Source organism: Streptomyces sp. NPDC002004 (assembly GCF_053593975.1).
This window is the reverse complement of the sequence record NZ_JBSFDP010000018.1, coordinates 57,672-115,342: the sequence shown is the minus strand read 5'-3', so window position 1 is coordinate 115,342 and position 57,671 is coordinate 57,672. Positions and strand designations below refer to the sequence as shown.

24 protein-coding genes and 1 pseudogene (2 of these 25 cut by a window edge) are annotated in these 57,671 nt (G+C 73.4%); 7 read left to right on the top strand and 18 right to left on the bottom strand.

Features of this window, described 5'->3' with window-relative positions:
• A protein-coding gene (gene fabV, locus ACWCP6_RS24420; RefSeq protein ID WP_450934653.1) for an enoyl-[acyl-carrier-protein] reductase FabV crosses the window boundary here: on the top strand, positions 1 to 813 show its 3' portion. The gene continues 402 nt to the left of window position 1, outside the view; the window shows 813 of its 1,215 coding nt (coding positions 403-1,215); its start codon lies beyond the left edge, outside the window; the stop codon is at positions 811 to 813.
• Positions 814 to 1,070: 257 nt separating this feature from the next.
• Here fabV and ACWCP6_RS24415 read toward each other — a convergent pair whose 3' ends face one another.
• Positions 1,071 to 1,631, bottom strand: a complete 561-nt coding sequence (locus tag ACWCP6_RS24415; protein WP_450934652.1) for a TetR/AcrR family transcriptional regulator — start codon at positions 1,629 to 1,631, stop codon at positions 1,071 to 1,073.
• 270 nt (positions 1,632 to 1,901) lie between these two features.
• Between ACWCP6_RS24415 and ACWCP6_RS24410 the strand changes: the two genes are divergently transcribed.
• A complete protein-coding gene (locus ACWCP6_RS24410) occupies positions 1,902 to 3,899 on the top strand; it encodes a hypothetical protein (protein WP_450934651.1) in 1,998 nt (665 codons plus the stop codon).
• A 257-nt stretch (positions 3,900 to 4,156) separates the two neighbouring features.
• Positions 4,157 to 5,113: a helix-turn-helix domain-containing protein gene (locus tag ACWCP6_RS24405; RefSeq protein WP_450934650.1), complete on the top strand. Its 957-nt coding sequence runs from the start codon at positions 4,157 to 4,159 to the stop codon at positions 5,111 to 5,113.
• A gap of 49 nt (positions 5,114 to 5,162) precedes the next feature.
• On the opposite strand, the gene ACWCP6_RS24400 is transcribed toward ACWCP6_RS24405, so the two are convergent.
• The gene (locus ACWCP6_RS24400) at positions 5,163 to 6,482 is read right to left on the bottom strand and encodes a hypothetical protein (RefSeq protein ID WP_450934665.1); all 1,320 of its coding nucleotides are present in this window, start codon (positions 6,480 to 6,482) and stop codon (positions 5,163 to 5,165) included.
• A 116-nt stretch (positions 6,483 to 6,598) separates the two neighbouring features.
• Entirely contained in the window at positions 6,599 to 7,003 is a 405-nt protein-coding gene (locus ACWCP6_RS24395; protein ID WP_450934649.1) for a nuclear transport factor 2 family protein, read from the bottom strand.
• Between the two features lie 81 nt (positions 7,004 to 7,084).
• Between ACWCP6_RS24395 and ACWCP6_RS24390 the strand changes: the two genes are divergently transcribed.
• Positions 7,085 to 7,984 (top strand): LysR family transcriptional regulator, encoded by a 900-nt coding sequence (locus ACWCP6_RS24390; protein ID WP_450934648.1) that lies wholly within the window; start codon positions 7,085 to 7,087, stop codon positions 7,982 to 7,984.
• A 32-nt stretch (positions 7,985 to 8,016) separates the two neighbouring features.
• Here the strand turns inward: ACWCP6_RS24390 and ACWCP6_RS24385 are convergent, their stop codons facing one another.
• The 4 genes from ACWCP6_RS24385 to ACWCP6_RS24370 form a co-directional block, all read right to left on the bottom strand.
• On the bottom strand, positions 8,017 to 9,156 hold the full coding sequence (locus ACWCP6_RS24385) for an ABC transporter substrate-binding protein (RefSeq protein WP_450934647.1): 1,140 nt from the start codon (positions 9,154 to 9,156) through the stop codon (positions 8,017 to 8,019).
• Positions 9,157 to 9,520: 364 nt separating this feature from the next.
• Entirely contained in the window at positions 9,521 to 12,148 is a 2,628-nt protein-coding gene (locus tag ACWCP6_RS24380; protein ID WP_450934664.1) for a SpoIIE family protein phosphatase, read from the bottom strand.
• Between the two features lie 588 nt (positions 12,149 to 12,736).
• On the bottom strand, positions 12,737 to 13,195 hold the full coding sequence (locus ACWCP6_RS24375) for a hypothetical protein (protein WP_450934646.1): 459 nt from the start codon (positions 13,193 to 13,195) through the stop codon (positions 12,737 to 12,739).
• Positions 13,196 to 13,497: 302 nt separating this feature from the next.
• Entirely contained in the window at positions 13,498 to 14,124 is a 627-nt protein-coding gene (locus ACWCP6_RS24370) for a TetR/AcrR family transcriptional regulator (protein ID WP_450934645.1), read from the bottom strand.
• A 112-nt stretch (positions 14,125 to 14,236) separates the two neighbouring features.
• On the opposite strand from ACWCP6_RS24370, the gene ACWCP6_RS24365 reads away from it, so the two are divergent.
• Positions 14,237 to 14,956: a YqeB family protein gene (locus ACWCP6_RS24365; RefSeq protein WP_450934644.1), complete on the top strand. Its 720-nt coding sequence runs from the start codon at positions 14,237 to 14,239 to the stop codon at positions 14,954 to 14,956.
• A 140-nt stretch (positions 14,957 to 15,096) separates the two neighbouring features.
• Here ACWCP6_RS24365 and ACWCP6_RS24360 read toward each other — a convergent pair whose 3' ends face one another.
• The gene (locus tag ACWCP6_RS24360) at positions 15,097 to 15,768 is read right to left on the bottom strand and encodes a TetR/AcrR family transcriptional regulator (RefSeq protein ID WP_450934643.1); all 672 of its coding nucleotides are present in this window, start codon (positions 15,766 to 15,768) and stop codon (positions 15,097 to 15,099) included.
• Between the two features lie 60 nt (positions 15,769 to 15,828).
• On the opposite strand from ACWCP6_RS24360, the gene ACWCP6_RS24355 reads away from it, so the two are divergent.
• Positions 15,829 to 17,451, top strand: coding sequence for an FAD-binding oxidoreductase (locus tag ACWCP6_RS24355; protein WP_450934642.1), 1,623 nt, complete (start codon positions 15,829 to 15,831; stop codon positions 17,449 to 17,451).
• Between the two features lie 234 nt (positions 17,452 to 17,685).
• Here ACWCP6_RS24355 and ACWCP6_RS24350 read toward each other — a convergent pair whose 3' ends face one another.
• Positions 17,686 to 19,098 (bottom strand): MFS transporter, encoded by a 1,413-nt coding sequence (locus ACWCP6_RS24350; protein WP_450934641.1) that lies wholly within the window; start codon positions 19,096 to 19,098, stop codon positions 17,686 to 17,688.
• A gap of 170 nt (positions 19,099 to 19,268) precedes the next feature.
• Positions 19,269 to 19,487, bottom strand: a pseudogene (locus ACWCP6_RS24345) (hypothetical protein); the annotation flags it as partial.
• A 451-nt stretch (positions 19,488 to 19,938) separates the two neighbouring features.
• On the opposite strand from ACWCP6_RS24345, the gene ACWCP6_RS24340 reads away from it, so the two are divergent.
• A complete protein-coding gene (locus ACWCP6_RS24340; RefSeq protein WP_450934640.1) occupies positions 19,939 to 20,418 on the top strand; it encodes a GreA/GreB family elongation factor in 480 nt (159 codons plus the stop codon).
• Positions 20,419 to 20,437: 19 nt separating this feature from the next.
• Here ACWCP6_RS24340 and ACWCP6_RS24335 read toward each other — a convergent pair whose 3' ends face one another.
• The 8 genes from ACWCP6_RS24335 to ACWCP6_RS24300 form a co-directional block, all read right to left on the bottom strand.
• Positions 20,438 to 20,719, bottom strand: a complete 282-nt coding sequence (locus ACWCP6_RS24335; RefSeq protein ID WP_450934639.1) for a hypothetical protein — start codon at positions 20,717 to 20,719, stop codon at positions 20,438 to 20,440.
• 216 nt (positions 20,720 to 20,935) lie between these two features.
• Entirely contained in the window at positions 20,936 to 21,760 is an 825-nt protein-coding gene (locus tag ACWCP6_RS24330) for a family 1 encapsulin nanocompartment shell protein (protein ID WP_450934663.1), read from the bottom strand.
• 20 nt (positions 21,761 to 21,780) lie between these two features.
• Entirely contained in the window at positions 21,781 to 22,767 is a 987-nt protein-coding gene (locus ACWCP6_RS24325; RefSeq protein ID WP_450934638.1) for a Dyp-type peroxidase, read from the bottom strand.
• A 226-nt stretch (positions 22,768 to 22,993) separates the two neighbouring features.
• On the bottom strand, positions 22,994 to 23,626 hold the full coding sequence (locus tag ACWCP6_RS24320) for a DUF1345 domain-containing protein (protein ID WP_450934637.1): 633 nt from the start codon (positions 23,624 to 23,626) through the stop codon (positions 22,994 to 22,996).
• 646 nt (positions 23,627 to 24,272) lie between these two features.
• Positions 24,273 to 24,785, bottom strand: coding sequence for a GNAT family N-acetyltransferase (locus tag ACWCP6_RS24315; protein ID WP_450934636.1), 513 nt, complete (start codon positions 24,783 to 24,785; stop codon positions 24,273 to 24,275).
• A 147-nt stretch (positions 24,786 to 24,932) separates the two neighbouring features.
• Positions 24,933 to 25,136, bottom strand: a complete 204-nt coding sequence (locus ACWCP6_RS24310; RefSeq protein ID WP_450934635.1) for an MbtH family protein — start codon at positions 25,134 to 25,136, stop codon at positions 24,933 to 24,935.
• A 150-nt stretch (positions 25,137 to 25,286) separates the two neighbouring features.
• Positions 25,287 to 45,374, bottom strand: a complete 20,088-nt coding sequence (locus ACWCP6_RS24305; protein WP_450934634.1) for a non-ribosomal peptide synthase/polyketide synthase — start codon at positions 45,372 to 45,374, stop codon at positions 25,287 to 25,289.
• 13 nt (positions 45,375 to 45,387) lie between these two features.
• Positions 45,388 to 57,671: the 3' portion of a non-ribosomal peptide synthase/polyketide synthase gene (locus ACWCP6_RS24300; protein ID WP_450934633.1), read on the bottom strand. The gene runs 6,514 nt beyond the window's last position; only the last 12,284 of its 18,798 coding nucleotides appear in the window; its start codon lies beyond the right edge, outside the window; its stop codon occupies positions 45,388 to 45,390.

Genomic DNA, 57,671 nt, shown 5'->3' with positions numbered 1-57,671 from the left:
GGCCGCCTCGACCACCTCGTCTACTCGGTGGCGGCGCCACGGCGCACCGACCCCGTCACCGGAACCACCTACGCGTCGGTCCTCAAGCCGATCGGCGAGCCCTACCGCACCAAGACCCTCGTCTTCGGTGACGACGGCACCCCGGAGATCCGCCACGCCGAGACCGGTCCCGCCGAGGGCGACGACATCGAGCAGACCGTTGCCGTAATGGGCGGCGCCGACTGGGAGCGCTGGATTTCCCTGTTCGCCGACCGCGGCCTGCTCTCCGAAGGTTTCACCACCGCCGCCCTGTCGTACATCGGTTCCCCGCTCACCGCGGCGATCTACCGGCAGGGCACCATCGGCGCGGCCAAGGCGCACCTCGAAGCAACGGCCCGCACCCTCGACGCGCGGTTGGGCAAGCTCGTCGGCGGCCGTGCGGTCACCTCCGTCAACGGCGCCGCCGTCACGCAGTCCTCCACCGCCGTCCCCGGCATCGCCCTGTACGTCGGGCTGCTGCGTGGCGTCCTCGGTGACCGCCTCGTTTCGCCGGCCGTCCAGCTCACCGAGCTGTGGGACCAGCTCATCGGCACCACCGAGCTGCGGCTCGACGACGAGGGCCGCATCCGCCTGGACACCTGGGAGCTGACCGACGACGTACAGGCCGCGGTTGCCGAACGCTGGGAGAAGGCCACCACCGACACCATCTCCGGCCTTGCCGACCTCAGTTGGTTCAGTGCCGAAGTGCGCCGCCTCTACGGGTTCGACGTGCACGGTGTGGACTACTCCCGCGCCGTCGAAACCGATATCGCCTGGCCCGGTTCCGCCATCTGACCGCTTCTCGAGGAGGCCGTGAGGCCGATGGGGCGAGTAACCCGTCCGACTGGTCCTGGCGGTCGGTGACACGGGCCTGTTGGCCCGGCGCGGGGCTGGGCGACCGGGGGTGCGGGCCCCCGGGCGACCGAAGCCCGGTCCCCCGGCCCCGCAGCACGCCCGGGGCCGGGGCCGGGGCCGGGGCCGGGGCCGGGGCCGGGGCCGGGGCCGGGGCCGGGGCCGGGGCCGTCAGCAGGGTTGGCGCCGCACCCCCAGAGCTACCTCAGGAGCCATTTCCTGGTCAGCCCCATCACTTCCGCCCGGCTGCGACCGCCGTGGTCGGCGGCGATGAAGTGGCTGCCGATGCGCAGCGAGAAGGTGAGCATGCAGCGCACCTCGACGTCTTCCTCGTCGGGGCAGAAGGAGCCGAACAGCGAGCGCAGGTAGTCCATTCGCCGGTTGTCGACGTGTCGGAGGCGGTGTGCCACGGCCTTGTCGCGCCGGGCCCAGTCACGGATCGCGAGGTCGATCGCGGCGCCGGTCACCGGCCCGTCGTCGAACGAGGAGACGAGCGTGAACAGCCGGTCGAGCTTGGCCCGGGCGTCTCCCCCGCCGCTCTCGACCTCCTCGATCACCTCCTCGGTGACCTCGCGCTCCCATGTGTCGAGCATCTCGGTCAGCAAGGCGTCGCGGTTGCGGAAGTACCCGTAGAAGCCGCCCTTGCTGACACCCAGCGACTGCGCCAGCGACTCGATCCGTACGGCCTCCGGGCCGCCGGCGGCGAGCACCCGCAAGCCCTCCTCGATCCACCTGCCTCGCGGCGTGCGGGCATGGGCCATGGTGCCTCCCCTCACGTCGCCCTCGTTGCGTCCGTACGGTGCCGTACTGACGTCCAGCCTGTCTGTACGACATCGTATACATGGCACCCACCAGGCCTTTCCGGTACCTGGTGTGGTGTCCGGCGCGTGCCTCCGGGCCGAGCCGTCGCGCAGCCGCCCGGTGGGCGGCTCGTCCTGCCGGAAGAGAGGACATGTTCTCCGGCAGCGGCTCACCAGCGGTGGCAGGATGTCCCGCCTGGGAACCGATTGGCCGAGGTCACGGGGGCGTGAGTGGCAGGCGTGGCGATGGAGGCGCTGGACGAGGTGCCGTGGGAACGGCTGGAGTCGGTGGACGAGCACCGACCGGTCAAGGAGATACGGCGGGCCCTCCGGCGCCTGGCGGTCAAGGGCGGGGCGGCGACCGAGGAGGACTGCTATCCGCTGTTCGACTCCTTCGGACTGGGCGCCCGACGCCTGCCCTCCGTCGCGACAGCCGCATTGCCCTTCGTCGTGGCTCTTGCCGGCGATCCGGGCATGGGCCCGCGGACCACGCTCGTCGAACTGCTGGCAGGCCTGGCCCGGACGGCCGCCGAAGCCGAACCCGACCTGGTGGACCCCGGGTGGCAGGAGGCCTGGCGGCGTCAACGCCCCCGGATCAGGGCGCTGCTCGCGGACTCCCGGCCCGAGGTGCGGAGGGAGGCCCTGCCTCTCGCGGAGGGTGTCGGCGCGCTGCTGGAACGATGGCGGGCCGAGACGGACCCGACGGTGCGGCTGCCCGTGCTGCTGGCACTGGGGACCGCGGCGGCCGGTTCTGCCGACGCGGGGTCCGTGGAACGGGTGCGGGCGATGGTGGCCGAGGTGCTGCGGACCGACGGTCCCGTCATGCGGGTCGCGGCCGTGCACGCCTGGGCCGCGTTCGATCCCCAGGCCTCGGTCCGCGAGCTGGACCTGCTGGTGGAGGTCCTGTCCGACCCGGCGGTGCGTCCGCAGTTCGAGGCCATGTGGTACGTACCGGATGTCGACAGTGCCTTCACCCGTGAGGACGTCGTCTCCTGGGCGGCCCGTCTGTTCGACGGGACGCCGCGGACGGCGCTCTCCTTCGTCGTCCGGCTCATCGATGCGGCGCGCGGCAACGGGGACACCCTGCTGTGCCGGGCCGCGCTGGACGAGGCGTGGCGGCTGCTGGTGGTCCGGCCGTCGGCCGCGACCGAGCTGCTGCCGATTGCGGGCGCATTGCTCGCCGACCCGGACGACGGCGTACGGTACCGGGCCGCCCACCTCCTCGCGGTGCTGGGCTCGCGGACGGCGCCGTACGCCGACGAGTTGGCCGCGCTCCTCGACGACCCGGGCGAAGACGAGTTCCTCGAGGGCACCGTCGGTGACCATGCCCGCTGGGCGCTGGCCCGTATCGGCGACCCGCGCGCCATGCCGGGGCTGGTCGAGCGGCTGTACGCGCCGTACGAGGGCCAGTACTCCCGCGGGTATGTGGTGAGCGACCCGCGCCTGCCGGAGGTCGAGGACGTCCTGACCCCACTGGGGGCCCACGCGGAGGTCCTGCTGCCCGCGGTGCGGAAGCTGCTCCGGGACGACGGCAAGGGCGGCTCGCTGACCTGCTGCTTCCTCCGAGTCCTCACCGCATGGGGCGAGGCCGCGGCGCCCGCGCTGCCGGAGGTGGTGGCCCTGCTGGACGACGCTCGGTACTCGCTGGACGCGGTCGACGCGCTGGTGGCGATGGGACCGGCCGTCGCGGCGTCCGCCGAGCCCGCAGTGCGGCGGTGCACGGTCCTCGACTTCCCGGGCAACCATCAGAAGGTGGCGTGGGCCGCCTGGCGCCTCGGCGGCGACCGTGACACGGCGCTGCGCCTCATCGGCGAGGCGGTGCTGACCGAGGACTCGCCGCTCTCCGGTCCCGTCGACCGCCTCGGCGACTTCGGACCGGCGGCCGCGCGCTACGCCGACCGGGTGCGGCATGGCATGGAGCGCGGTGACACCTGGCTGCGGCTGCGGGCGGCGGTCGCGCTGTGGTCGATCACGGGCGAACCGGGGCCGAGTGTGTCCGTCGTGGAGGAGTACGTCCTCGAGTTCGGCGACGGCGGCGACGCCTACGGCTCGTTCCTCGACGCTCTGCGGGCCCTTGCCCGGATCGGCACGGCCACTCCTGCGGTGCGGGCCACTCTGCGTACGGTGCGGGGATCCGACATGAGGCTGTCGCCGTACCGGGACTACCGGGCGTTCCTTCAGGACGAGGAGATCAGGTCCGCGATCGACGACGTCCTCGCCCTGCCGTGACGGACGGCCGGCGGCGCCGCAGAAGAGGGCCGCCGCCGACCCTGCAGTGCGAGGCCCGGCAGAACCCCCGTCGCCGCCGGACCACGCTCGCTCCGCGCGGAGTCGCCGGCGAGTGGGCTCGGTCGTTGCGCCGGAGCCCTCCGACGTCCCCATGCTTCGCCGGTCTTCAGCATGAGGGCGACTGGTGCCCCCTCGTCATCCGTCCGACCGGCGCTTCGTACGCTAAGAGCTCCCGTACACTGGAGGTTCAAGGGGCTGTGAGGCAGAACACATGGACCATCGGGCAGCTGGCGGCCCGGACCGGACTACCGGTGAAGACGGTCCGGTACTACTCGGACATAGGGCTGCTGACCGTCGCTGAGCGCAGTGCCGGGGGCCACCGCCGCTACGCGCCCGAGGCGCTGGAGCAACTTCGGCTGGTGCAGCGGCTGCGCGCGCTGGACACCCCGATCGCGACCGTCACCCAGGTGGCCACCGGCGAACGCAGCCTCGGCGAGCTGGTTGCTGGCGAACTCGACGTCGTGCAGAGCCGGTTAGCCGAACTCCGCTGGCGCGAGGCGACTCTCCAGGCCCTGGACGACTGCTCCGGTCAGGAGCGGCTCCGCCGCCTCGAAGTGCTGTCCCGGGTGCAGAGGCTGCCGGAGGCGCAAGACCGGCTGGTCCGGTCCTGGGCCTTGACGATCCCCTCCTGCATACCGGCGCGCCTGACCGCGACCATCACCGAACAGGCCGTCCCGGAACCCCCTCAGGACCCCACGGCCGAAGTGGTGCTGGCCTACGCGGAATTGCACACACTCACCAGGCACCGGGACTTCCCCCACTACTGGGCCTGCCCCAACGTGCGCGACAAAGCGTCCCTGTACTCCGAACTTCTCGATGCCACCGCGCTCGCCGACGACGCGGTCGCCGACGGCCTGCCACCCCAGCCCGGCGAGGCCCTGGACCACTTCGCCCAGGCCTGCGCCCGCTCGCGGGGTGAGGACGACACCCCCGGGTTCCGCGCCTTCATGGGTGCCCAGCTCGACAGCACCATCCCCCTCTTCCGGCGCTACTGGCAACACGTCGCGACGATCGCCGCGGATCAGCGCCCCAATCTGGGCATCACGCACTGTTGGCTCGTCGAAGCGCTCGCGGCGCAGCACCCGGGCCAAGTCCCGATCAGCCCGGGGACCTCACCCTCCGGGGCCAGAAGCCCGGAGATGGCCGGGCGCTGAGGGGCGTCCTCATCGTCGGCGACCCCGACGGACGTCCCTCGGCCGACGGCTACGGACGTCCCTCGCACGCGGACCAGAGCTCTTGCAGCAGTGTCCGGTAGTCCTCGCCGTAGGTGGCGATGGCTGCGTACACCGCGTCGAAGGCCGCCTGGAGCGGGTCGGCTTCGGCAGCTCCGAGCAACGCCGGGACGGCCATGTGCGGCTGGGACATGCGCAGGGACGTGTCGGGCTCGCCGATCGTGACCGCCAGCGTGTGCCGCGTCGATGCGGCAGTCGGGGACGCCGGCGGCCCGGGCGGGCCCGGCGGCTCCGCGGCCGCGGCCTCAGCCGCAGGGCCCACGATCTGCGGTATCTGCTCGGACTGGTACATCGGCGCATGCACGTCGTCAAGTGTCGGCGGCCGGAAGGCGGGCCGCTTGGGCGGGACGGCCCGGCCGACGGTCCTGTCGGGGACACGGGGGTCGGAGTCGAGGGTCTGCCACACATGGTCCGGATCGTCGAAAGGCGGCGGCCGTGGGCGCCCTTCGGTCAGAGCGGCAAGTCCTGCAGCGATCCAGTCGAGTTGTGTGAGACCGGCCGCCGCGCAGGCCCGGTGCGCCGCCAGCAGGGCCACCGCGCGCTGGGTCCCGGGGCCGGCGGCGTCGATGGCGTGGACGAGCGCCGGGTCGAAGTCGAGGACGCCGTACACGTTGCCATCGACGTCGCGCAGGGCCTGGCTCGGCAGCTGCCCGCCCCACTCCCATCGTTCGTAGGCGAGCCGGCTTTCCTCTTCCGCCTGTTCCTGTGCGAGGCGGGCGAGGCGTTCCGCTTCCGCGCGCTCGGCGGGCGTGGGCGGAGGCGGCTGTTTGCGGGCGTAGTCGTGCCAGTACGCGGCCATCGCCGACGTCTGCCTGAGCACACGGTCCGGGGCGGGTGGGGCGGGCCAGAACTGCAGGAGATAGCAGTCCAGTTGGGGCTCCTCGTCCAGTCGGGTGTCCTGCTGCGCGGCCTCGTCCATGCCTGTGGCGCAGTAGCGCACCCGGTAGTCGGTCTCTTCGAGGTCGAGCTCCCAGGAGTCCTCGCCCGCCCATTCCACGAGGGCGCTGCTCCCCGAGACGGGGCGGAAGGACACCTCCACGACGTCCTCCCAGGCCGCGTCCAGCGGCGGAGCCTGGTCGTGCACTTCGACGGTGAAGCCGACATCACCGGTGTGCAGCCCCGTCGTCAGCCACAGCGCACCGGGGATCGCCGCCCCGCACAGCCCGCCGTCCTGCCCGGCGAACGACTCCGCGAGGTCCGGGCCGAATGTGTCCGGATCGCTTTCGACGTAGATCTGGCCGTAGTGAACATGGACTTCGCCCTCGACCGGCCTGCGCATCGTCGCCCCCATCGCCACCAGGAACCTGCTGTGCCCGGGCAGCCTACGGCGCGGCACTGACAATGCAGGATGCGTAGGGTTGGCGGTTGCCCGCGGGCGGCGAGTCGGGCAGCGCCGGCCCATGACGCTCAGGTGAAGAAGGCGTTCATCCCGGGGACGTCCGACAGGAACGTCTCGACGGCGGCGATCCGGCCCTCGCGCAGGGTGCACACCGTGGCCAGGTGCTCATCGAGGACAACACCGTCGCGTTCACCGGTGTTGTGCAGGGACAGGGCCATGTTGTCCCGGCTCACCAGAACACGCTCGAAGTCGAAGTGGACGCCGTAACCCGCGATGAGCCGGGCCCGCTCGACCACGGCGTCGGCCCCCTCCACCCGCCCTGAGATGCGGTTGTCACCCGGCAACGTCCAGGTTGCGTCCTCGGTGAACAGGGCCCGCAGCCCGGGCCAGTCACGGGCAGTCAGGTTCTGCCGGAAGGCTTCGGCCAGAGCGAGGCGCTCGTCCGCGGTATCAGGTGCTGTGTTCTCGTTCATGACACCAGGTTTCCGGCCCGGGGCAGGGAAGGGAAATGATCATTTCGCAGCGGGTGCATGCGCGGTGTGCACAATCCCTGGGTGACCCTCGACGACTTGCGCTGGTTCCTCGTCCTGGCCGGGACCGAGCACGTCACGGAGGCCGCGGGGCGGCTGCACATCGACCAGTCGACGCTCTCGCGTGCGCTGCGCCGGATGGAGAAGGACGTCGGCAGCGAGCTGTTCGACCGGGATCACGGGCGGCTGCGCCTGAACGACCGCGGTCGGGTCTTCCGCCGCCATGCCCAGCGTGCACTGGACGAACTCGACACCGCGCGCGACCGGATCGCCGCCCTCCTCGAACCGCCGCACGGCACCCTCGCTCTGGCGTTCGCTCCCTCGCTGGGAAGCTGGCTGGTCCCCCGCCTCGTCGCCGCCTACCAACGCGAGGCACCCGACACCTCCGTGACCCTGCACCAGGATGCGGCGGAGAACGTACCCGCCCTGCTTCTCGACGGCCTCGTCGATGCCGCCATCACCAGCCCACGCCCGTCCGACGGCCGCATCGGCTGGCTCCCGCTGTGCGACGAGCCGCTCCACCTGGCCGTACCGGCCGGGCACCGGCTCGCGCACCGCGGCGACGTGCGGCTGTCCGAACTCGCCGACGAGCAGGTCATCATCATGCGGCGTGCCCTGGGCCTGCGTCAGATCACCTGCGAGGTGTTCCATCGCGCCGGGGTGACTCCTTCGGTGGTGGCCGAGAGCAGTGACGTCGCCACCATCAAGGCCATGGTCGCCGCAGGGCTCGGGGTCTCCCTCGTCCCCGGGGGCGACGGCACGCCGCCCTCCACCGGGCTGTGCTTCGTGCCGCTCGCCGACGCAGACGCGTACCGCCCGGTCGGCCTGGCCTGGCACACAGGGCGGCCACCGACCGCAACGGCCCGTCGCTTCCGTGAGTTCACCGCCCAGTACGCGAAACGGCTCGGCGACGCCGCCGCCTGAACAGGCATGCGAAGACCGGCGCCTTGGACGCGTCAGCCGGAGACGGCCCTCCCCCATCCCCGGTCGACCGCCTTCCTCGCCTTCGCCAGCTGCGTGTCCGTCGGGAACTGCGGCGTTCCCTCCACCGTCGGCAGCCTTGAGGCGGCGGCCTCGTCGAGGGTGCCGTCGCTCTTCATGACGTTCATGAGCACCGGCCGGGCGTATCCGGTGAGCCGCAGGTTCTGGCCCTGCACGCTGAAGAGGTATTCCAGCCACAGGCGCGCGGCCGCCGGGTGGGGGGCGTTCTTGTTGGCCGCCAGCGCGTAGTACTGGGCGAAGCTGCCGTCGAAGGGGATGGAGACCTGCCACTTCACGCCCTTGGCGCGGAGCTGGTCGGCGTAGCCGAGATTGATGTAGTCCCAGTTGATGCCGATGGGTGTCCGGCCGTCCTCGACCGTTGCCGAGGTGGAGGGGACGGGGTTGAAGTTGCCCCTCCTCCTCAGCTCGGCGAAGAAGTCGAGACCGGGCTGGATGTCGTCGAACGATCCGCCGTTCGCCAGCGCCGCCGCGTAGACGCTGGAGAAGGCGGTCTCCGACTGGGTGGGGTCGCCCTCGAGCGCGACCTTGCCCTTGTAGACGGGCTTCAGCAGATCGGCGAAGGTCTGCGGGCAGGGCTGGACGCGGCGGGCGTCACAGCCGATCGAGATGTAGCCCCCGTAGTTGTTGGACCAGCGGGCCCGCCGGTCCTTCTGGCTCTCGGGGATCGAGTCGTACGGAACGACCTTGTACCGTGCGAGCAGGCGCTGCCCGGCAGCTGTGCGCGCGAACGAGTCGCCCACGTCGATCACATCGGGGGCGTCCGGCCGGTTCCTGTCGTTCCTCAGGGCGTCGACCTCGTCCTCGCTGTGGCCCAGTGGGTTGTCCACCGTGACCTTGATCCCGTACTTCTTCTCGAAGCCGTCGATCAGAGCGCCGTAGGCGGCCCAGTCGCGCGGCAGCGCGATCGCGGTGAGCCTGCCCTCCCGCTTCGCCGCCGCGACCAGCGTGCCCATGCCGCCCGCGTTCTCGGCGGAGACGGCCTTCGAGGGCTTCTCCGGGCTCATGGTCGGTGCGCTCTCGCAGGCGCTCAGGCCAAGTGCCGCGAAGGCCAGGCAGCCGAGAACCGCGGCTGCCCGGGCACGAGGTGCGGTCACGGCGACTCCAGAAGGTGGGGGTCAGGGACGTGGGCTGTCCGGGACGTCCGGCGCCGGCACGGGGCGCATCGGCGTGCCCCGTGAACGGCCCGTGCCGCACCGTTCCCCACCGGGCTGCGAGGACGCCGCAGTCGTCGCCGCGCACACGGTCACGCTGCGCGCTCATGGACCATGGGGGCTGTCGGCTGCCGAGGCCGGGAGCCTCCACGTGCCATCGATGCCAGCGTACTTGGCCGCCTGGGTGGAATCCGGGTCGACCAGGCCTGCGAACAGCATCTTTCCGTGGCGCACCCGCGGCACGCTGTCTGCATCCCGGGCCCCGGCCGCACCCGGGCGCGTCCCGGGCCATGCGGCGCCAGGGCCCTCACAGGGCCGTGTCGTCCCACTGCTCGAGCAGGATCTCGCCCAGTTCCTCCGCCCCCGGCGTGGAGCCGTCGTGGAGGGGCTGCTCCGCCCAGATGACCTTGCCGGTGGGCGTGTACCGGGTGCCCCAGCGTTCGGAGAACCGGGCAACGAGGTAGAGCCCGCGGCCGCCCTCGTCGGTGACCTGGGCCTGGCGCAGCCGGGGGGAGGTGCTGCTGCCGTCGGAGACCTCGTGAATCAGGGTGCGGTCGCGCAGCAGCCGGACGGTGATGGGCTCGGTGCCGTAGCGGATGGCGTTGGTGATCAGCTCGCTGAGGATGAGTTCGGCGCCGTAGGAGATCTGGTCCAGGCCCCATTCCGTCAGCCGGCGGGCGCATGCGGCACGCACCGGGGCGACCGCTGCCGGATCCCGGGGGACCTGCCACTGGGCGACCTGCGCGGAATCGAGCAGGCGGGTGCGGGCCACCAGCAGGGCGATGTCGTCCTTGGGCTGGTCGGGGAGCATGGCCTCGGTCACCGCCGCGCACGTGGCCTCCGAGGTGCGCTCGGGCCCGGCCAGGGCGGCTCGCAGAGCCTCCAGACCGGCATCCAGGTCGCGGTCGCACTCCTCGATCAGGCCGTCGGTGTAGAGAACAAGCCGGGAGCCCTCGGCCACGGTCAGCTCGGCGCTCTCGAAGGGCAGACCCGAGCCCAGGCCCAGGGGCGGGAAGACCGGTACCTGGGGAAAGTCCACGGTCCCGTCGGGCTGGACCATCGCCGGTCGGGGGTGGCCCGCGGTGGCGATGGCCAGATGCCCGGAGGTGGGGTCGTAGACGGCGTACTGGCACGTCGCCCCCGTGATCTCGTGCCCGTCCTCCCCTGCGGCTTCCTCGGCGTCGATCTGGACCACCAGCTCGTCCAGTCGGCCCAGCAACTCCTCCGGCGGCAGGTCCAGGCCGGAGAAGTTGTGCACCGCCGTGCGCAGCCGGCCCATCGTGGCCGCGGCGTGCAGGCCGTGGCCGACGACGTCACCGACCACCAGTGCCACCCGGGCACCGGACAGCGGGATGACGTCGAACCAGTCCCCGCCCACCCCCGTCTGGGCCGGCAGGTAGCGGTAGGCCACCTCGAGGGCGGACTGCTCGGGCAGCCCGCGGGGCAGCAGACTGCGCTGCAGGGTGACGGCCATGGTGTGCTCGCGCGTGTAGCGGCGCGCGTTGTCGATGGCCACCGCCGCGCGGGCCGCCAGCTCCTCGGCGAAGGACACGTCCTCGTCCTCGAAGGGCGGAGAGCCGCTCTCCCGCCAGAAGTCGGCCATTCCCAGGATCACCCCACGGGCCCGCAGGGGGATCACGATCATGGAGTGGATGCCGTGGTCGAGGATCCGGCGGGCGCGTTCGGGGTCCTGGGCCCGCCAGCCGTCGGCGGTGTTCAGGTCCGGCAGCAGGATCGATCTGCCGGTGGCCACGCCGGTGGACACGGGATGGGCGGGGTCGAACCGGATCAGCCGGCCGGCAGGGTAGAGGAGATCGGTCTGGTCGAGGCCCGCGACCGCGGTTCGGCGCATCTCGGGGGTCGCTTGGGAAGGCTCCTCGCCGTGCAGCACCGGCTCCAGGAGTTCGACGGTGACGATGTCGGCGAAGCGGGGCACCACCGCCTCCGCCAGTTCCTCCGCGGTGCGTTTCACATCCAGAGTGGTGCCGATGCGCCCTCCGGCGTCGTAGAGCAGTTTCAGGCGTTCGAGCGCTTTCTCGGCCCTGCCGGAGACGGCCTGGAGCTCGGTGGTGTCCCTCAGTGTCACCGCGCTGCCGACCGGTCCGCGCGGTGTGGTGAGCCGCTTGTTGACCGCCAGCATGCGTTCGCCGGCCAGATGCACCTCGTCGATGGCCGGGCGGTCGGAGGCCAGCAGTGCGGCGAGGTCCTCCGGCAGCCCCAGCTCGGTGATGTGGCGCCGCTCCGCGTCCGCCGGCAGGTCGAGCAGTCGCCGCGCTTCGTCGTTGGCCAGGAGCAGCCGACCGCCCTCGTCGGTGATCAGCACTCCTTCCCGCACGGCGTGCAGGACCGCGTCGTGGTGCTCGTACATCCGGGTCATCTCGGCCGGTCCCAGGCCATGGGTCTGGCGCTGCAGCCGGCGGCTCACCAGGGCCGCCCCGCCTGCGGCGATGACCAGGGCCCCGGCGGCGCCGCCGAGCAGGATCGGCAGCTGCCGGTCCAGCGTGTGCTGCACCTTCTCGACGGTGACGGGCACGGAGACGATGGCGATGACCGAGCCGTCCGGTGCCCTGACGGGAACGGCCGAGACCACGGAGAGGCCCAGGGCTCCCTGGAAGGTTCTGGTGAAGGCCTTGCCGGCCGCGGCCGGCGCGTAGGGCCCGATGACGTGTTTCCCGATCTGCTTGGGGTCGCTGTGGGTGAGGGTGACCCCGTCCAGCCGGTAGACGATGATGCCGTCGACGCCCGCCTCCTTCCTGGCCGACTCGGCGGACGGCTGGAGCACCGCGGTCGGGTCGGGACTGTTCAGGGCCGTGACGAGACCCGGGGAGTGTGCGAACGTCTGGGCCGTGGCAAGCGTCCGGTGCCGGGCTTCGGCCATGTTGTCGTGTCGGGCCTGCACCACGAGAGCCAGCAGTGCCGCGGCGACCAGAAGCATGACGACGGCCAGCTGCAGGAGAAAGACCTGTCCGGCGAGGCTGTGCACGCCCAGCACGGAGTGAGAGTGCTGATGCGGCCGCCCTGAGCGGGCTCCTTCCGGGGGAGGGTGCCGACCCGGCACACGGGTCCGGAGCGCGTGGAACACCCCGCGCTCAGCGTGACCCGAAGATTCTCCCATATACCCTTTCTATCCCTTTTACGGGTACGCAATACGTCGGCGACGGCCCCGCCGACGACCTCGCGACACCCGGTTCACCCCGTGGCGACGGGGCAACCGGCAGCGCAGGGGCCGTCCGCCGCACGGGTTCTCCCCCTCGCCGGCGGGAACGACCGGCGCCACCAGCAGGTCCCGCGAGCGAGGCCGGTCATCACTGCGTGCCCTCGCGCGATTCCCGGGTCGGACTTGCACGGCGGGCGTGTTCTCGCGTGCGCGCCGCACGGCCCTGTCGGCACCGCACATCCCGGTGGATACCGGCCCCTCTGTGCGCTGAACCGGTCCAACCGTCCCGGGCCGGTCCACCTGCAACAGGGGCTCGCCCGCCCCGGGTGGCCCGGGCCGCCGAAGAGGCCTGCGGTCGGCCGCGGATCAGACGGGCCGGGCCGGGCGTGCGAAGTAGGCGCCGGACTCCGGCAGGTACATCAGCGCGGCGGCCGCGACGGCGAGCAGGCCGGGAACGGTGCTGAGGACCGCTTCCCATTCCCACGGAAAACCGCCCATGGACCAGTCGTTGAGCTGCATCAGCAGACTTCCCGCGCTGACGACGGCCAGTACGACGCGGGCCCAATTGCGGCCCGCACGCATCTTCGCGGCGACGAACAGCCCGGCTGCGGTGATGGTGAGCACGGCCCCGGCGGAGACACAGAGCTGGACGACCGCGTCATGCTGCCCCACTGCACTGCGCATGTCGTCGAAGCCCGTCGGGGGAATGACGAGCGCCCCCAACACCCAGGTGATGGCCTCCGCGGTCATCGCCCCGAGCAGCAGCGCGAAGGCTGTACCGACCTCTCTGGGGCGCTCCGTCCGGCCGGCTCCGGCGCCGTTCATGCGTCCTCCTCGTCGAAAGGAACCGTGAGGGACCGGCCGCCCGGTGGGCCCGCGCGGTCTGCCCGGCAGCACGCATCGTGTCCGTGCCCGGCCTTGAAGAGCCGGAGCGGGCGGCCGGGGTTCCCTCGACCGGGTCTGCGCACGCCGCTGCCTAAGCCCCCGCACGCGGGCCCGTGCGGCGGACTCCGGCCCGGCGTGCGCAGACCCGGTCCGCGAACAGCGGGCCGCACGGACGCCGTGGCCGACGCGCCCGGAAGATCACGCCCGTTCGGAGCAATATCGGGTGCGCCCGAAGCGCCGGTTCATCGCTCCGGCTCGGAGACGCCCCCGGGCCGGAGAAAGCGCTGGAGGGTCAGGCGGAGGGTGGGGAGTTGAGCGGCCGGGCTGAAGGACGGGTCGGTGGCGGCGCTGGTGTACAGAGCAGCGATGAGAGCCATGACCCACGCCGCGGTGTCGTCCGGGTCCAGGGCGGGGTCGATCCGGCCGGCCGCTGCCGCGTTCCGCAGCAGGGTGGTGACGGTGTACCGCTCCTCGTCGTTGTCACGGCTCAGCAGCGCTTCGAGCTCGGGGTCGCGGTATGCCTGGATCATCGCCTCCATGACGAGAGCGGGGACCAGCGGCTCCGTGGCAGGGGCGGCGAGAAGCTCCACCGTGTCGAGGAGGGCGGCCCACGGGTCGTCGGCGGCGCGTGCGGCGGCGAGGCGCTCGGCCTTGGTTGCGCCGTCGTGCTCGTCGTCCTCGAAGACGGCGTGGAAGATCGCACGCTTGTTGGGGAAGTAGTGGAACAGATTGCCCGCGCTCATACCGGCGGCCTTGCAGATCTCTGCCGTGGTGGTGCGCTCGAAGCCCTTGGCGGCGAAGAGTTCGGCCGCGGCGTTGACGATGTGCCGGCGCCGCGCCCCGTGCCTGGCAGGGTCGACCGTCCTCATCGGAAGCTCCTTTCGGCAGGTTCTCCGGCCCTGCGTCTCCTGGACCCCAATAATAGACCGAGCGCTCGGTCTATTATTGCGGGGGACGGCAGGAGGGAGGGGGAACAGGGGCATGCGCAGGAATCTCGGGCGGGACCCGCGGGGGCAGCGGCACAGTGTGCTGCGCGAGCCGACGTGGAGCACCGTGTGCGTCTACGCCGTACTCGTACTGGCGGGGGCGGGTGCCGGCCGCCTCGTCGACCTCCTGGCCCACTGGCTTGTGACGCTGCCTTCGGCACCGCTGCAGCAACCGGCCCGGCTCATTGCGTTGCTCCCCGCTGCGGTGCTGCCCGCCGCGGGTGCGGTGGTGGGGCTGACCCTCGGACTCGCGGCTCAGCACGAGCAGTTGACGATCCGCCTGTCGGATGACCGTGTCGTGCTCGTACGCGTGGGCCGCGAGCAGGACTTCCCGCATGACGCCATCGCCTTGGCGTTCCGGGACGGCAAGCACCTCGTCCTGCTCGGGCACGACGGCGGGGAACTCACCCGGCAGGAATGCGATCTGGCCGTCGGCCGCGTCGCCGCTGCCTTCACCTGGCACGGCTACCTGTGGGCGGGGGCCGATCCGCACAAGGACGAGTTCCGCCGCTGGGTCCCGGGCACTCCCGGACTGCCGGAGGGTGCCGACGCCCTTCTCAGGGCCCGCCAGGAGCCGTTGGAGAAGAAGGGATCCGCCGACGACGACGTTTGCGAACTCCGTGACGAACTGGCCCGTCTCGGTGTCGTCGTGAAGGACGAGAAGCGACGTCAGTACTGGAGGACGTTCCGGCAGTCGGAACCGGCGGTGGAGTGAACAGCCTGGGGACTCGCGAGAATCCCGGCCGCGAGGACGCGATGCCCTGTTGTGACTGCGGCCGGCTCCCTCCGCGCCCGCGATCGACGACGCCGACCGGACTTCGGGCCCCCGGTCGCGCTCGTGGTGTTGAGCACGCCTCAGGCGCCGCCACGGACGGCTGAGAGCAGGCGGGCGCAGCGCGCGCTCATGTCCTGTGCGGACAGCTCGGGGTGGGAGATCCACCAGCCGACCAGCGCACCGACCGTGCCCGTCCACACGTACTTGAGGGCGTCCGCGTCCAAGGCGTCGTCATTGCCCTGGACACGCAGCAGAGCGGCAGTTCCGGAGGCCGCCAGTTCGTCGATGGCCTCGCGGTGGCGGCGGGCTGCGCGCCATGGTTCGGAACCGTGCGGCAGCGTCCGGTCGTAGAGCACGAACCAGGCATGCCGCCGGTCCTCCAGGGTCCGGAAGACCGCGGTGAGCACGGCGTGGGGCAGGCCGTCCTGCGACGGACTCGACACCATCGCCTCGTCCATCGCCGCGAGCAGCCGGGGGCCGATGTGGTCGACGCAGGCCGCGTAGAGGCCGTCCTTGGACCCGAAGTACGTGTAGAGCATCGGCTTGGTGACACCCACCCGCCGGGCGATCTCGGCCATGGACGCCGCGGCGTGGCCGTGCCGGCCGAACTCCTCCAGGGCCGCGTCGAGGATCTGCTCCTCCCGGCGGGCCCGCGGGACCCCCTTGGTTCCGGCGCCGCGGCCGCCGCCCCGGCCCCCTTGCGTACCGCCGCCTGCCGGTTCCGGTGCTGCCGAGGCTCTTGCAGTAGTCATGGAAGGGACTATACGTTGCGGTAATTTACCGAGTGGTAAATTACTGGAAGGTCAAATCGCGTGACCGACAGCAGCACACCGCACCCGTCCCTCCCCGCTTCCTCCCTGCACCGCTCCTGGTGGGGCTGGGGCGCCACGGAGAAGGCGCTTCCCGACGCCGAGTGCGCCGCACTCGGAGCGCTGGTGCCCGGTGCGGCGCAGACCCCGCTGCCCGTGCCCGACGTCTCCGCCCTCGCACTGCCGAAGGTGCGCATCGAGCCGCCCACCGCGCTCGCCCCACTGATGTCGGCCGCCCCCCGGGACCGGGCGTCGCACACCTACGGCAAGGCGTACCGCGACGTGATCCGCGCCCTCGACGGTGACCTCGCGGCGGCACCCGACCACGTCGCCCGTCCCCGCACCGAGCAGGAGGTGGTCGACGTCCTCGACTGGGCGGCGGACGCCGACGTGGCCGTCGTACCGTACGGCGCGGGCAGTTCGGTCGTCGGCGGCGTCGAGTACCGCGCGGACCGGCACCGCGGTGTGGTGTCCCTGGATCTCGGCACCCTGGACCGGGTGCTGGAGATCGACCGGGTCAGCCGGGCCGCCCGGATCCAGGCCGGCGCCCTCGGCCCGGACCTGGAGGCCCAACTGCGGCCGCACGGACTCACCCTGCGCCACTTCCCGCAGAGCTTCGAGTTCTCCACCCTGGGCGGCTGGCTCGCCACCCGTGCCGGGGGCCACTACGCCACGCTTCACACCCACATCGACGACCTCGTGGAGTCACTGCGCGTGGTGACGCCCGTCGGGGTCAACGAGTCGCTGCGCCTGCCCGGTTCGGGCGCCGGCCCCTCCCCCGACCGGCTGTTCCTGGGCTCCGAGGGCACGCTCGGCGTGATCACCGAAGCCTGGATGCGACTCCAGGAGCGCCCGCACCACAAGGCCTCGGCCACGGTGCTGTTCGACGACGTGCACGTCGCCATGGGCGCCGTGCGCGCCATCGCACAATCGGGCCTGCACCCGGCCAACTGCCGACTCCTCGACCCCGGGGAAGCCGCCCTGGCAGGTGTCACACGCAACGGCGAGAGCGTGCTCGTCCTCGGTGTGGAATCGGCCCATGCCCCTGTCGACGGGCGTCTGGCCGAACTCCTCACCCTGGCCCGTGACCACGGCGGCTCGCCCGCACCGACGAAGCCGGGCGCCTCGGACGCCGCCGCGGACACCTGGCGTTCGGCGTTCCTGAGAATGCCCTACCTCCGCGATGCGCTCGCCCGCATGAGCGTGGTCACCGAGACGTTCGAAACAGCCTGCACCTGGGACCGTGCCCCGGAGCTGTACGAGGCGGTACGCGGGAAGCTGGCCGATGTCGTACGCGAGGTGACGGGCGCCGCGGGTACCGTCAACTGCCGCTTCACCCATCTCTACCCGGACGGGCCCGCACCGTACTTCACCGTGATCGCACCGGGGCGGCGGGGCGAGGAAGTCGCGATGTGGGACTCGATCAAGTCCGCGGCGATGCAGATCCTTCACGACCACGGTGCGACCGTCACCCACCATCACGCGGTCGGCCGCGACCACCGGCCGGGCTACGACCGCCAACGTCCGGAGCCGTTCGCTCTGGCGCTCCGTGCCGCGAAGCGGGCGCTGGACCCGGCCGGGATCCTCAACCCGGGTGTGCTTCTCGACCCGGCCGGCGTCGGCTGACACGGGCCGAGGCCCGGTAGCGGTCGGCAGCGTCCGCAGGGAGCCCTGGTCCAGGAGGGAACGAGCATGCACGACACGTTCGCCGCCGGATGTCCGGCGGCGGACGTGGCCACTCGGTCCCGGAGGTCGGCCCGGCTTCGGCGTGGCTGTCCGGGGCCCGTGGACGGGGCTGTCGCACCGGGAGGCGCGGGCGCAGTCACGGCCGTCGCGGACGGCGTCGGCGCAGTTGCGCGGTCAATGCCGCCGCCGGCCGTTCGTCAGGACCAGGACGGCAAGCCCTGCCGCCCCCAGCACACCCAGTCCGGCAGCGCCGCGCAGGACGGAGTCGATCGCCTTCGCGTCGGAGGCCGCGACCGCCGCGGAACTGCTCGCGGTTTCCAGGATGGTGGCGGCGATCGCCACACTGACGGCGCCCAGGAGGACGAGAGAGGTCAGGACGACGCCCGACGCGATCGCGCTCTGTCCCGGCGAGATGTAGGACTGGGTGGCCACGTTCGTCAGCGCCCAGCCGAGGCCCACGCCCACGCCAACCACGACGAACACCAGGGTGTACAGCCACAGCGGCTCGACGAAGGTCAGCAGCAGCAACGCGGCCGCGCTGGTCACCATGCCCAGGGCCATCAGCGACTCCGCCCGCCAGCGCTGCGCCAGCCGCCCCGACCAGTAGCTGGCCGCACCGGAACCGCCCGACAGCGCCAGGAAGACCAGGCCTGCGTCGAGCGGCGACAGCCCCCGCGCCTGCTGAAGGTAGAGCGCGGAGAAGACCGCGACCAGGCAGTAGACGACGTTGGACAGGGATCCGGCGACGGTGACCACCGTGAACGGCACGTTCCGGAGCAGACTCAGGTCCATGAGAGGGCTCGAGGAACGACGCTCCACGAGCAGGAACACCACGAGCAGGGCGAACCCGGCCGCCATGACGCCGATGGTGGCCGGCGACGACCACCCCCAGGACTGTCCCTGGTCCACGCCGAGCATGATGCAGACCAGCCCCGCGGCGACCGTGAGGGCCCCGGGGACGTCGAGTCCCCGCGGCGCCGATGCGTCGCGGCTCTCGGGCACGTAGCGCAGCATGAGAGCGGCCGCGACCGCGCACAGCGGTACGTTCAGGAAGAACACCGCACGCCAGCTGACGTGCTCGGCGAACGCTCCGCCCACGAAGGGGCCGAGTGCGGTACCGACCGCGCTGAACGCCAGCACGGTGGCGACCGCACGGGCCTGGCGCTTCCCCACGAAGCTGCTCGCCGCGATCGCCACGGCGACCGGGAAGACCATGGCCGCACCGACGCCCTGGACGACACGTCCCGTGACGAGCCAGGGCGCGCTGGGGGCGATGCCGCAGAGCGCCGACACGACGGCGAAGACCACCAGTCCGGCCACGATCACCTTGCGTCGGCCGTGCTGGTCGGCCGTGCGTCCCGCGACCACCATGAGCGCGCCCAGCGACAGCATGTAGCCGCTGACCAGCCATTGCAGATCGGTCGACGTGGTGTGGAAGTCGTGTGCGATGACGGGGAGCATCAGGTTGAGTGCGAACCAGTCCATCTGCACGATCAGCATGGACAGGGCGGCGGCAGCGATCAGTGCCCTCTCACGCCCTGTGAATCCCTGGGGCTCCACGGCACTGCCGGCGTCACGGGCGTTCACCGCGGCCACCCGGCCGCGTCGAGGTCTTCACCCGTCCAGGAAGCCCACCGGTACCCGGCCACGGCCCGCCGCCGAGGACGGCGGCCGCTCCGGGCCGATGGGACCGACATGCAGCCAGGCATTGCCCTCCTGTGGCCGGCGGCCGTTACGGTGGCCGGTGCCTGCCCCGCTCAGCCGGCGGGGGTGATGACGACCTTGACGTGCTTCATGAGCGGCTGATCACTCCGGTTGCCGTCGTCGCGCACCGCGTACTGCACGTTCATCTCCGGCATGCAGCCGGCCGCACAACCGCACGGGATGTCGTACGGGATGGCGAGAAAGCCGTTGTGGTGACGCCGACCGCCGTCCTTGGCGGTGCTGGTGATGTCGACCGGGCCGAACTCCGCCATGTCGGCCGGGTGATGGTACGGCTGGAAGCCCGGTTCCCCGTCGGGGACCGCCCTGCCCGGGGTTCCGGCTGTTCCTGGCCGTCGTCGGAGGCGTTCAAAGCTCTCACCCCTTCGCCGCCCGGGCGCCGGTCGATGGCCGTTGCTCCTCCTCAGGCTATGCCGGTGGATCCGTCGAGGCGATCCGGCGGCCGGGGGACCTCCCCGCCGCCGAGGGGCTGGGCGCGGTCCGCCCACGGGGGAATCACCGTCGTGTTCGTGGCCAGGGGCCCGTCCCGGCCGTTGTCCGTCCGGGACGGCACGCCGATGCGTCGCCGTGGACCGTGCGGACGCCGCCTGGGCCGTGCGGGCGACTGCACAGGCGCCACCCACCGTCGTCATTCAGGTGCATATGCTACGAATGGCAGGTTCTCGAACACCACCTCTGCTCCCTCCCCGGCCCCGAGGAGCCGACATGTCCAGCGAACCAGCGCCGATCAGCGACGCCGCCCGTCACGCCCTTGAGCAGGAGCTCGCCGAGCTCCACGCCGAACGGGAGACGGTCGCGGCGACCCTGCGGGACACCGACACGGCCGGCGACCGCGCCGACGAGGCCGACGAGTTGCAGCGCGTCACCGACCTCGGACGTCTGGACGCCCGGATCTCGGACATCACGACGCGACTGCGTCAGGCGGACGAAGCGGGCCGGCCCTCCACCGGTGTGGTCGCTGTGGGCAGCACGGTCACCGTACGGTTCGCGGACGGCACGACGGAGACGCTCGACATCGGCGCGGGGGCGGCGGAGTTGGACCGGACGCTGGTCACGGCCGACAGCCCGCTCGGGCGCGCGCTCCTCGGCCACCGCGCCGGCGACTCGGTGAGCTACGACGCGCCCGAGGGAAGGGCCACCGCGGTGGTGGTGTCCGTCGGCGAGTCACCGGGCGGACGGAGGTGAGCCGCAGCGGGGCTCGCGCTCAGCGCGGGTAGCGGGTGGGCGGGAAGGGATCACGGGTCCTCCGGGTGGCCGTGCCCGTCGGGATCTCGCCCGTTGCCACGCCCAGGTCGACCGCGTCCTGCCCTGCCAGGTACCCGGCCTCCAGGTCCTCCTGTGCCCGAGCGGGCAGACCCACTGCCTCCCGGTCGCGCATCGTCCGCAGTTCGAGCTCTTCCGGGTCGGGCCGCCGGGGCATTCCCCTGCCGTGGCCGTAGTACGCGTCGCCCTCGACCGCTCGATTGGGCTTGTGGTGGTGTGCCATGCGCGCGTCCTCCTCCCAGCGCGCGCACCCAGGCATCGGTACGCCCGGGTGCGCCTGATGTGTCAGGACTTCTCGTCCGGATCGTTCATGGTGTCCAGCCTTCGTCCTTCGTGTGGTCGGCCACCTCGGCGCTCTGCGCTTCCCCTGCTGCGAGCCCTCTCGCGACCGACCGCCTCGTCGTCCCAACCGCCCCGCACACCGAAGGGACTCCGCGGTTCAGGCGGCCCCGGCCCGCGCGGTCCCGGACGGGTCGAGTGCCACCACGGCCTCGTCCGTGTGGACCAGGAAGGTCAGGGTCTCGCGGAAGTACAGCTCGATGCCGGTGGCGTCGTGGGCCGAGTAGCCGATGGCGAGGTCCTCGCCGAGCCGCAGCTCGTAGTCCCCGCCGCGGGTGGTGAGCAGAAAGGCCCCTTCGACGGCGGGCGCCCAGATCAGGCTCCCGTCGAGCATGCGCCCGAGATGGCTGGCGACGGGGTAGCCGTGGTCGGAGGTCTCACTGACCGCCGTGTAGGCCTCGGCGCCCAGGAGCAGGGAGTACGGTCCCTGGACGCCTGCCAGGCGGAGGGTCGTCAGGGCGCTGCTGACCACGTCCGGGAAGTCGCGTGCCTGCGCGGGAAGACGGAGAACCGGATTGCTGGTACGCCCGCGCAGTCCGTCGATGCGAGCCGCTGCGTAGCCGTCGAAGAGGGCCTGGTCCTCGGCGAACGCCATGGTGCGTGCGGCGTCCTTGACCGGCTGCCAGTCGGAGTCCTTCGCTCCGCGGTCGACGTCGTCGACGGCGGAGCGGCTCACCGTGAAGGGCACGCGCAGTTCGGCCAGGGGCTGGGCCTCGCGCAGCCGTGCGCTGACACCGGGTGCCGGGCCCTCGATACGGGCCAGGTGTCCCGTCCCTACGGCAGCGAGCTCGGGGCCTTCGGGGCCCGTGATGTCCACGACCCGCCGGCCGGCGAGATTACGGCGGAAGGTGCGGCGCGCCTCGTCCTCGATCTCGGCCCACGCCCCGGGCGTGATCGGGGCGAGCTCGCGATGCAGGTTCGTCATGCCGTCGGGCGTGGTCATGATCAGACTCCTTTGAGGCTGCCGATGCCCAGTGAGCCGTCCGCCACCCTCACCGTGCTGCGGGGAGCAGCGGGAGGGTCGTCGAGGAAGGCGACGGTCGGCACGTGGAACAGGCAACCGGTGATCGCCGTCGAGAAGTCGAGGATGCGATCGTGCCTGCCGCGCCCGTCGCCGAGGAACATGTTCCGCAGCATCTGCTCGGTCACGTCCGGCGTACGCGCATAGCCGATGAAGTACGTGCCGAACTCGTCCTCTCCCACGCTGCCGAACGGCATGTTCTCGCGCACGATCTTGCGCTCGTCGCCGTTCTCGTCCGTGATCGTGTTGAGTGCCACGTGGGAGTCGGCGGGCTTGACGTCATCGGGGAGCTCGACATTGGCCAGCTTCGTCCGCCCGATGACCTTTTCCTGCTCCTCCGCGGGCAGGGCGTTCCACGCCGTCAGGTCGTGCAGGTACTTCTGCACGATCACATAGCTGCCCCCCGCGAAGTCGGGGTCCTCGCCGCCGATGAACACCGCATCCGCCGCGAGCCGGCCCTCGGGGTTCTCACTGCCGTCGACGAAGCCGAGCAGGTCGCGTTCGTCGAAGTACTTGAAGGCATGGACCTCGTCGACCACCGTGACAGCGCCGCGCAGCCGCTCCGTGATCAGCCGTGCCAGCTCGAAACACAGGTCCATGCGCCGGGCGCGCAGGTGGAAGAGGACGTCTCCCGGGGTGGCGGGGGCCCGGTGGCGTTCACCGGTCAGTTCCACGAAGGGGTGCAGTCCCTTGGGGCGCGGTCCGCTGAAGAGCCGGTCCCAGGCCGCCGATCCGATGCCCACGACGCAGCTGAGCCTGTCGTCGCGTGCACGGAAGGCGACCGACCGGAGCAGGCCCGAGACATCCTGGAGCAGATCGCGGACCATGACCTCCTGGCCCGGCCTGATCGTGACCACGAGGAACACCGTGGCCCTGGCCGGTGGGGCGATCACGGCCTGCGAGTCAACCACGAGCCGGCCTCCTCATGAGGTACGGAAGAAGCGCCGTGCGCGGAACGGATCCGGCCCTCCTCCTGTCATGATTTCGTCCTTCCCATCCTGCTTCGTCTCGGGAGAAACCGCGCGAGAACGAACGCGAGTACGTCCGATCTGCACGTCGCCAGGGGCCGCGGACGGGAACATCGCCGTGTGCGGGACGGCGGCCCGACATGGAGGGGAGTGCGCTGCCCACCGGGTGTCAGCCCGTGACGATCCCCGTGACGAAGTTGATCACGGTGGCGAGGATGCTGGTACCGAAGACGTACGAGAGCAGGGTGTGCCGCAGCACGACCGACCGGATCGCCGGACTGGAGACGTCGGTGTCGGACACCTGGTAGGTCATGCCGAGGTTGTAGCTGAAGTAGAAGAAGTCCCGGTACGCCGGTGGCCGACGGGAGTTGAAGTCGATCCCGCCCTCGCCGGTGTAGTACATGCAGGCATAGCGGGCGGCGTACATGAGGTGCAGTGCCGCCCAGGCCATGAAGACGCCGCAGAGAGCTGTCACGGCGCCGGCATGGCCGGTGTCGGACTTGCCGAGCAGAAGCAGCAGCACGATGGCGACCAGTCCGCACAGCGCCACGGACACGACCGCGAGTTCCTCGACGACGGGCCGGAAGTCCTCGCGCCGGGCGTTGCGGTGGGTGGCCGCGGCGTCCATCGGCCACAGCACCAACCAGCCCGCCAGCACGAAGACGAACTCCGTCACGGCGATGGCGGCGAGTCCGCCCAGCGGCGCCTGGGTCGACCACCCGACGACCGAGCCGACGACGGCTCCCAGGACCACCGCACCCACGAGGCGCGGCACGGAGTCCAGCGGCAACCAGGTGCTCATGCATGTCCAGGCTAGCTCCGTCGGCGCCGGTCGGCCCGGCGGACGGCGCGGCCCGGGCCACCTGCCCGGCCGGGTATCGCGCAGCCCGGCGATCTCCGGCCGGCTCGTGCATCCGGACCGGCCGCAGCGGCCGGCGGTGGCCACGGCCCAGCGCAGGCCCGCCGAGCTGCTGGAGGCAGCGGATGCGGGGGACGTGCCGCGACAGACCCGGCACGGGGCGACCGTTGCCGTGCTCCGCGCGTCCCAGTGCCTCGGGTATCCACCGCCGGCGCGCGCTCGGAGCCGCCCCCCGCTCTCGTCCAGGTGTGTCCGACGGTGGCGGGTCGTGGAACTGCGCGAGGCCGACGACGACGCGGGCTGTGGCCCGTCGGGATCGACCCTTCCGGGCTCGCGGCCGCGGAACAGCGCGCCCATCTCCTGCGCGATCGCCTGGATCGCCGCCGATGACGCAGGCACTCCCGGAGAAACCGGCGCGCTGCCGTCACGGGGTGGCCGGTGGGGAACGGCAGTCGGGTTCCGCTGCGGCGCGAGGACCGGTGCAGGGTCGTCGCTGCGCGGCCTCAGCGCCGCGCAGCGCCTTCCGTGTTCCCTTCTCCCGTACCGCCGCTGTACGCCGCGACCTCGCACTGCGGCGGGCGGCGACGGGTCATCTGGCCCCGGTGGTGGGCATCGCCAGTACGTGCGTCACCGAGCCGTCGTCGGCGACCACGTCCCGCAGGTGGCGGCAGCCCAGGCGGCGGCCCAGCGCCAGGCTGGCGGTGTTGTCCGCGCCCACCATGCCGTAGACCTCCTTCAGCCCCAGGTCGTCGGCGGCGTACCGGAGGAGCCCGAGGATCACTTCGGTGCCGAGTCCCTTGCCCCAGTACGCGGGGGCGAGCGCGGTGATGAGTTCGTGGCCGTCCACGTTGCCGGTCTTCTTCACCTCCGCGTGGCCGATGTACGCCTCCTGGTGCCAGATGCCCCACACGTCGAACATGTTCTTGGGGTAGACGTCGGAGAGGATGGCGCGGAACAGGGATCTGACCTCGGCCTCGGGCACCTGGTCCTGCCCCATCCAGTGGCAGACCTCCTCGCTGCGCAACAGCGCGACGAAGACGTCCTCGTCCTCGGGGCGGTAGGGGATGAACTCCAGCCGTTCGGTGTGCAGAACGGGCGTCATGACGAACTCCTCGGGTAGGGCGCGTGGCACGAGGGCGGCGCGCGCGGCTGGGGTGATGGTGGCGATGCGGTGGTGTCCGGACGGCGCCGGGGGCGTCGGGTGCGGTCCGGCCGCACACCGACGCCCCCGCGCACGCCGGTCCGAGGGCTAGGACCCGGCGTTCTCCATCCGCTCGCGCAGGCTGCGCGGGCGCATGTCGGTCCACACCTCGTCGACGTAGGCGGAGCACTCGGCCTCCGTGCCCTCCTTACCGACCTGCTGCCAGCCGGCGGGCACCTCGATGTCGACCGGCCACAGCGAGTACTGCTCCTCGTCGTTGCGCAGCACCTGGTAGCGGGTGTTCTCGTCCATGTCGCTCTCTCCTTGATGGATACGGTTCTCCGGACGGTCCGGGCGGACCGTCCGGCCGGCCTGCCTCGGTGTGGTGCAGGGGTCGCGGGCCAGACCTTCGGGGTCGCGGGCCGCCGGTGCACGGCGGCCCGCGAGCGGAACGGGCCGCCGTCACACGCTGTCGCGGGCGTGCCGGGCGATGTGCCGCAGCGCCTCGGTGAAGTCCTCCGCGACCGTGCGCACGGTCGCCGTGTCATGGATGCCGGGGCGGTGGTGCCAGGTGAAGGCGAGTCGCCCGTCCTGGACCGCGCCCACCACTTCCAGCAGGTGCGAACCCCCGTCCCGGGGGTCGTGGTCCTGGCCCAGGGAGCCGTGCTCGGTCCGCACCAGGCCGCCGCCGGAGTCCGCCGACCGGGCGTCCCACTGGCCGAGGTAGTTGAACACCACCTGACCGTGCGCACCCGAGCCGAGCCTCTCGCGCACCTCGGGCGGCCCGTAGGTGCGCAGGGCGCCGAAGCCGAGTCCGTTCCCTGGCACGGCCCGCAGTTGACGGCGTACCGACTTCACCAGGGCCCGCCAGTCGCGGGCGGGGCCGAGGTCGTCCGGATCGCTCACCTGGAGCGCCACCGGGTGGACGGTGGTGAACCAGCCGACGGTGCGCGAGAGGTCCACCCCGTCGAGCAGGTCCTCACGGCCGTGCCCCTCCAGGTCCAGGCGGACCCGGTCGCGCCCGGTCCAGCGCGCCAGCGCGAGCGCCAGCGCGGCCAGCAGGACGTCGTTCACGCGGGTGCGGTACGCGGTCGGCGCGGCACGCAGCAGCGCCGCAGTGTCCTCGTCACCGAGTTCCACGGTGAGCGCGCGGGCGGGCTCGGCCTCCGGTCCGGGCTCCCGGCCGGAGGGCAGCGGATCCGCGGCCACCGCCTCTTCCCAGTACGGCAGTTCGGAGTCCAGGCCGCCGTCGGCGACATGGGCGGCGAGCCGTGTGGACCAGTCCCGGAACGAGGTGGTGCGCTCTCCCAGCCGGACGGGTTCGCCCTGGGCGGCCTGCCGGTACGCGGCTTCCAGGTCGTCCCGCAGGATGCGCCAGGACACCGCGTCCACGGCCAGGTGGTGGGCGACCAGGAGGAGGAAGGCCGGCCGCGTGCCCGCGTCGCCGGTGAACAGGGCCGCCCGCAGCAGCGGGCCCTGCCCGATGTCGAATCCGGTGTGCAGGTCGTCCGCGGCCTTCTCCATGGCCACGTCGGCCTCCGTGTCCGACAGCCCGGTCAGGTCGTAGCGCACGAGAACGCCGTCGTCGTGGGCCGGCGGCGGGTTGAACTGGTGCCAGCCCTTCTCGTCCCTGGTGAAGCGCATGCGCAGGGCGTCGTGGTGTTCCAGCAGGGCGTCCAGGGCCGTGCGCAGGGCCGCCGCGTCGGGTGTCCCGTCGAGTTCCAGCAGCGCCGACTGGTTGAAGTGGTGGTGGCTGGCGCGGGGGGTGGTCAGGAACCACTCCTGGATGGGGGTGAGCGGGACCTCACCGGTCACCGGGCCTTCCCCGTGGCCGTGCGGGGCGGTGCGCACGACGCCGGCCAGCTCGGCGACCGTCTGGTGTGCGAAGAGGTCGCGGGTGGCCAGGTGCAGGCCGTCGCGCCGCAGTCGTGACACCACCTGCATGCTCAGGATCGAGTCGCCGCCGAGGTGGAAGAAGTTGTCGTGCGCACCGACCTCCTCCACTCCGAGGACATCGGCCCAGATCCGCGCGATGCGGCGTTCGGTGTCGGTGCGCGGGGCGGTGCGCGGTGCGCCGTCGGTGCCGGCCGGCCCGGGTTCGGGCAGGGCACGCCGGTCGGTCTTGCCGTTCGGGGTGAGCGGCAGCCGGTCCAGCGGCACGAACACCGCGGGGACCATGTGCGGGGGCAGTTGGCCGGCCAGGTGCTCGCGCAGCTCCGCCACGGGCAGGTCCCCGGGTGCGCCCGCGGGGGGCACGACGTACGCCACCAGCCGTGCCGCGCCGTTGGCGCCGCCGGTCCGTACGGCGACCACCGCGTCCCGCACACCGGGTCCGCGGCGCAGCGCGCTCTCGATCTCGCCCGGCTCGATGCGGAAGCCACGCAGTTTGATCTGGTCGTCGGCGCGTCCGGCGAACCGCAGTTCGCCGTCGGCGCCCCAGCGGACCAGGTCGCCGGTCCGGTACATCCGCTCCCCCGGCCCGCCGAACGGGTCGGCGAGGAAGCGGGATGCGGTCAGGCCCGGTCGGTCGAGGTAGCCGCGGGCGAGTCCGGGCCCCGCGACGTACAGTTCCCCGGTGACGCCGGGCGGGACGGGCCGCAGGGCGGCGTCGAGGACGTGGACGCGGGTGGCGCCGGCCGGGCGCCCGATCGGCGGTGCGCCCGCGGCCGGGGTCAGGGGGCCGGTCCAGGTGGCGACCACGGTGGCCTCGGTGGGGCCGTAGGAGTTGACCATGCGGCGTCCCGGTGCCCAGCGCTCCACCAGGTCGGCCGGGCAGGCCTCGGCGCCCACGATCAGGGTGCGCAGGTGCGGCAGGGCGGTGGCGGCGCCGGGCGGCACGGTGGCGAGGGCCGCCGGGGGGATCAGCGCGTGGCTGATGTGCTGTTGCCGGAGCACCTCGGCCAGCCGCTCGCCGACCAGGGGCCCTTCCTCGCCGGTCACCAGGGTGGCGCCGGTGAGCAGGGAGAGACACAGCTCCAGCACCGAGGCGTCGAAGCTGGGCGAGGCGAACTGGAGCACCCGGTCGCCGGGACCCGCCGCGTACCGGTCGGCGGCGGCAGCGGCGAAGCCGGCCAGTCCGCGGTGCGTCACCATCACGCCCTTGGGCGTGCCGGTGGATCCCGAGGTGTAGATGACGTAGGCCGGGTGGTCCGGTGTGAGCGGGGCGGCGCGGTCGGCGTCCGTGAGGGCGGTGTCCGGCCCTGCCCCGTCGAGCACGTCGGCGGCGTCGTCCAGGATCAGCAGGGCACCCGCGTCCCGCACCATGAACTCCTTGCGTTCCGCGGGATAGCCGGGGTCCACGGGGAGGAAGGCGCCGCCCGCCTTCGCAACGGCGAGCTGTGCCACCACCGTCTCCGCGGTGCGCGGCAGGGCCAGGGCCACGACGCTTTCGGGGGCGACGCCGCGTTCGACGAGCCGCCGGGCCAGCCGGTTGGCGGAACGGTCCACCTCCGTGTACGTGAGCCGCCTGGCGCCGTCCACCAGCGCGACCGCGTCGGGCGTACGGGCCGCCTGCCGCTCGAACAGCTCCGGCAGCGTCGCCGCCGGCACCGGGCGGGCCGTGCCGCGCCCCTGTTCCAGCAGGGCTTGCAGCTCCTCGTCGGAGGCCAGCGGCAATGCGCCCAGCGGCCGCTGCGGGTCCTCGGCGATGGCGGTCAGAAGGGTGCGGAGTTGGCCGGCCATCCGTTCGGCCGTGGCCGGGTCGAACAGGTCGGTGGGGTAGGTGAGCAGGCCCTGCAGAGCCCCGGAGTCGCTCTCGGCGAACTCCAGGGTGAGGTCGAAGGCCGAGTGCTGGAGGTCCGGTTCGATGTCGGTGACGTGGAGACCGGGCAGGTCGAGATCGCCCTTCGGGGTGTTCTGCAGCACCACCATGACCTGGAAGAGCGGGGTGCGGCTGGTGTCGCGCACCGGCTGCACCTCGTCGACCACCTGCTCGAACGGCGCGTCCTGGTGGGCGAGGGCGTCGAGGACGGTCTCGCGCACCTCCGCGAGGAACTCGGGGAACGGGCGCTCCGCCTCGACCCGCGAACGCAGGACCAGGGTGTTGACGAAGAACCCGATCAGTTGCTGGGTCTCGGCGCGGTCGCGGCCGGAGGTGACGGTGCCGACGGCGATGTCGCACCCGCCGGACAGCCGTGCGAGGAAGGTCTGCGCCGCGGCGACGAGGGTGGTGAACAGGGTGGCCCCCCGGTCCCGGCCCACCTGGGCGAGCCGGCGGGCCGTCCCCGGCGGCAGCTCCAGGCGGGTCGTCGCACCCTCGCGGGTACGTACCGCCGGGCGTGGCCGGTCGGTGGGCAGTTCCAGCGGCTCGACGCCGGCCAGTTGCTCCTTCCAGTACGCGAGGTGTTCTTCGGTGCCGGTGGCGCCCGTGGTGCGCTGCCAGTGGGCGTAGTCGGCGTACTGCACCGGCAGCGGCGCCAACGGCGTTGCGGCAGAGTCCAGTTGGGTCCGGTAGAAGTGGGCCAGGTCGCCGGTGAGCACGGCGGTCGACCAGCCGTCGGTGATGATGTGGTGCAGGGTCAGGGCCAGCACGTGGTCGTCGTCTGCCAGCCGCAGCAGCGCGGCGCGCATCAGCGGGCCCTCGTGGAGGTCGAACGGGCGGGTGCGTTCGTCCGCGAGGAGCTGGTGCAGGCTTCCCTCGCGTTCCGCGGCGGCAAGCCCGGAGAGGTCGTGCAGCGGCAGGTGCACGTCCTGCGGCGGATGGACGATCTGCACGCCGTGACCGTCCACCGTGTCGAACGTGGTGCGCAGCGACTCGTGCCGCGCCACCAGGGCGCGCAGGGCCGCCGCGAGGGCGCCGGTGTCGAGCGCGCCGCGCAGGCGCAGCCCCAGCGCCGTCACGTACTCGGCGCCGCCGGGCGCGAACTCCTCCAGGAACCAAAGGCGTTGCTGCGCGTAGGACATGGGCATCGCCGTGTCGCGGGCGACCGGGACGACGGCGGGGCGCCGCGGGTCGTCGTCACCGGGTTCGGCGAGCAGCGCAGCGAGCGCCGCCGCGGTGGGATGGGTGAACACGGCGCGGGGCGACAGCTCCGTACCGAACTCCTCGGCGAGGCGGGAGGCGAGGCGGATGCTGAGGATGGAGTCGCCGCCCAGCTGGAAGAAGTCGTCCTCCACGCCGGGGAGCTCCGTGCCGAGGACCTCGGCGAGGATCTCCGCCGTGCAGCGCTCGGCCTCGGTCCGGGGCTCGACCCGCATGCCGCGCGGCGCGCCGTCGGGGTCGGGTGCCGGGAGCGCCGCCCGGTCGAGCTTGCCGGTGCTGCCCAGCGGGAGGGCGGGGAGCGCGACGAAGGCGGAGGGGACGAGATAGTCGGGCAGCGTCCTGCGGGCGAACTCCCGCAGGCCGTCGATGTCCTGGCCGGCCGGACCGACCACATAGGCCACCAGCCTGCGGCTCCCCGGGCGGTCCTCGCGGGCCACCACCGCCACGTCCTCGACTCCGGGACCGGCCGCGAGCGCGGCCTCCGCCTCACCGGGCTCCACCCGGAATCCGCGGATCTTCACCTGGTCGTCGGCGCGGCCCAGGAAGTCGACCGTGCCGTCGGGGTTGCGCCGGACCAGGTCGCCGGTGCGGTACATCCGAGCGCCGGGCGGCCCGAACGGGTCGGCGAGGAACCGGGCCGCGCTGTCACCGGGGCGTCCCAGGTAGCCGCGCGCCACGCCTTCGCCGGCCGCGTAGAGCTCTCCCGCGCAGCCCGGCGGTACGGGCCGCAGCCGGTCGTCGAGTACATGGACCCGCCTGTCGTCCAGTGGGCGGCCGATGGGCACGGTGTCGGGCACCTTCGCGGCGTCCGTCAGCGTGAAGGACGTGGTGAAGGTGGTGGCCTCGGTGGGACCGTAGCCGTCCACGACGGTCAGTCCCGGGCAGGCCGCCAGCACCCGGCGCACGGCCGCCGCGGGGACCACGTCGCCGCCGGTCCACACCTGGCGAAGGCCCGCAAGGCAGTCGGGCGCGTCCTGGGACAGCAGCCGGAACACGCCCGCGGTCAGCCACACTGCCGTCAGCCCGCCGTGTGCGGCCGACCGCCGCAGCAGCGCCGCGTCCACGGGCCCTTCGGGGGCGACCACCACGCAGCCGCCGTTGAGCAGCGGCGCCCACACCTCGAAGGTCGCGGCGTCGAACGCGACCGGGGAGTGCAGCAGCACGCGTGCGCACACGCCGTCGGTGAAGCGGCTGTCGGTGGCGAGCGAGGCGATGTCGCGGTGGCGTACCGCGACCGCCTTGGGCCGGCCGGTGGACCCGGAGGTGAACATGACGTAGGCCAGCCGGTCGGGGTCCGCCGTGGGGCCGGCCGGTGCGCCGGCCTCCGTGCTGCTTGCGGCGGCCGCCGCGTCGAGTGGGGCAGCTTCCGTGGCACGTGCGGCGGCTTCCGTGCCGCGAGCAGTGGTGTCCGTGGCGCATTCCGCGGCCACTGCCTCGGCGGTGAGCAGGACCGAGGCGCCCGCCTGGGCGAGCAGGGTGCGGCGTCGCTCCTCGGGGGCACGGGTGTCCACCGGGACATAGGCGCCGCCTGCCTTGAGGACCGCGAGCTGGGCGACGACGAGTTCCACGGAGCGGTCCATGAGCAGGGCGACCCGGCCCTCCGGCGCCAGGCCGTCGGCCAGCAGGCGGGACGCCACACGGTCCGTCCAGTCGGCCAGCCGGCGATAGGTCAGCTGTCGGCCGCCGTCGCTCACCGCGACGGCGTCCGGGGTGCGGCGGACCTGCTCGGCGAACAGATCCACCGGGCTGCGGGGCGCGACGCTGCGCGTGGTGGTGTTCCACCGCCGAAGCAGCTCGCGGTCGTCGGCGGTGAGCAGGTCCAGATCGTCGACGTCACCGTCGAGGCCGTCGGCGAGCGCGGTGAGCAGAGCGACAAGGCGGGCCGCGGCGCTCTCGACCGTGGCCCGGTCGAACAGCGCGGCGTCGTAGGCCAGGTCGAAGCCGAGCCGGTCGGCGAGGTGGGCCCGCAGGCACAGCGGGAAGGTCGTGGCGTCGTCGGCGCGTACGTCCTCGACGCGCACGCCCGTGCGGGACGCGGCGGATTCGTCGACGGGGTAGTTCTCGAACACCACCATGCTGTCGAACAGCGCCTCGCCCGCCGGGACCTCGCTGAGAGCCTGGATACGGGACAGCGCGAGGTGGTCGAAGCGCCGGGCGTCGCTCTGCTGCTCCTGCAGGCCCCGCAGCCACGGCAGGACGGCCGTCGAGGGTATGCGGATCCGGGTCGGCACGGTGTTGATGAACATGCCGATCATCGAGTCGACTCCGGGCAGTTCGGCGGGCCGCCCGGAGACGGTCGTGCCGAACACCACGTCGCGGCGGCCGCTGTGGCGCGCTAGGAGCAGGGCCCAGGCGCTCTGCACCAGGGTGTTGACGGTCAGCCCGCCGCGGGCGGCCGTCTCCCGGAGCCGTCGTGAGGTCCGTTCGTCGAGTGAGTGGTGGACGCTTCCTGCGGAGCGGGCGCGGTGCGCCTCGGCGGGTGTGCGGTCGTACGGCAGCGGGGTGCGCGCGGTGAATCCGGCGAGGGACTCCGCCCAGTACTGTTCGGCGCGGTCCTCGTCCTGCTCGTGCAGCCACCGCAGGAAGTCCGCGAAGGGGCGGCGCGCGGGCGGGGCGGCGGGCGGGCCGCCGGTGAGCGCGGCATAGCGCTCGCACACCTCGGTGAGCAGATGCGCGGTGCTCCAGCCGTCGAGGATCAGATGGTGCGTCGACCACAGCAGCAGCACCTCGTCACCGGGCAGGGCGGCCAGGGTGAGGCGGGTGAGCGGCGCGGTGGTCAGCTCCATGCCCGTCGCGCGGTCCTCGGCGAGCAGCCGGCCGGTGGCGGCACCGAGCTGTTCGGGCGTCAGATCGCGCCAGTCCAGGTGGGTCACGGGCAGCTGGGCCCGATGGTGGACCATCTGCACGGGATGGGGCAGTCCGCGCCAGTGCACGCTGGTGCGCAGGGCCGGTGTGCGGTCGGCGACCTGCTGCCACGCCGCGGCGAAGGCCTGCGGGTCGGCGACCCCGGACAGCCGCACGGCCGTCCGGTCGAAGTAGGCGCCCGCCGTGTCGACCAGGCCGTGGAAGAGCATGCCCGACTGGAGGGGCGTCAGCGGCAGTACGTCCGCCACGTGCCGCCCGTCCCCCACCAGCCGGTCCAGCTGTTCCTGGGAGAGTCCGGCGAGCGGGAAGTCGGAGGGAGTCCGGCCGCCCGCGTCCGGGCGGGCGCAGTGCGCCACGATCTCGCGCAGCGCCGCGCACATGTCGCGGGCGAGACCGCGCACCGTGGACTCGTCGTAGACGGCCGTCGGGTAGGTCCAGCCGAGTTCGAGCCGGCCGTCCTGCACCACACCCGTGATGTCCAGCAGATAGGGGCGGGGCGCGTCGGGGTCGGTGTCGCGGCCGGCCGGCACGAGGGCGGCACGGTACAGGCCGTCGTCGCCGACGGTGCCCCCGGCGTCCCACTGCCCGTGGTAGTTGAACCCGACCTCGGGCGCCGGGGCGCCGGCCAGCGGGCTGTCCGGCAGCAGGTGTCGCAGTGCACCGTGGCTGAGTCCGTGCAGCGGCACGGCGCGCAGCTGCTCCTTGACGGACCGCAGGTTCTCGCGCCAGTCGCCGTCGCGGGCAACGCTCAGGGCGAGGGGGAACTCGGCGGTGAACCATCCGACGGTACGCGACAGGTCGATGTCGTCGAAGAGGTCCTCACGGCCGTGCCCCTCCACCCCGACGAGGACGGTGTCGCGCCCGCACCAGCGGGCCAGGGTCCGCCCGAGTGCGCTGAGCAGCACGTCGTTGACCTGGGTGCGGTAGACGTCGGGGACCCGGCGCAGCAGTGCGTCGGTCTCCTCGCGTTCGAGCGTCACCGTGACGGTGGCGGCGGTGCCGTGCGTGTTGGGTCCGTGCCGGCCGGCGGGAAGGCCGGCCGGGGCGGCGCCGGTGCGCCTCCAGTGGTCCAGATCGGCGTCGAACCCCCCGGCGCGGGTGTGCCGCTCCAGCCGGACGGCCCACTGGCCGTAGGAGGTGCCCACCGGGTCCAGGGCGATGGGCCGGCCGGCGGTGGCAGCCCGGTGGGCGGCCTCCAGGTCGGCCAGCAGGATGCGCCAGGAGACGCCGTCCACCGCCAGGTGGTGCACGGTGATCAGGAGTTGCGCCGGCCGGGCGGGGCCACGGTCGAAGAGCAGTACCCGCACCACCCGGCCCTCGACGGGGTCGAGCGAGGCCTGTGCCACCTCTGCCGTGCGCTGCACCTCCGCCTCGAGCGCCGGGGTGTCCAGTTCCGCCGTGTCGTGGTGGGTGAGGACGCCGTCCGGTGGCTCGGGCAGGACCTCCTGGCGCCAGCCGGTGCCGGTGGGCAGGAACCTGGTGCGCAGGGCCGCGTGGTGACGTACCAGGGCGTCGACCGCCTGCCGCAGGGTGTGCGGACCGGTACCCGGGGCGAGTTCCAGGCGCTGGGTCATGGTGAACCGCAGCGGGTCGCCGGGACGGCGGCCGTCGAGGTACCAGTGCTGGATGGGTGTGAGCGGCGCCTCGGGGGACGGAGCGGGGTCCGTGGCGGCCGGGCGTGGGGTCGTGTCGGTGACGCGCAGGGCGAGTTCGGCGACGGTCTGGTGGCGGAAGACGTCCTTGGTGGTGAGGGCCAGTCCGGCCTGGCGGGCCCGGGAGACGATCTGGATGCTGAGGATCGAGTCGCCGCCGAGGGCGAAGAAGTTGTCGTGCGCGCCCACCCGCTCGACGCCCAGGACCTGCGCCCAGATGGCGGCCAGCCGCTGCTCGGTGCCGGGGCGGGGGGCCGTGTACGGCGTGCCGCCGTCGGGCCGGGCCGGCGGGGCGGGCAGTGCGCGCCGGTCGGTCTTGCCGCTGGTGGTGCGCGGTATGCGGGCCACGGGGACGAACGCCGCGGGCACCATGTGGTCGGGCAGGGTCCGGCGCAGCAGGACCCGCAGCTCGTCGGCCGGCGGTGTGCGGTCGCCCTCGGGCACCAGATGGGCCACCAGCATCAGCCGCCCCGCGTGTTCGCGGGCGGTCACCACGGCCTCGGCGACGCCCGGATGGGCGAGGAGAGCGGTCTCGACCTCACCCGGTTCGATGCGGAAGCCACGGATCTTGACCTGCTCGTCGACCCGTCCCAGGAACTCCAGCATCCCCCGCGAGTCCCAGCGGGCGCGGTCGCCGGAGCGGTACATGCGTTCCCCGGGGGCGCCGAACGGGTCGGCCAGGAAGCGGGACGCGGTCAGGCCGGGCTTGTTCCGGTAGCCGCGGGCGACCTGCGCTCCTGCCAGATACAGCTCGCCCGGTGTCCCGGGCGGAACGGGGCGCAGGGCGCCGTCCAGAACGTAGGCGCGCAGATTGCGGCCGGGGCGGCCGATGACCGGGCGTTCGGGACGTTCGGTGCAGCGGCCGTAGACGGCATCGACGGTGCACTCGGTGGGCCCGTACATGTTGTACGCGGTGACGCCGAGGTCCTTCTCGGCCGCGCACAGCTCCCGCCAGGCCGCGGTGCCGATCGCCTCGCCGCCCACCAGCAGCAGGCGCGGTCGGTGACGGCCGGGCGCGAGGAGTCCGGCCGCGGTCAGTTCCCGAAGGAAGGAGGGGGTGACGTTCACCAGGTCCAGGCGCCGCTCGGCGACCTGTGCGCAGAACGCCTCCGGGTCCAGGCGTACGTCCTCGTCGACGAGGTGCACCTCCTGGCCGAGTGCGAGCAGCAGCGGGCCCTCCCAGGAGGTGTCGAAGGAGAACGAAGCGCTCAGCGCCGCGCGCAGCCGGCTGCCGTCCGTGGTGTGCGGGGCGACGAGCCCCTCCCGGTGGTCGTGGCAGAGGTTGACCAGGTGGCGGTGTTCCACCACGACGCCCTTGGGCCGCCCGGTGGAGCCGGAGGTGTAGATGAGGTAGGCGGCGTTCTCGGGGCGCAGCGGCGTGGGCCGGTCGGCGTCGGTCGGGTCGTGGGCGGGCAGCCGGTCCCACGGCACATCGCGGAGCGTGTCGGCCGTCAGCGTGGTGTGCGGCGCGGCGTCGCCGAGAAGGAACGCGAGCCGCTCCTGTGGCAGTTCGGGGTCCAGGCAGAGCAGCGTGCTGCCCGACTTGAGCACGGCGAACAGGGCCACGAGCATCTCGGAGGTGCGCGGCAGGCGCACGGCGACGACCCGCTCCGGACCGGCGCCGAGGCCGATGAGGTGGTGGGCCAGCCGGTTGGCGCGCTCGTTGAGCTCCGCGAAGTCCAGGGTGGCGTCCCGCGCCACCAGCGCGGTGGTGTGCGGGGAGCGGGCGGCCTGCGCCTCGAACAGGGCGGGGAAGGTGGCGCCCGCGGCGGGCAGCGGCTCCCCCTGCCACTCCCCCATGACCCGACGCCGCTCGGCCGGCGTCATCAGCGGCAGGGCGCCGACGGGCCGGTCGGGATCCTCGACGGCGGCTTCGAGGAGCAATCGGAGCCGGCCGGCCAGGTTCTCGACGGTGTCCGTGTCGAACAGCCCGGTGTTGTACTGGAGGTAACCGGTGACGCCGTCGTCGCCTTCCACGAAGTCGAAGGCGAGGTCGAAGGTGGCGTGGCGGACCGGCGGTGTCACCGGCGCGACCTCCAGCCCGGGCAGGCGGGGTGCCTCGGCGCCCAGGTTGTGCAGCGCCACCATGACCTGGAACAGGGGGGTGCGGCTGGTGTCCCGCTCGGGCTGGAGGGCGTCCACGAGCCGTTCGAAGGGCACGTCCTGGTGGGCGAACGCCTCCAGGACGGTGGTGCGCACCTGCGTGAGCAGCTCGCGGAAGGAGAGTCCGGGACGCACCCGGCCGCGCAGCACCAGCGTGTTGACGAACATGCCGACGACGTCGTGGAGTTCGGGGCGCTCCCGGCCGGCGGTCACCGTGCCGACGGCCAGGTCCTCTTGGCCGGCCCAGCGGGACAGCAGGATCTGGCAGGCCGTCAGGAGCGTCATGTAGAGGGTGGCGTCGGCGTCGCGGCCCGTCGCACGCAGCCGGCCGGTCAGCGCGGCGGGCAGCGCGAAGGTGATCAGTGCCCCTTCCCGGCCGCGGACGGCCGGCCGGGGCCGGTCGGTCGGCAGCTCCAGCGGGGGCAGCCCGTCCAGTACCCGGCGCCAGTGGTCGAGATCGCTCTCGGCGCGGTCGGTGCGGGCGCGCTGCCAGGCGGCGAAGTCGGCGTAGCGCACCGGCAGTCCGGGAAGCTCCGGCTGCCGTCGTTCGTGCGCCGCGGTGTACAGCTCGCCCAGGTCCCTGCCGAGGACGCCGACGGACCAGCCGTCGGTGACGATGTGGTGGACGGCAAGCACCAGCACGTGCTCGTCGCGGCCCAGGCGCACCAGCCGCGCCCGCAGCAGCGGCCCGGCCTCCAGGTCGAAGGGAGCGGCCGCCTCGCGTTCGACGAGTGCGTCCAGCGCCGCCGACGTGTCCCCGGCTCCCGTGAGGTCGTCCAGCGCCGGCCGGACCGGGTACGGCGGCCGTACCACCTGCCGGGCGCGGCCGTCCTGTTCGGTGAAGGTGGTGCGCAGTGCCTCGTGCCGTGCGACCAGTCCGTCCAGTGCGGTGCGCAGGGCCGTCTCGTCGAGCGGGCCGCTCAGCCGCAGCACGGACAGCGTCGTGTACTCGGTGCTGCCCGGCTCGAAGCGGTCGAGGAACCACAGGCGCTGCTGTGCGTACGACAGCGGAAGCGGCGTGTCGGGTTCCGCCGCCGGGATGGTGTCGGCCGGAGCGGTCCGTTCCGCAGGCGGGTCGCCGAGGGCGGCGGCCAGCGCGGACACCGTCGGGTGGGTGAACAGCAGTCTGGGTGAGACCTCGGTGCCGAAGGCCGCGCGCAGCCGGGAGGTGACACGGACGGCGAGGATCGAGTCGCCGCCGAGGGCGAAGAAGTCGTCACCCGCGCCCACGTCGCCGGTGTCCAGGACGTCCGCCCAGGCGGCGGCGACGAGGCGTTCGGCGGGGGTGCGCGGCGGGGTGCGGTCGGTGCCCGCGGCGAAACCGTCGGGTCCGGGGGCGGGCAGGGCTCGCCGGTCGAGCTTGCCGTTGGCAGTGAGCGGCAGCGCCGGCACCGGTACGTAGGCGGCGGGCACCATGTGCGCGGGCAGCAGGCGCTCCAGGTGGGCGCGCAGGTCGGCGGCGGGCGGCGCGGCGGCGGCGTGCTCCCCGCTGCCCGTGCCGACGACGTGGGCGACCAGCCGCCGGGTGCCGGAGGTGTCCTCGTGGACGCCCACCGCTGCGGCGCCGACGCCCGGGTGGGCGTGCAGGGCGGCCTCGATCTCGCCGGGCTCGATACGGTATCCGCGGATCTTCACCTGCTGGTCGGCGCGGCCCAGGTACTCGAGCGTTCCGTCGGCCCGCCACCGCGCCCGGTCGCCGGTGCGGTACATGCGGCTGCCGGGCCGGCCGAACGGGTCGGCCAGGAAACGGGTGGCGGTCAGGCCCGGCCGGCCCAGGTAGCCGCGCGCCAAGCCCTCCCCCGCCACGTACATCTCGCCGACGGCGCCGGGCGGTACGGGAGTCAGAGCCGCGTCGAGCACGTACACCCGCAGGTCGGGGATGCCCGTGCCGATGGGGCCGGCGGCGCGGGTGCCCACCGTGCCCCGGTCGAGGGGGGCGTAGGTGACGTGCACGGTGGTCTCGGTGATGCCGTACATGTTGACCAGACGCGGGGCGGTGTCCGGGTGGCGTGTGTACCAGTCGGCAAGCCGCTCGACGTCCAGCGCCTCCCCGCCGAAGATGACGGTGCGCAGGGCCAGTCGTGTGCCGAGGCCGGGGTGTTCGGCGTCCGCGCGCGCCAGCGGGTGGAACGCGGACGGGGTCTGGTTGAGGACCGTGACCCGTTCGTCAACCAGCAGGCGCAGGAAGTCCTCCGGGGAGCGTGCCACGTCGTCGGGCACGACGACGAGCCGGCCGCCGTGCAGCAGGGCGCCCCACAGCTCCCACACGGAGAAGTCGAAGGCGTAGGAGTGGAACAGCGTCCACACGTCGTGCTCGTCGAACCGGAACCAGGGTCGGGTGCGGGTGAAGAGCCGCACGACGTTGGCGTGGGGCACCACGACGCCCTTGGGACGGCCGGTGGAGCCCGAGGTGTAGATCGCGTAGGCCGGGCTCTCCGGCAGCGGGCGGCGCGAGCGGCCCGCCGGGCCGCCGGCCGGGCGGGCCGCGAGGTCGGCCGTCACCGCCGGGTCGTCCAGGGCCAGGACGGGAACGCCGGTGTCCCCGGCGCTCCCGGCGGTGGCGGTGGTGGTCACCAGGGCCACCGGGACGGCGTCCTGGAGCAGTTGGGCGACACGTTCCGCGGGCAGCCCCGGGTCGATCGGCAGGTAGGCCGCGCCGGTCTTCAGGACGGCGAGGACCGCCACGACCAGTTCGGTGGAGCGGGGCAGCGCGAGTGCCACGTAGCGCTCGGGGCCTGCGCCGTACTCCGCCAGCCGGTGGGCGAGCCGGGCGGCCCGCGCGTCGAGCGTGGCGTAGTCGAGGCGGTCGCCCGCGCAGGTGACGGCGATCGCGTCGGGGACACGGGCGGCCTGCGCCTCGAACAGGTCCACCAGGGTCTCCGCGGGCCGGCCCTCTTCGGTGCCGTTCCACTCCACCAGCGTCCGGTGGCGTTCCCCGGCGGTCGTCCAGGGCAGGGTCCGCAGCGGCCGGTCGGGGTCGGCGGCGATCCCCGCGAGCAGCAGGCACAGCCGGTCGGCGAGTGTCCGGACGGTCGAGGCGTCGAATGCGTCCGGGTCGTAGGCCAGGTCGAAGCCGAGCTGGTGCCCCTGGTAGGCGCGCAGCACGAGGGGGTAGTTGGTCGCGTCCCGGGAGGCGACGTCCACGAGGCGCACACCGGAGGTGGCCGTGCGGGCCTCGTCGAAGGGGTAGTTCTCGAACGCCACCATGCTGTGGAACAAAGGGGTGCCGGACGGCACGTCGCTCAGTGAGGTCAGCTCGGCGAGGGAGACCGCCGCGAAGCGCCGCGACTCGGCCTGGGCGTCCTGGAGTTCCCGCAGCCACGCGGTGGCCTGGCGCCGGCCGTCCACCCGGACCCGGGTGGGCAGGGTGTTGATGAACATGCCCACCATCGACTCGACGCCGGGCAGGTCGTCGGGGCGTCCGGAGACCGTGGTGCCGAACACGATGTCGGTCTGTGCGCCGTAGCGGGCCAGAAGCAGCGCCCACGCACCCTGCACCACCGTGTTCAGGGTGAGACCGCGGTCCCGGGCGGTGCGCGCCAGCCGTTCGGACACGGCCTCGGACAGCCCTGCGGTGTGGACGCCCGCGGACCGGGCGCGGTGCGCCTCGCGCAGGGGGCTGTCGACGGGCAGCGGCGTCGGCGTGGCGAAGCCGCCCAGCACACCGCGCCAGTGCGCGTGCGCGGCGTCGGTGTCCTGGTCGGCCAGCCACCGCACGTAGTCGCCGAACGGCCGGCGCACGGGCGGCCGCGGCTCGCTTCCCGAGGTGAGCGCCGCGTACTCCTCACTCACCTCGGTGAGCACCTGGGCCAGGCTCCAGCCGTCCAGGATGAGGTGGTGGGAGGTCCACAGCAGGTGCAGCCGCGCGTCGGGCAGCCGGACGAGGGTGAGCCGCATCAGCGGCGCCGCGGCGAGATCGAGGCCGCGTGCGAGGTCGTCGGAGCGGAGCCGGGCGAACTGCGCGGCGCGTTCCTCCTCGTCCACGTCCCGCCAGTCGAGGTGGGTCACCGGCACGGAGACGTCCCGGTGCACGATCTGGAGCGGCACCCGCACGTCCTCCCACACCACGGAGGTGCGCAGTGCGGGTGTGCGGTCCGTGACGCGCTGCCAGGCCACGGCGAAGGCGTGCGGGTCCGCCACTCCTTCGATGAGCAGGGCGGCCTGGTCCACGTAGACGTCGTCCGGGCCGCCGACCAGGCGGTGGAAGAGCATGCCCTCCTGAAGCGGCGTCAGCGGGAGCACGTCCTCCACGCCGCGGCCGTCGCCGACGAGCCGGTCCACGCCGGCCTGGTCGAGACGGGCCAGGGGGAAGTCGGACGGGGTCCGGCCGCCGGCGTCCGGGCGGGAGCAGTGCTCGGTGATCGAGACCAGCGCCCGGGCCATCCCGTCCGCCAGGTCCTGGACGGTTCCGGTGTGATGCACCTGGTCGCTGTAGTGCCAGGTGATCTCCAGCTCGCCGTCGGCCACCACGGCCGACACGTCCAGCAGGTGGTCCAGCGGTTCGCCGGCCGCCATGTCCCGACCGGGCACCTCGGCCGCCGGGGCGAAGTCCCGCCCGGCGGGCGCCTCCCACTGCCCGTGGTAGGTGAAGCACACCTGTGGCAGCGGCAGTTCCCGCAGGGCGCGGGCGGCGGGGTCGGGCGAGCCCAGGCGGGCCAGTGCCTCGTAGCTCAGACCGCGTCGCGGCACGGCTCGCAGCCGTTCCTTCACCGCTTTGAGCGTGGCGCCCCAGTCCGGTGCGCCGGACGGGCCGGCCGGGGTGAGGGTGACGGGGTACTGGGTGGTGAACCAGCCGACCGTGCGCGACACGTCGACCGCCTCGTCGGCCCCGCTGCCGCCGAGGTCCTCGCGCCCGTGTCCCTCCAGGGCGACGGTGACCCGGTCGGCGCCCGCCCAGTCGGCGAGTACCCGCCCCAGGGCGCTCAGCAGCACGTCGTTGACCTGGGTCCGGTAGACACCGGGCACGCGGCGCAGCAGCGCATCGGTGGTGGCGCGGTCCACGCGGGTGTGCACGGTGCGCACCGATCCCGCCAGTGGGGTTCCGGCGCGGTCGACCGGCAGCGGGGTGCGCGGGGCGGCGGTCTCCTGCGCCCAGTACGCCAGGTCGTCGTCCAGGTCGCCAGCCCGCACACGGCGGGTCAGCATGGCGGCCCACGCGGTGAACGGCGTGGTCGCGGGCTCCAGGCGCACCGGCTCACCCGCGCAGACCTGCCGGTAGGCCTGTTCCAGGTCTGCCGGCAGGATGCGCCAGGAGACGCTGTCCACGGCGAGATGATGGGCCGCCAGGAAGAGCTGGGGCCGTTCACCGGCCGGGGGCAGCAGCAGTGCGGCCCGCAGCAGGGCGCCGGTGGCCGGGTCCAGCGCCGCGCGGGCGGTGTCGGCGGCCTCGGCGCGCGCGGCGGCCGGATCGGCCGCGGTGAGCGCGGAGAGGTCGTGACGGGTCAGCAGCCCGGTGGCCGGGCCTGCGCCCGGCTGCTGCTCCCAGGTCTCCCCGGACCGTACGAATCGGGTGCGCAGGGCCGGGTGATGGACGGCCACCGCCTCCAGGGCGCGTTCGAGGGCCTGCTCGTCGACGTCGTTCGGCAGGTCGAGGAGCATCGACATGCTGAAGTGCCGCAGCGGGCCGTGGGTGGCGAAGAACCACTCCTGGACAGGGGTCAGCGGTGCGGGCCCGTCGTCGTGCGCCTGCCGGGGTGCGGGCACCGCGGTGGTGCGACGGGCCGCGGCTGCGGCCAGGTCGGCAACGGTCTGGTGGCGGAAGACGTCCCGCGATGTGAGGTGCAGACCGGCGGCGCGGGCCCGGGAGACGGCCTGGATGCTGAGGATGGAGTCGCCGCCGAGCTCGAAGAAGTTGTCGGTGACGCCGATCGCGGCGACGCCCAGCACCTCGGACCAGATGGCGGCGAGAGTTTCCTCGTCGGAGGTCCGCGGGGCGACGAACTCCTTCTCTCGGGCGGCGATCTCGAGGTCGGGCGCGGGCAAGGCGCGGCGGTCCAGCTTGCCGCTGGTGGTCAGCGGCAGGGTGTCGAGCAGGGTGAAGGACGACGGCACCATGTGGTCGGGCAGGACGCGCCGGCAGGCCTCGCGCAGTGCGGAGGGGGCGGGCCGCGGAGCGCCGGCCGCGGGCACGAGGTAGGCGGCGAGCCGCAGGTGGCCGTTCCGGTCGGGGACCGCGACGACCGCCGCGGCGGCGATGTCCGGCAGGTCCAGCAGCGCCGCCTCGACCTCGCCGGGCTCGATGCGGTGGCCGCGCACCTTCACCTGGTCGTCGGCGCGGCCGAGGTAGTCGAGGCGTCCGTCGGCGGTCCAGCGGGCCAGGTCCCCGGTCCGGTACATCCGGCCCCCGGGCGGCCCGAACGGGTCGGCCACGAAGCGTGCGGCGGTCAGTCCGGGACGGCCCGCGTAACCGCGGGCCACCTGCTCGCCCGCCAGGTAGAGTTCGCCGCCGACGCCGGGCGGCACGGGCTGCAGCCGGCCGTCGAGGACGTAGGCGCGCACATTGGGCAGCGGCCGGCCCACCAGCGGGCGGTCGTCGCCCTCGATACGGCAGGCCACCGCGTCGACCGTGCATTCGGTGGGGCCGTAGAAGTTGTACGCGGCGACGCCCCGGTGTCCGGCCAGCTCGCGCCACAGTCCGGTGCCGACGGCCTCGCCGCCGAGCATCAGCACCCGCGGACGGTGGCGCGGGTCGGCGAGCAGGCCGGCGGGCAGGAGCTGCCGCAGGTAGGACGGTGTCAGGTCGAGGAAGTCGATGCGGTGCCGGACGACGTACTCGACCAGGGCCGCCGCGTCCAGCCGGGTGGTCTCGTCGACCAGGTGCAGCGGATGGCCGTCGGCCATCAGGAGCAGGCCCTCCAGCGAGGTGTCGAAGGAGAACGCCGCGGTCAGCGCGACCCTCAGGGGGCCGCCGCCCGCCTCGGCGACGAATCCCTCGCGGTGCCCGGCCAGCAGGTGCCCCAGGGAGCGGTGCGGGACGGCGACCCCCTTGGGCCGGCCGGTCGAGCCGGATGTGTAGATCACGTAGGCGGTGTTCTGCGGGTGCAGGGGGGCGAGCCGGTCGGCGTCGGAGGGGTCGGTGTCGGGGACGGTACCGGGCACCGCCCGTAACGCGGCCTCGTCCAGCACCAGCGCCGGGCGCGCGTCGTCCAGCAGGAAGCGGACGCGGTCCTCGGGCAGTGCGGGGTCGAGGGGCAGATAGCCGGCGCCGGACTTCCAGACGGCGAGGATCGCCACCACCATGTCGGCGGTACGTGGCAGCCGCAGCGCGACGAGGCGTTCGGGACCCGCGCCGAGCGCGATGAGGTGGTGGGCCAGCCGGTTGGCGCGGGCGTCGAGCGTCGCGTAGTCCAGGCGCTCGTCCCCGGCGACCAGCGCGACGGCGTGCGGGGTACGGGCCGCCTGTCGTGCGAAGAGTGCGGGGTACGTGGTGTCGGGAACCGGACGCGCGGTGGCGTTCCAGTCCTCGGTGACCTGCCGCACCTGCTGCGGGGAGAGCAGGGGCAGGGTGTCCAGGACCCGGTCGGGTTCGGCGGCAACGCCCTCCAGGGTCCGCAGCAGCTGGTCCGCCATCCGGTGCGCGGTGGCCGCGTCGAACAGGTCGGTACGGTACTCCAGCAGGCCGGTCAGCCCGTCCCCGTCCGGAACGAACTCCACGCTCAGGTCGAAGGTGGCCGCCTGCCGTGGCACGGCGACCGGTGACGTGGTCAGACCGCCGGGGGCGGGTGCCGCGGGCGGGGCGGGATGCAGCAGGACCATCACGTCGAACAGGGGGTTGCGGCCGGCCTCGCGTGGCGCGCCGACGGCCTCCACCAGGCGCTCGAAGGGCGTGTCGCCGTGTGCGAAGGCGTCGTTGACCGTGCCTGCGGCGGCGGCCAGCAGGTCGCGGAAGGACCCGGTGGTCCCGACCGGGGTGCGCAGGACGACGGTGTGGGCGAAGAAGCCGACGGCGCGCTCGAGGTCGGTGCGGGGGCGCCCGGGTGTGAGGGAGCCGACCGTGACGTCGTCCTGTCCGGACCAGCGGGCCAGCAGCGCCTGGCAGGCGGCGACCAGGGAGGTGAACAGGGTGGTGTGCTGCTCCGCGGCGAGCTGTCGCAGCCGGGCGGTGGTGCCCGCGGGCACGGCGAAGGTGTGGACCGCGCCCGCCCCGGACTCCTCTCCGCGGCGCGGGCGGTCCAGCGGCAGCTCCGGCGGCACCGCACCGGACATCTGCTCGGACCAGTAGGCGAGCTGCCGCTCCAGCCGGGCTCCGGACAGCTGCTCGCGCTGCCAGGCCGCGAAGTCCGGGTACTGGGTCGCCACCGGATCGAGCTGCGGCTCCACTCCTCGGGCCAGGGCGTCGTAGGCGGTGCACAGCTCCTCCAGCAGCACGCCCATCGACCAGCCGTCGGTGACGATGTGATGTGCCGTCAGCAGCAGGACGTGCGAGGCCTCGGACTCCCTCAGCAGCAGGGCGCGCAGCAGCGGACCGGTGCGCAGGTCGAAGGGGCGTGCGTAGGCGTCGAGCAGCGCCGCGTCCAGGGCGCCCCCGTCCTCCGTCGCGGACACCGGCTCCTGCGGCGCGCCCAGGTCGCGGACCGGCAGCGGCACCGGACCCGCGGCGTGCACGGTCTGCACCGGCCGTCCGTCGGTCTCGTCGAACGTGGTGCGCAGAGCCTCGTGGCGCTCCACCACCAGGTCGAGCGCGCGGGAGAGCGCCGCGCGGTCCAGACTGCCGGTCAGCCGGAGTGCGACGGCGCTGTTGTAGCGCGCGTCGCCCGGACGCAGCCGGTCCAGGAACCACAGTCGCTGCTGGGCCGAGGACAGCGGCAGGGGCCGGTCCCGGTCCGCGTGCGGGATGCCCTGCGGGGCTGCCGCGTGGGTCGCGCCGGCCCGTCCGGCGAGCCGACGGCGCAGCGCCTCCTGGAGGTCCGCGGGCAGGGCCTCGGCACGGTTTCGCTTCGAAGACGTCATGGTCGTCAGGTCCTCACCGTTCGTCGTGGTCGCTGTCGCCGCGTGCGGCGTCTTCGAGTTCGCTCAGCACCTGTTCCTCCACCGCGTCCGCTAGGGCGGCGACGGTGCGGGAGACCAGGACGTCGCGGGGCGTGAGGGTCACGCCGAATGCGTCGTTGGCCCGGGAGGCGATGAGCAGGGCGCGCAGGGAGTCGCCGCCCAGGGAGAAGAAGTCGTCCTCCACGCCCACGGCCGTGTGCAGGGTTTCCTCCCACAGGGCGGCCAAGGCCTCCTCGGTGGGGGTGCGCGGGGCTATGTGTCCGGCGGTCTCCTCCTCGGCCGGTGCGGGCGCGGGCAGGGCGGCCCGGTCGGTCTTGCCGTTCTCGGTGAGCGGGAAGCGCTCCATGACCACGAACGCCGACGGGACCATGTGCCCCGGCAGTGTGGCGGCGGCCAGCGCCCGCAGCTCCGCGGCGGCGGGCGGCGGGACGTCGGGCCGGGCGAGCACGTGGGCGACCAGCCGAGGCAGCCCCGGCTCGTCCTCCCGCACGGTCACCACCGCGTCCACCACGGCCGGGTGGCGTACCACCGTCGTCTCGACCTCGCCCGCCTCGATGCGGTGGCCGCGCAGCTTGAGCTGGCGGTCGGTGCGCCCCAGGTAGTGCAGTTCGCCGCGGGCATCACGCCGCACCAGGTCGCCGGTGCGGTACATACGGGCACCCGCCGGGCCGAACGGGTCGGCGGTGAAGCGGCCTGCGGTCAGGCCAGGGCGGTTGAGATAGCCGCGCGCCAGCGACGGCCCGCCCAGCCACAGTTCACCGGCCACGCCCTCGGGGACCGGCCGCAGGCGTGCGTCGAGGACATAGGCGCGGGTGGCGGGCAGCGGGCGGCCGACGGGTGGTGCCGCTCCGTCGGGTTCCAGCGGGGCGGACCAGGTGGCGACCACGGTGGCCTCGGTGGGCCCGTAGGAGTTGACCATACGGTGGTGCGGGGCCCAGCGGGTCACCAGGTCGGCGCCGCACGCGTCGGCGCCGACCACCAGGGTCCTGAGGTCGGGCAGGGTGCCGGGGGTGTCCGGCGGCACGGTGGCGAGCGCGGCCGGCGGCAGCAGGGTGTGGGTGATGCGTTCGTCGCGCAGCACGTCTGCCAGCTGGGCGCCGAGCAGCGGGCCGGGCGGCGGCACGACCAGGGTGGCGCCGTGCGGCAGGGACATGCACAGCTCCAGCACCGAGGCGTCGAAGCTGGGGGTGGCGAAGGCCAGTACCCGGTCCCCCGGGGCCACTCGGTAGTGCTCGGCCTCGGCCGCGGCGAAGGGTGCCAGTCCCCGGTGGGTGACCACGACGCCCTTGGGGGTGCCGGTGGAGCCTGAGGTGTGGATGACGTAGGCCGGGTCGTCGAGGTACAGCGGGCGGACCCGGTCGGCGTCGGTGGGCCGGTGCTCCGGCACGCCGTCCGGCGGCGCCGCGAGCAGGTCCGCGACCTCCTGGGCGTCGAGGGTCACGGCGGGTGCCGCGTCGCGCAGCATCAGCGCGATCCGGTCGGCCGGATAGCCGGGGTCCACCGGCAGGAACGCGGCGCCCGCCTTGGCGACCGCGAGCTGGCCGAGGACCATGTCCGCCGAGCGCGGCAGGACCAGGGCGACGATGTCGCCGGGGCCCGCGCCCCGGGCGATGAGCCGGTGCGCCAGGCGATTGGCCCGTGCTTCCGCCTCCGCGAAGGACAGCAGCAGCCCGGGCGCGCTCAGCGCCGGTGCCGTCGGCCGGCGGTCCACTGCGGCCTCGACGAGTGCGGGCAGGGTGGCCGGGGCGGCCGGCGGGGAAGCAGGCCGCGCGGGACCCCGTACGAGACGGGCCCGTTCGTCGGGCGGCAGCACGTCCACCGCTGCCAGCCGCGCGGTGTCCCCGGCGGCGGCCAGCGCCTGCAGGGTGTGCAGCAGCTGGGCGGCCATGGAACGGGCCGTGGGTTCCTCGAAGTACCGCGGGTCGTAGCCCAGTTCGACGCCGAGCCGGTCACCGGGCGAGACGACTACGGTGAGCGGGTAGTTGGTGGCCTCCCGCGCGTCGAGGTCCCGCACCCGTACGCCGTGCGCGTCGGCCGTCGCGTCGCCGACCGGGTAGTTCTCGAAGACCAGCAGGCTGTCGAACATGGCTGTCCCTGCGGGCAGTTCGGTGAAGGCGTGCAGGTCCGTCAGCGGTACGTGGTCGAAGCGGCGGTCCTCCGCCCGTGCGTCCTGCATCTCGCCCAGCCAGCTGCCGCACCGCGCGCCGCCGTCCACGGTGATCCGCGCGGGCAGGGTGGTGATGAACAGGCCGGTGATGCTGTCCGCACCGGGCAGGTCCGCGGGCCGGCCGGAGACGGTCGTGCCGAAGCACACCTCGCCCTCGCCGCTCCACCGCGACAGCAGCAGCGCCCAGGCACCCTGCACCATGGTGTTGAGGGTGAGGCGGTGGCGGCGCGCGAAGTCCGTCAGCCGGGCCGTCGCGTCCGCCCCGAGCCGTTGCGACAGCCAGGTACCGGAGCGGGCCGCCGCTCCGGGGGCGGGCCTGTGGTCGTAGGGCAGCGCCGTCGGGGCGGTCAGACCGGCGAGCGCCTGCTTCCAGTGCTCCTCGGCGCGGGCGCCGTTCCGGCGTGCGAGCCAGGCGGCGTAGTCCGCGAACGGCCGCCGGTCGGGCAGCACGAGGTCGTTTCCGCGGGCGAGCGCGGCGTGGCAGGTGACGACGTCCGACAGCACCTGGAAGACGCTCCACCCGTCCAGCAGCACATGGTGGAAGGTCCACACCACCCGTACTTCGTCGGGGCCCAGCCGGACCAGGGCGACCCGCAGCAGCGGGGCCCGGTCGAGGGCGAGGCCGCGGGCCCGGTCCGCGGTGAACAGCCGCTCCAGTTCCGCTTCGCGCTCCGAGGGCGTCAGGCCGCTCCAGTCGTGCTCGGTCACGGGCAGGACTGCGCTGCGGTGCACGGTCTGGAGCGGGACGGGCACCCCGTGCAGCTGCACGGCGGTGCGCAGGACGGGTGTGCGGTCGACCACGTGCTGCCAGGCCGCTGCCAGCACCCGGGTGTCGCGCACTCCGTCCATCACGAAGGTGATCAGTTCGGTGTACAGCCCCTGGCCGGGCTCGTCCATGCCGTGGACGACCATGCCGGTCTGGGTGGGGGTGAGCGGATAGACGTCCACCACGTCGCGGCCGGCGCCCACCAGCCGGTCGACGGCGGCCTGGTCCAGGGGGGCCAGCGGGAAGTCCGAGGGGGTGCGGCCTCCCGCACCCGGCTCGGCGCAGTGCCGCACGATCTCCCGCAGTTCGTCGGCCATCCCGGACGCCAGCCGGGCGACCGTGTCGCGCCGGTGCACCTCTCGCGAGTACGACCAGGTGAACTCCAGCCGCTTGTCGGAGACCCGGCCGACGACGTCGATGAGGTGCGGCCGCTCCCCGGCCCGGTCCATACCGCCCGCGAGGGCGTCGTACGGCGCGTGCAGCATGCCGCCGGGGGCCGCGCTCCACTCCTGCTGGCCCAGGTAGTTGAAGGCGATCTGCGGCAGTTCCGGCAGCTGACGGCCCGCCGTGGGGTGCAGATGGCGCAGGGCGCCGTAGCCCAGGCCGCCGCGCGGCACTGCGCGCAGGCCCTCCTTGACCGACTTCAGCACGGTGCCGGTGTCGGCGGCGCGCGGAGCGTCGAGGGCGACGGGGAACATCGTCGTGAACCAGCCGGCCGTGCGGGACAGATCGACGTCGTCGAAGAGTTCCTCGCGGCCGTGGCCCTCCAGCGCCACCGTGACCCGGTCCCGTCCCGTCCAGCGGGTCAGGGCCCGGCCCAGGGCGCACAGCAGGACGTCGTTGATCCGGGTGCGGTAGACGTCCGGCACGTCCTGGAGCAGGCTGCGCGTCTCCTCGTCGTCCAGACGCACCGTCAGGGTGTCCTCGTCGGCGGCGGTGTTGCCGCCGGCGAGGTCGACCGGCAGGCCGTGCTCGCCGTCCAGGCTCCGCCAGTGGGCGAGTTCGTCGTCGAAGCCGCCGGCCGCGGTGTGCGCGGTGAGGCGCGTGGCCCAGGAGCGGAAGGAGGTCGTCTTCGGACCGAGGTCCACGTTGTTCCCGGCCCTCAGGGCCCGGTAGGCGGTGTCCAGGTCCTCCAGGACCACGCGCCAGGACACCGCGTCCACCACCAGGTGGTGGGCGGCCAGTAGCAGGACCGGACGCCGGGCACGCCGGGGGCGGCACAGCGCGGCCCTGAGCAGCCCTCCGGTGGCCAGGTCGAAGCCCGATGACAGGCGGTCGGCCAGGCGGCGCAGCTCCCCGTCGGTGTTCTCCGCGGGGCCGTCGGGCAGCTCGTGCACCTCCAGGTGCGGTGCGGCGCCGGGTGCGGTGCCGTACGGGAGCCACCGTCCGTCGCCGGCCTGCTCGAACCGCAGGCGCAGCGCGTCGTGGTGTTCCAGGACCGCGGCCAGGGCGGCACGCAGCAGTGTCTCGTCGGTGTCGGCCGCCAGGTGGAAGGAGACCGTCTGGGTGAAGGCCGCCGGATCGCCGGTGAGCGTGTCGAACAGCCAGTGCTGTACGGGGGTGAGCGGCATTCCGCCCACGACGGGGCCCTGTTCGGCCGCGGTGACCGGGGCCGGCAGGGCCTCGGCCGCCGCGGCCAGTTCGGCGACGGTCTGGTGCTGGAAGAGGTGCCGGGGTGTCAGGGCGAGGCCTGCCCGGCGGGCGGCGGAGACGATCCGGATACCGAGGATCGAGTCGCCGCCGAGCGTGAAGTAGTTGTCCTCCGCGCCGACTTCGGGAATGCCGAGCACGTCGGACCAGATCGCGGCGAGCGTCCGCTCGGCGTCGGTGCGCGGCGCGCGGTCGCCGCCCGCGGCCGGGGCGGCCCAGACCGGTTCGGGCAGGGCACGCCGGTCCAGTTTGCCGGTGGCGCCGAGCGGCAGCCGCGCCAGCGGCACCACGAGTGAGGGAACCAGATGGTCGGGGAGCGTGTCCGCCAGGAAGGCACGCACCGCCGCGGGGTCCGGAACCTCGGAGCCCCGGGGCACCGCGTAGGCGACCAGCCGCCGGTGACCGTCGTGCTCCACCACCCGGGCCACGGCTGCCGACACCTGCGGGTGCCGGGCCAGCGCGGCCTCCACCTCGCCCAGTTCGATACGGAAGCCGCGTACCTTCACCTGGTCGTCGGTGCGCCCGAGGTAGACGAGGTCACCGTCGGGCGTCCACCGCACCAGGTCGCCGGTGCGGTACATGCGGGAGCCGGGCGGCCCGAACGGGTCGGCCAGGAACCGGGAGGCGGTCAGACCCGGCCTGCCCAGGTAGCCGCGGGCCACGCCGGTGCCGGCGAGGTGGAGCTCGCCGGGCGCCCCCGCGGGCACCGGACGCAGGCGGCCGTCCAGGACGTAGGCACGGGCGCCGCCGATGGGCCTGCCGATCGGCGGGACGCGGTCGGGGTCCGCCGGGTCGCAGGTCCAGGCGGTGGCGTACACGGTGGCCTCGGTGGGGCCGTAGATGTTCATCACCCGGCAGCCGGGCACCGCCGCCCGCACCTGTCCGACCGTACGGGCGGGCAGGCCCTCGCCGGCCAGCACCACGGTGTCGGCGGTGACGTGGACGGTGTCCTCGGCGAGCAGCCGGCCGAGCGCGGAGGGCACCGCGCTGAGCAGGCCGGCACTCCAGGGCCCGGGGCGCTCGGCGAGGGCCAGCAGGTCCCGTACGAGCTCGACGCATCCGCCGGCCAGCAGCGGGGACAGGATCTCGAACACCGACACGTCGAAGTTGAGCGAGGTCGACGCCACCGTGTGTGCCAGGCCCCGGCCCTCGAAGGCGCCCGCGGCCCATTCGGTCAGCGCCGCCACCGAGGCGTGCGCGACCACGACGCCCTTGGGGCGGCCCGTCGACCCCGAGGTGTGGATGACGTAGGCGGGATGGCCGGGCAGGAGCACCCCGTGCCGTTCGTCGTCGCGCAGGCCTGCGGCGGAGGCCGCGGTGAGGCGTTGCGCGCATGCGGGGTCGTCCAGCACGATCCGTGCGAAGGGCCCCTCCGGCAGGCGGCCGGCCGTCTGCGTGCTCGTCACCACCGCTGTGGGCCGGACGTCCTCGAAGAGGAAGGCGATGCGCTCGGCCGGGTAGCCGGGGTCCACCGGCAGATAGGCGGCGCCGCTCTTGAGGACCGCCAGCAGCGCCACGATCAGGTCGGCGGTGCGGGGCAGCGCGAGGGCGACGAACCGCTCGGGGCCCGCGCCGGCGTCGACGAGCAACCGCGCCATCCGGTTGGCGCGCTCGTCGAGCTGCCGGTAGGTCAGGCGTTCGGCACCCGCCAGCACCGCCTGGGCGTCGGGGGTGCGCGCGGCCTGTTCCTCGAATGCCTCGGGCAGGGTACTCGCCGGTGCCGACGCGACCGGACCGGCGAACCGTTCGAGCAGGCGACTGCCCTGCGCCGGGTCCATCAACGGCAGCTCGGCCAGGCGGCGGCCGGGGTCGGTGGCCATCTCCGTCAGCAGCGTCCGGAGGCTCGCGCCGAGCCCTTCGACCGTCTCGGCGTCGAAGGCCCCCGGGTCGTAGTCGAGGGCGACCGTCAGGGTCTCGCCGGGGGCGACGACCACGCTGAGCGGGTAGTTGGTCGGCTCCAGGTCGCGTTCCTGCTCGAGGGACAGCCCGTGCCGGGCGAGGGCGCCGCCGTCGAACGGGTAGTTCTCGAAGACCACGATGCTCTCGAAGAGGTTCGTCCCTCCCGGGACCTCACTCCAGGCCTGGAGCTGGGCGAGCGAGACGAAGTCGTGGCGGCGCGACTCCGACTGGGCGGCCTGGAGCTCGCGCAGCCAGTCCACCAGCTCGCGGCGTCCGTCGATCCGGGCCCGCGTGGGCAGCGTGTTGATGAACACGCCGACCATGGAGGTCACCCCCGGCAGCTCGGCCGGGCGTCCGGAGACGGTCGTGCCGAACACGACGTCGTCCCCGCCGCCGTACCGGGACAGCAGCAGCGCCCAGGCGCCCTGCAGCACCGTGTTGACGGTCAGGCCCGCACGCTGCGCCGTCTCCCGCAGCTGCGCCGACACACGGGCGTCGAGCGTCACCCGAACCGATCCGGACGAGGAGGTGCGGTGCGCCTCGGCGGTGCGTCGGTCCCGGGGCAGTTCGGTGGGGACGGAGAATCCGGCGAGCGCCTCCCGCCAGTACCGTTCCGCGCCCTCGGTGTCCCGCCGGGACAGCCAGCGCAGGTAGTCGCCGAAGGGCGCCCGGCCGGGAACGCCGGGGCGGCGCCCGGCCGTCAGGGCGGCGTACCGCTCGCACACCTCGTCGAACACCTGGGCGGCGCTCCACCCGTCCAGCAGGACGTGGTGGAACGTCCACACCATCCGCACCCGGTCCGGCGACAGCCGGATCAGGGCCAGCCGCATCAGCGGCGCGGCGGCCAGGTCGATGCCGGTCTGCCGGTCGTTCGCGAGCAGCCCGGCCAGCTCCGTCGCGCACCGCTCATCCGTCCACCCGGACCAGTCGTGGTGGGTGACCGGCACGGTGGCCCGGTGCTGCACGAGCTGGAGCGGTTCGGCGGTCTCCTGCCACGTCAGACGGGTGCGCAGCATCGGGTTGGCGTCCGCCGTGCGCTGCCATGCCTCGGCGAGTGCGTGCGGGTCGGTGACGCCGTTCAGCACCAGCTGCACCTGGTTGACGTAGGTGCGGCCGTCCGGGTCCATGAGGCTGTGGAACAGCATGCCCGCCTGCATCGGTGTCAGCGGATACAGGTCGGCGACCGCCCTGCCGTCGCCCACGACCCGGTCCACGACCGCCTGGTCGAGGCGGGCCAGCGGGAAGTCGGACGGTGTCCGGCCCCCGGCGTCCGGGCGGGAGCAGTGGGCGACGATGTCCTCCAGGGCCCGCAGCATGGCGTCCGCGAGCCCGGTCACCGTGTCCTCGCGGTGGCGTCCGGTGCTGTAGTGCCAGGTGATCTCCAGGCGGTCGCCCTCGACACGGGCCACCACGTCCAGCAGATGCGGGCGCACCGACTCCGGTGCCTCCTCGCCGCCCAGGCCACCGGGCACGGCGGACACCAGTGCCCCGCCGTAGGCGGACCAGTCGAAACGGCCCAGGTAGTTGAAACTGATGCCGGGCGTCGGCGCTCCGGCGAGACGTTCGTCCCGTGCCAGGTACCGCAGGGCGCCATAGCCGATTCCGCGGTCCGGTACGGCCCGCAGCTGCTCCTTGACCGACTTCAGGGCGGCGTCCCAGTCCCCGTCGGGCATGTCGAGGGCGACCGGGAACAGGGTGGTGAACCAGCCGACCGTGCGGGACAGGTCGATGTCCTCGAACAGCTGGTCCTCGCGGCCGTGCCCCTCAAGACCGACGGCGACGGTACGCCGCCCGGTCCATGCGGCGAGGACCCGGCCGAGTGCGGTCAGCAGGACGTCGTCGATGCGGGTGCGGTAGACGCCGGGCACCTTCCGCAGCAGGTCGTCGGTCCGCTGCCGGTCCAGACGGACGGTCACCGCCCGTACGTCGGACATGGTGTTGCCACCGTCACGGTCCACCGGAAGCGGCGCCGCGCAGTGCCCGGACACCGTCTCCCAGTACTCGCTCTGCGCCGCGAAACCACCGTCGGCGGTGTGGGCCTGCAGCCGTCGCGACCACTCCTGAAGGGAGGTGGTGCGCGCCGGCAGGCGGACCGGTTCCCCGGCCCGCGCCTGCCGGTAGCCGGTCTCTAGGTCTTCCAGCAGGACACGCCAGGAGACTCCGTCGACCACCAGGTGGTGGACGGTCAGCAGCAGCCGGGCGGGCCGGTCGCCGGTGGCGGTGAAGAGCCGTGCGGTGAGCAGCGGCCCGGCGTCCAGCCGGAAACCGGTGTGCGCCTCGTGGGTGACGCGGGCCTCGGTCTCCTCGGCCGCCGCCGTGTCCAGCCCGGTCAGGTCGCAGACCGTCAGCAGCTGCGGTGGCGTCGCGTCGGGGTCGGCGCAGTACGGGCGCCAGGACCCGTCGTCCTGCGGGACGAAACGGGTGCGCAGGGCGTCGTGGTGGGCCCACAGGGCGGCCAGGGTGCGGCGCAGGGCGTCCGGGTCGGGGTCGTCGGCCGTCTCCACGACCACGGACTGGTCGAAGAACTCCGGGCGCCGCGGAGCCGGATCGAGATACCAGTGCTGGACGGGGGTGAGCGGGACCTCCCCCGTCACCGGCGCCGTGCCGGCGACGGGCGCCGCGGTACCCGTGGCGGCGGCCAGGGCGGCGACCGTGGGATGCCGGAACAGATCCCGGGGCGTCAGCGCGAGTCCCGCGGTGCGGGCGCGGGAGACGACCTGGATGCTGAGGATCGAGTCCCCGCCCAGCATGAAGAAGTTGTCGTCGGCGCCGACGCGTTCGGCACCGAGAAGGTCCGCCCAGATGCCGGCGAGGATCCGCTCGGCCTCGGTGCCGGGCGCACGGTAGGCGGTGTCGCCCGCCGACGACCAGTCGGGCAGGGGCAGCCGGCGCCGGTCCACCTTGCCGTTGGCGGTCAGGGGCAGTTCCGCGACCGTCACGAACGCGGCGGGCACCATGTAGTCGGGCAGATCGGCCGACAGATGGGTGCGCAGATCGGCCGCCGTGGGTACGGCGGCGTCCGCGGCCGGGACCAGGTGGGCGGCCAGACGCTTGCGTCCGGAGTGTTCGTACACCGTGACGACCGCCTCCGCGATCGCCGGGTGGGCGGTGAGCCGGGCCTCGATCTCGGCGGGTTCGATGCGGAAGCCGCGGATCTTCACCTGGTCGTCGACGCGGCCCACGAAGTGCAGTTCGCCGTCCGCGCTCCACCGTGCGATGTCGCCGGTGCGGTACATCCGGCCGCCGGGCGGCCCGTAGGGGTCGGCGACGTAGCGCGCGGATGTCGCTCCGGGCCGGCCGGCGTAGCCGCGGGCCACTCCGGCACCCGCGATGTACAGCTCACCGGGTATGCCCGGCGGCTGGGGTTGCAGTGCGTCGTCGAGCACGTACGCCCGTGTGTCGTCCAGCGGGCGCCCGATGGGCAGGACGGCGGGCAGCGGGTCGCCGGAGCGGAAGGCGCGTCGGGTTGCGAAGGTCGTGGTCTCGGTGGGGCCGTACCCGTCGACGACGGTGAGGTCCGGGCAGGCGTCCAGGACACGGCGCACCGCGGCCCCCGGCACGGCTTCACCGCCGGTCCATACCTCCCGCGCTCCGCGCAGGCAGCCGGGGTCCTCCTGGGCGAACAGGCGGAACAGACCCGCCGTCAGCCACAGGCAGCGCACGCTCTGTTCCGTGATCGCGTGGCGCACCGCGGCGGCATCGAGGTCCGAGGGCGGCGCCAGCACGGCAGTGCCGCCGCGCAGCAGCGGCACCCACAGCTCGTAGGTGGCGGCGTCGAAGGCGTGCGGCGAGTGCACCAGGACCCGGTCGTGCCCCTCGAAGGCACGGTCGCGGGCGAGTGCGGCCACGTCCCGCTGGCGCACGGCCACGCCCTTGGGGACGCCGGTGGAGCCGGAGGTGAACATGAGGTACTGGACGTTGTCGGGGTGCACCGCGGGGACGGCCGGGCGCACGGGCTCGGAGCCGGCTTCCTCGGCGTTCTCCGCGTCGCCTGCGCTCTCGGCGGCTTGGGCGCTCTCGGCGGCATCAGCGTTCTCGACGCCGCCTGCGCTCTCGGCGGCATCAGCGTTCTCGACGCCGCCTGCGCTCTCGGCGGCGTCTGCGTCCGGCCTGAGGACGCTCCCGTCGGGGAGCACGGCCCGCGCCGTCTCCTCCCACACGGCGTCGGTGAGCAGCAGGTCCGCGGCCGCCTCGGTGAGCATCCGCCGCAGCCGCTCGTGAGGCGCCCGGCCGTCCAGGGGCACGTACACGCCGCCGGTGCGGGCGAGCGCCAGCTGCGCGACGACCAGCATGACCGAACGGTCCATCAGCACGCCCACCGCGCGTTCCGCCGCCACGCCGATCCCGGCCAGCCGGACGGCCAGCGCCTCGGCCCGGCCGTCCAGTTCGCGGTAGGTCAGGCGTTCGTCACCGGCTGCCAGGGCGACTGCGTGTGGGGTGCGCCGCACCTGGGCGGCGAAGAGGTCCGCCACCGTCGCCGCTGGGGTGCCGGTGGCCGTGGCGTTCCACTCGTGCACGACCTGGGCGCGGCGTTCGGCCGTCAGCAGCGGCAGCCGGGCGGGCGGCCTGCCCGGGTCGGCCGCCATGCCCTCCAGCAGCACGGTGAGGTGCTCGGCCATCCGGTCGGCGGTGCCGGCGTCGAACAACTCCGGGTCGTAGCCGAGCCGCAGGGCCAGTTGCGCGCCGGGGTAGGCCACCAGGCTCAGCGGGTAGTTGGTGGTCTCGATGCCGTCCAGGCCGGTCAGCCGCAATCCGTGCGCGGCCGCGAGCGCATCGTCCACCGGGTAGTTCTCGAACACGACGATGCTGTCGAACAGGGCGGCCCGTTCAGGCAGGTCCGTGAAGGCCTTCATCCGGGTGAGCGGCACGTGGTCGAAGCGCCGGTCCTCGCTCTGGTCCTGCTGGAGCCGGTCCAGCCAGGCGAGCACGTTCCCGGTGCGCGGCACCGGGACCCTGGTGGGCAGGGTCGCGATGAACAGGCCGGTCATGGCTTCGGCCCCGGCCAGCTCCGGCGGCCGTCCGGAGACGGTGGTGCCGAAGACCACCTCGTCACGGCCCGCCTGACGGCCCAGCAGCAGCGCCCAGGCGCCCTGGACGACGGTGTTGAGGGTCAGGCCCGCCGTCCTGGCCATCTCCTCCAGGGCACGGGTGGTGTCCGCGGACAGGGTGACCCGCACCGCCTGCGTCGACTCCGCGCGGTGGAGCTCGCGCGGCTCGCGGTCGAAGGGCAGCGCGGTGGCCTCGGTGAGTCCGCCCAGACGCGCCTGCCAGTGGCCTTCGGCCTCCACGGGGTCGCGGTCGCGCAGCCAGGCCACGTAGTCGCGGAACGGGCGGCGGGCGGGCAGGGCGTCGTCCGCCGCGGCGCCGTCCGCCGCCTGCGCCCCGGACAGTGCCGCGTGGGCGGTGAAGACGTCGGACAGCACGTGGAACAGGCTCCAGCCGTCCAGCACCAGATGGTGGAAGGACCACACCACCCGTACACCGCCGTCGGAGAGCCGGGCGAGCACCAGCCGCTGGAGCGGGTCCTTCGCCGGATCGATGCCGCGCTCTCGGTCGCGGTCGAGCAGATCGCGCAGCCGGCTGTCCCGTTCGGCCCCGGGCAGCCCGCGCCAGTCCAGGTGGGTGACCGGCACGGGTGCGTGGCGCTGCACCACCAGCAGGGGTTCGGTCACGTCCTGCCAGACCACGCGGCCGCGCAGCACGGGGGTGCGGTCCGTCACCCGCTGCCACGCCGCGGCCAGTGCGGCGGGGTCGGGCACGCCGTCCAGGACGAAGG

What these genes read in the sequence shown, in the direction of transcription:
- ACWCP6_RS24415 (WP_450934652.1), bottom strand. Translation starts at nt 1,631, where the DNA reads ATGGCCCATGCCCGCACGCCGCGAGGCAGGTGGATCGAGGAGGGCTTG.
- ACWCP6_RS24400 (WP_450934665.1), bottom strand. Translation starts at nt 6,482, where the DNA reads ATGGGGGCGACGATGCGCAGGCCGGTCGAGGGCGAAGTCCATGTTCAC.
- ACWCP6_RS24395 (WP_450934649.1), bottom strand. Translation starts at nt 7,003, where the DNA reads ATGAACGAGAACACAGCACCTGATACCGCGGACGAGCGCCTCGCTCTG.
- ACWCP6_RS24380 (WP_450934664.1), bottom strand. Translation starts at nt 12,148, where the DNA reads ATGCTTCTGGTCGCCGCGGCACTGCTGGCTCTCGTGGTGCAGGCCCGA.
- ACWCP6_RS24375 (WP_450934646.1), bottom strand. Translation starts at nt 13,195, where the DNA reads ATGAACGGCGCCGGAGCCGGCCGGACGGAGCGCCCCAGAGAGGTCGGT.
- ACWCP6_RS24370 (WP_450934645.1), bottom strand. Translation starts at nt 14,124, where the DNA reads ATGAGGACGGTCGACCCTGCCAGGCACGGGGCGCGGCGCCGGCACATC.
- ACWCP6_RS24365 (WP_450934644.1), top strand. Translation starts at nt 14,237, where the DNA reads ATGCGCAGGAATCTCGGGCGGGACCCGCGGGGGCAGCGGCACAGTGTG.
- ACWCP6_RS24360 (WP_450934643.1), bottom strand. Translation starts at nt 15,768, where the DNA reads ATGACTACTGCAAGAGCCTCGGCAGCACCGGAACCGGCAGGCGGCGGT.
- ACWCP6_RS24340 (WP_450934640.1), top strand. Translation starts at nt 19,939, where the DNA reads ATGTCCAGCGAACCAGCGCCGATCAGCGACGCCGCCCGTCACGCCCTT.
- ACWCP6_RS24335 (WP_450934639.1), bottom strand. Translation starts at nt 20,719, where the DNA reads ATGGCACACCACCACAAGCCCAATCGAGCGGTCGAGGGCGACGCGTAC.
- ACWCP6_RS24330 (WP_450934663.1), bottom strand. Translation starts at nt 21,760, where the DNA reads ATGACGAACCTGCATCGCGAGCTCGCCCCGATCACGCCCGGGGCGTGG.
- ACWCP6_RS24320 (WP_450934637.1), bottom strand. Translation starts at nt 23,626, where the DNA reads ATGAGCACCTGGTTGCCGCTGGACTCCGTGCCGCGCCTCGTGGGTGCG.
- ACWCP6_RS24315 (WP_450934636.1), bottom strand. Translation starts at nt 24,785, where the DNA reads ATGACGCCCGTTCTGCACACCGAACGGCTGGAGTTCATCCCCTACCGC.
- ACWCP6_RS24310 (WP_450934635.1), bottom strand. Translation starts at nt 25,136, where the DNA reads ATGGACGAGAACACCCGCTACCAGGTGCTGCGCAACGACGAGGAGCAG.
- ACWCP6_RS24305 (WP_450934634.1), bottom strand. Translation starts at nt 45,374, where the DNA reads ATGACGTCTTCGAAGCGAAACCGTGCCGAGGCCCTGCCCGCGGACCTC.